38 protein-coding genes (1 of these 38 only partly in view) are annotated in these 41,390 nt (G+C 38.6%); 25 read left to right on the forward strand and 13 right to left on the reverse strand.

Going from position 1 to position 41,390, the window contains the following annotated elements; genetic code table 11:
• A protein-coding gene (locus tag EWM59_RS16870; protein WP_130022404.1) for a HAMP domain-containing sensor histidine kinase crosses the window boundary here: on the reverse strand, positions 1 to 1,116 show its 5' portion. Its footprint begins 261 nt before the window's first position; only the first 1,116 of its 1,377 coding nucleotides appear in the window; the start codon lies at positions 1,114 to 1,116; the stop codon falls past the left edge of the window.
• Between the two features lie 80 nt (positions 1,117 to 1,196).
• On the opposite strand from EWM59_RS16870, the gene EWM59_RS16875 reads away from it, so the two are divergent.
• The 6 genes from EWM59_RS16875 to EWM59_RS16895 all read left to right on the forward strand — a co-directional run bounded on the left by EWM59_RS16875 (position 1,197) and on the right by EWM59_RS16895 (position 8,129).
• Positions 1,197 to 2,030 (forward strand): MBL fold metallo-hydrolase, encoded by an 834-nt coding sequence (locus EWM59_RS16875; protein WP_130022405.1) that lies wholly within the window; start codon positions 1,197 to 1,199, stop codon positions 2,028 to 2,030.
• A gap of 173 nt (positions 2,031 to 2,203) precedes the next feature.
• Entirely contained in the window at positions 2,204 to 2,962 is a 759-nt protein-coding gene (locus EWM59_RS16880) for a patatin-like phospholipase family protein (RefSeq protein WP_130022406.1), read from the forward strand.
• 231 nt (positions 2,963 to 3,193) lie between these two features.
• The gene (gene porW, locus EWM59_RS16885; RefSeq protein ID WP_130022407.1) at positions 3,194 to 5,371 is read left to right on the forward strand and encodes a type IX secretion system periplasmic lipoprotein PorW/SprE; all 2,178 of its coding nucleotides are present in this window, start codon (positions 3,194 to 3,196) and stop codon (positions 5,369 to 5,371) included.
• A 240-nt stretch (positions 5,372 to 5,611) separates the two neighbouring features.
• Complete coding sequence (locus EWM59_RS27660) at positions 5,612 to 5,761, forward strand: hypothetical protein (RefSeq protein ID WP_165372202.1); 150 nt, start codon at positions 5,612 to 5,614, stop codon at positions 5,759 to 5,761.
• On the forward strand, positions 5,758 to 7,479 hold the full coding sequence (locus EWM59_RS16890; protein ID WP_130022408.1) for a sodium:solute symporter family protein: 1,722 nt from the start codon (positions 5,758 to 5,760) through the stop codon (positions 7,477 to 7,479). The genes EWM59_RS27660 and EWM59_RS16890 overlap by 4 nt, the downstream gene beginning before the upstream one ends.
• Positions 7,434 to 8,129: a response regulator transcription factor gene (locus EWM59_RS16895; protein WP_130022409.1), complete on the forward strand. Its 696-nt coding sequence runs from the start codon at positions 7,434 to 7,436 to the stop codon at positions 8,127 to 8,129. The genes EWM59_RS16890 and EWM59_RS16895 overlap by 46 nt, the downstream gene beginning before the upstream one ends.
• Here the strand turns inward: EWM59_RS16895 and EWM59_RS16900 are convergent, their stop codons facing one another.
• Together EWM59_RS16900 and EWM59_RS16905 are read right to left on the reverse strand one after the other, a co-directional pair.
• Complete coding sequence (locus EWM59_RS16900) at positions 8,130 to 8,816, reverse strand: response regulator transcription factor (protein WP_130022410.1); 687 nt, start codon at positions 8,814 to 8,816, stop codon at positions 8,130 to 8,132.
• Between the two features lie 125 nt (positions 8,817 to 8,941).
• Positions 8,942 to 10,570: a sensor histidine kinase gene (locus EWM59_RS16905; protein WP_130022411.1), complete on the reverse strand. Its 1,629-nt coding sequence runs from the start codon at positions 10,568 to 10,570 to the stop codon at positions 8,942 to 8,944.
• 168 nt (positions 10,571 to 10,738) lie between these two features.
• Here EWM59_RS16905 and EWM59_RS16910 point away from each other — a divergent pair, with 168 nt between their 5' ends.
• Positions 10,739 to 11,482, forward strand: a complete 744-nt coding sequence (locus EWM59_RS16910; protein ID WP_130022412.1) for a GLPGLI family protein — start codon at positions 10,739 to 10,741, stop codon at positions 11,480 to 11,482.
• A gap of 55 nt (positions 11,483 to 11,537) precedes the next feature.
• Here EWM59_RS16910 and nhaD read toward each other — a convergent pair whose 3' ends face one another.
• Entirely contained in the window at positions 11,538 to 12,812 is a 1,275-nt protein-coding gene (gene nhaD, locus EWM59_RS16915) for a sodium:proton antiporter NhaD (protein ID WP_130022413.1), read from the reverse strand.
• 364 nt (positions 12,813 to 13,176) lie between these two features.
• On the opposite strand from nhaD, the gene EWM59_RS16920 reads away from it, so the two are divergent.
• The 4 genes from EWM59_RS16920 to EWM59_RS16935 all read left to right on the forward strand — a co-directional run bounded on the left by EWM59_RS16920 (position 13,177) and on the right by EWM59_RS16935 (position 16,503).
• Entirely contained in the window at positions 13,177 to 14,556 is a 1,380-nt protein-coding gene (locus EWM59_RS16920) for an HAD-IB family phosphatase (RefSeq protein WP_130022414.1), read from the forward strand.
• A 134-nt stretch (positions 14,557 to 14,690) separates the two neighbouring features.
• Positions 14,691 to 15,035: an RNA recognition motif domain-containing protein gene (locus EWM59_RS16925; RefSeq protein WP_130022415.1), complete on the forward strand. Its 345-nt coding sequence runs from the start codon at positions 14,691 to 14,693 to the stop codon at positions 15,033 to 15,035.
• Positions 15,032 to 16,276 carry a DEAD/DEAH box helicase gene (locus EWM59_RS16930; RefSeq protein ID WP_130022416.1) on the forward strand — a complete coding sequence of 415 codons (1,245 nt, stop codon included), beginning with the start codon at positions 15,032 to 15,034 and terminating at the stop codon, positions 16,274 to 16,276. Before EWM59_RS16925 ends, EWM59_RS16930 begins: the two co-directional genes overlap by 4 nt.
• The gene (locus EWM59_RS16935; RefSeq protein ID WP_130022417.1) at positions 16,273 to 16,503 is read left to right on the forward strand and encodes a VF530 family protein; all 231 of its coding nucleotides are present in this window, start codon (positions 16,273 to 16,275) and stop codon (positions 16,501 to 16,503) included. The genes EWM59_RS16930 and EWM59_RS16935 overlap by 4 nt, the downstream gene beginning before the upstream one ends.
• 179 nt (positions 16,504 to 16,682) lie before the next feature.
• On the opposite strand, the gene EWM59_RS16940 is transcribed toward EWM59_RS16935, so the two are convergent.
• Positions 16,683 to 19,457, reverse strand: coding sequence for an outer membrane beta-barrel protein (locus EWM59_RS16940; protein ID WP_130022418.1), 2,775 nt, complete (start codon positions 19,455 to 19,457; stop codon positions 16,683 to 16,685).
• Between the two features lie 229 nt (positions 19,458 to 19,686).
• Between EWM59_RS16940 and EWM59_RS16945 the strand changes: the two genes are divergently transcribed.
• Positions 19,687 to 19,878 carry a cold-shock protein gene (locus tag EWM59_RS16945; protein WP_130022419.1) on the forward strand — a complete coding sequence of 64 codons (192 nt, stop codon included), beginning with the start codon at positions 19,687 to 19,689 and terminating at the stop codon, positions 19,876 to 19,878.
• A gap of 176 nt (positions 19,879 to 20,054) precedes the next feature.
• Here EWM59_RS16945 and EWM59_RS16950 read toward each other — a convergent pair whose 3' ends face one another.
• Complete coding sequence (locus EWM59_RS16950) at positions 20,055 to 21,815, reverse strand: ABC transporter ATP-binding protein (protein ID WP_130022420.1); 1,761 nt, start codon at positions 21,813 to 21,815, stop codon at positions 20,055 to 20,057.
• A 229-nt stretch (positions 21,816 to 22,044) separates the two neighbouring features.
• On the opposite strand from EWM59_RS16950, the gene EWM59_RS16955 reads away from it, so the two are divergent.
• The 6 genes from EWM59_RS16955 (at position 22,045) to EWM59_RS16980 (ending at position 26,949) form a co-directional block, all read left to right on the forward strand.
• The gene (locus tag EWM59_RS16955; protein WP_130022421.1) at positions 22,045 to 22,551 is read left to right on the forward strand and encodes a YdeI/OmpD-associated family protein; all 507 of its coding nucleotides are present in this window, start codon (positions 22,045 to 22,047) and stop codon (positions 22,549 to 22,551) included.
• Between the two features lie 51 nt (positions 22,552 to 22,602).
• Positions 22,603 to 23,193: a TetR/AcrR family transcriptional regulator gene (locus EWM59_RS16960; RefSeq protein ID WP_130022422.1), complete on the forward strand. Its 591-nt coding sequence runs from the start codon at positions 22,603 to 22,605 to the stop codon at positions 23,191 to 23,193.
• Positions 23,194 to 23,254: 61 nt separating this feature from the next.
• Positions 23,255 to 23,470, forward strand: coding sequence for a hypothetical protein (locus tag EWM59_RS16965; RefSeq protein WP_130022423.1), 216 nt, complete (start codon positions 23,255 to 23,257; stop codon positions 23,468 to 23,470).
• A gap of 7 nt (positions 23,471 to 23,477) precedes the next feature.
• Positions 23,478 to 24,725, forward strand: a complete 1,248-nt coding sequence (locus tag EWM59_RS16970) for an MFS transporter (RefSeq protein WP_130022424.1) — start codon at positions 23,478 to 23,480, stop codon at positions 24,723 to 24,725.
• 231 nt (positions 24,726 to 24,956) lie between these two features.
• Positions 24,957 to 25,553 carry a DUF4126 domain-containing protein gene (locus EWM59_RS16975; protein WP_130022425.1) on the forward strand — a complete coding sequence of 199 codons (597 nt, stop codon included), beginning with the start codon at positions 24,957 to 24,959 and terminating at the stop codon, positions 25,551 to 25,553.
• Positions 25,554 to 25,629: 76 nt separating this feature from the next.
• On the forward strand, positions 25,630 to 26,949 hold the full coding sequence (locus tag EWM59_RS16980) for a spinster family MFS transporter (protein WP_130022426.1): 1,320 nt from the start codon (positions 25,630 to 25,632) through the stop codon (positions 26,947 to 26,949).
• Between the two features lie 148 nt (positions 26,950 to 27,097).
• On the opposite strand, the gene EWM59_RS16985 is transcribed toward EWM59_RS16980, so the two are convergent.
• From EWM59_RS16985 to EWM59_RS16995, 3 genes are all read right to left on the reverse strand, one after another.
• Entirely contained in the window at positions 27,098 to 28,075 is a 978-nt protein-coding gene (locus tag EWM59_RS16985; RefSeq protein ID WP_130022427.1) for a glycosyltransferase family 2 protein, read from the reverse strand.
• A 115-nt stretch (positions 28,076 to 28,190) separates the two neighbouring features.
• A complete protein-coding gene (locus tag EWM59_RS16990; protein ID WP_130022428.1) occupies positions 28,191 to 28,793 on the reverse strand; it encodes a T9SS type A sorting domain-containing protein in 603 nt (200 codons plus the stop codon).
• Positions 28,794 to 28,999: 206 nt separating this feature from the next.
• Positions 29,000 to 30,646 carry an OstA-like protein gene (locus EWM59_RS16995; protein WP_130022429.1) on the reverse strand — a complete coding sequence of 549 codons (1,647 nt, stop codon included), beginning with the start codon at positions 30,644 to 30,646 and terminating at the stop codon, positions 29,000 to 29,002.
• A 49-nt stretch (positions 30,647 to 30,695) separates the two neighbouring features.
• Between EWM59_RS16995 and tilS the strand changes: the two genes are divergently transcribed.
• From tilS to EWM59_RS17030, 7 genes are all read left to right on the forward strand, one after another.
• The gene (tilS, locus tag EWM59_RS17000; RefSeq protein ID WP_207220004.1) at positions 30,696 to 32,054 is read left to right on the forward strand and encodes a tRNA lysidine(34) synthetase TilS; all 1,359 of its coding nucleotides are present in this window, start codon (positions 30,696 to 30,698) and stop codon (positions 32,052 to 32,054) included.
• Positions 32,055 to 32,346: 292 nt separating this feature from the next.
• A complete protein-coding gene (locus EWM59_RS17005) occupies positions 32,347 to 34,656 on the forward strand; it encodes an OmpA family protein (RefSeq protein ID WP_130022431.1) in 2,310 nt (769 codons plus the stop codon).
• Between the two features lie 286 nt (positions 34,657 to 34,942).
• Complete coding sequence (locus EWM59_RS17010; RefSeq protein WP_130022432.1) at positions 34,943 to 35,488, forward strand: RNA polymerase sigma factor; 546 nt, start codon at positions 34,943 to 34,945, stop codon at positions 35,486 to 35,488.
• Positions 35,478 to 36,050 (forward strand): hypothetical protein, encoded by a 573-nt coding sequence (locus EWM59_RS17015; RefSeq protein ID WP_130022433.1) that lies wholly within the window; start codon positions 35,478 to 35,480, stop codon positions 36,048 to 36,050. The genes EWM59_RS17010 and EWM59_RS17015 overlap by 11 nt, the downstream gene beginning before the upstream one ends.
• Positions 36,051 to 36,074: 24 nt before the next feature.
• Positions 36,075 to 37,220, forward strand: coding sequence for a hypothetical protein (locus tag EWM59_RS17020; RefSeq protein ID WP_130022434.1), 1,146 nt, complete (start codon positions 36,075 to 36,077; stop codon positions 37,218 to 37,220).
• A gap of 27 nt (positions 37,221 to 37,247) precedes the next feature.
• Positions 37,248 to 38,102, forward strand: coding sequence for an alpha/beta hydrolase (locus EWM59_RS17025; RefSeq protein ID WP_130022435.1), 855 nt, complete (start codon positions 37,248 to 37,250; stop codon positions 38,100 to 38,102).
• Between the two features lie 264 nt (positions 38,103 to 38,366).
• Positions 38,367 to 39,437 carry a M42 family metallopeptidase gene (locus EWM59_RS17030; protein WP_130022436.1) on the forward strand — a complete coding sequence of 357 codons (1,071 nt, stop codon included), beginning with the start codon at positions 38,367 to 38,369 and terminating at the stop codon, positions 39,435 to 39,437.
• 80 nt (positions 39,438 to 39,517) lie between these two features.
• Here the strand turns inward: EWM59_RS17030 and EWM59_RS17035 are convergent, their stop codons facing one another.
• From EWM59_RS17035 to EWM59_RS17045, 4 genes are all read right to left on the reverse strand, one after another.
• Positions 39,518 to 40,393 carry a helix-turn-helix domain-containing protein gene (locus EWM59_RS17035; RefSeq protein ID WP_130022437.1) on the reverse strand — a complete coding sequence of 292 codons (876 nt, stop codon included), beginning with the start codon at positions 40,391 to 40,393 and terminating at the stop codon, positions 39,518 to 39,520.
• Complete coding sequence (locus EWM59_RS27665) at positions 40,386 to 40,556, reverse strand: DUF1192 domain-containing protein (RefSeq protein ID WP_165372203.1); 171 nt, start codon at positions 40,554 to 40,556, stop codon at positions 40,386 to 40,388. Before EWM59_RS27665 ends, EWM59_RS17035 begins: the two co-directional genes overlap by 8 nt.
• A 62-nt stretch (positions 40,557 to 40,618) precedes the next feature.
• Positions 40,619 to 40,969 carry a hypothetical protein gene (locus tag EWM59_RS17040; protein WP_130022438.1) on the reverse strand — a complete coding sequence of 117 codons (351 nt, stop codon included), beginning with the start codon at positions 40,967 to 40,969 and terminating at the stop codon, positions 40,619 to 40,621.
• On the reverse strand, positions 40,920 to 41,390 hold a 471-nt coding region (locus EWM59_RS17045; protein WP_165372204.1), incomplete at its 5' end, for a transposase. The genes EWM59_RS17045 and EWM59_RS17040, both read right to left, overlap by 50 nt.

Here is a 41,390-nt window from a genome sequence, read left to right on the forward strand (position 1 = left end):
ATCCATAGAGTATTTACAGGCATTATCTAATAAATTGGTAAAAACCGTCAGTAAAAGTGCTTCATTACCATTTACGGTTACCCATTCGTCATCATCAGGTATCTCGTCAAAGTCAACAGTAATTTTATAATCAGCATTCAGGCTCATGATTTCTTCCTGCGCCTTAAACAATATCTCGTCAATACGGGTAGGCTTCAGAGCCATACTATTCTCACGGTTCTCTGATTTTGCCAGTTGCAACAAGCCATTGGTCAATTGTATCAGGCGTTGCGTATCAGTCAATAATGATTTAAGTACATTTTTATATTCGTCGGTTGTCCGTTCATTCTCTAAAGCAATCTGAATCTCTGATTTAAGGGCAGCTAAAGGTGTACGCAATTCGTGCGAGGCATTGGAAACAAAACTTTTCTGGAGTTCAAAAGAAGTTTCCAACCGCTCTAACATTCGATTAAAGTTATTGGCCAGTTGCGCTATCTCATCTTTATTATTACCCACATTGAGTTTTTGTTTCAGATTATAAGCGGTTATATTGGTAATCTCCTCATTGATTTCAGCAATAGGCTTGAGTGATTGTCCGGCAAAAATAATCCCTAAGATAATTGTAAGCGTGATACCTATCACAAAGCTCGTTATCAATGTATCTCTGATATTCTGTAGTTTTTCTTTTCCATAAATATCAGTGGCCTGGGCTATTACCACATAAGATTTATTGTTTTCATCAGTATATAATGCTCCTGTAGCCTGATTGTCCCAATCACTGGTTTCAACGTATTCCTGTTGCCTTACCCGTTTCAGGAAAGACGGGTTATAATAAATAGAATCAGCTTCATAGCTGGCGTACACCAATTCATCTTTATCATTAAACATTAACACCTTTTCTACATTCAGCTTTCCTAAAATAGACTTATTGGCATCACGTAGCTTTCGCTTATCTTTCTCAGTGATTTTTAATTCTTTAAGCAGTTGAGCAGTCAGAAGTCCTCTATCGTGCAGACGATTATAAAACTCCTTTTTTCTGAAATTTTCGGAAGTATAATAGACAGCTAAAGAGAAAATAATCAGAATACAAGCGATTATTATCGTAAATTGTATGGCTATCTTGGTACGTATTTGCATATTTGGGTTTGTATTCGGGTATTTATCACATACCTGACATTCTTACAACGAAGGTTTTCATCTCAAATTTAGTAAAGAATATGCAAATTCATGTTATTGACGCAGGACATTTCAGATTAGATGGGGGAGCTATGTTTGGCGTAGTGCCCAAGACCATCTGGCAAAAGCAGATACCTGCTGACGAAAACAATTTGTGTAGCTGGAAAATGCGTTGTCTGTTGGTAAATACCGGACAACAACTTATTTTAATTGACAGCGGCATGGGAGATAAACAGGATGCCAAATGGATGGGCTATTATTACAGACATGGCGACGGAGACCTGATTCAATCGATAAAAAAAGCCGGATACTCTCCCGATGAAATTACTGATGTGCTTTGTACGCATCTGCATTTCGACCATTGTGGTGGAAGTGTGAAATGGAATACGGCAAAAGATAGACTGGAATTAACATTCCCGAATGCCAAGTACTGGACACACTCGGCACATTGGGAGTCGGCCATGCACCCTAACCCACGAGAGAAAGCTACGTTTTTGAAAGAAAACATCTTGCCCATGCAAGAAACAGGTGCTTTACATTTTACAGACAAAGAAGAAAAAACCTTTGGCAATGCCATAGAGTTATTATATGCTGACGGCCATACCGAAAAGATGATTATGCCCAAAATAAAACAAGGAGAAAATACGTATTTATTCATTGCTGACACTATTCCGTCGCACGCGCATGTGCCGATTCCCTATGTGATGGGCTATGACATACGCCCCTTGCAGACCATGAGCGAAAAAGAACAACTCTTAAAGCAAGTGGCCGATAATAACTGGACAATCATCTTCGACCATGACCCTGTGCATGATGCGGCGCATATACACCTGACTGAAAAAGGATATAGGGTAGCAGATTTGTTTAATTTGTAGGTATTTTAAAAGGTATAAGCGTTCTATAGAAAAAATTTACCACAATGTACACAAAGAACACGGGGACACCCAGTCGATGTTACACAATTGATTACTTAGTGTAACATTGTAATTTCTCTACACATGGTGGCAAAATAAAAGTAGCACATTTTATTTTATAAATTCTGAACTGCATGAAAATAGGATTAGCACTTTCGGGTGGAGGTAGCCGGGGTTTTGCGCATTTAGGGGTTATCAAAGCATTAGATGAATTAGGTTTAAAACCGAGCATGATTACAGGTACAAGTGCAGGCTCAATTGTAGGGGCTATGATAGCCGCCGGATATTCTCCTGACTACGCTTTTGAAGCCATTGCTTCTGCGGGTATTTTCAGTCACTTAAAGTTTGCTTTCAATCGCTTTGGCTTATTTAAGCTCGAAAAGGCCGAAGAATTATTCTTGAAATTTATTCCACATAATTCATTTGAAGAACTTAAAATGCCTCTGACAATCTGTGCGACTGACCTTGAAGCCGGAGAACCCGTTTATTTTAATGAGGGCGAATTAGCCAAACCTATTTTAGCCTCTTGTTGCCTGCCTGGGATATTTGAGCCTATCCGTTATCAAGGCAGAACGCTTATTGATGGAGGTGTAACCGATAATCTGCCAATTGGGCCATTGGAACAATGCTGTGATTTTATTATCGGGGTAAATGTGATGCCTGTCAATAACAATGCGGCCATTAACTCTGTAAAAGATGTGTTAATGAAAAGCCTTTTTATAGCCATCCGAAACAATTCAGGCGACAAATTGAAACGTTGCGATATTGGTATTGAACCTCATGAGATTTACCGTTATAATGGCTTGAATATGTCGAAAGCCAAAGAAATGTTTCAATTAGGCTATGAAAGCGCCCTGCGTGAGTGTGAAGAGAAACTGTCGAAGATACTATAATGTATCACGTTTTTTTAAATCGTACTCATATCCAATATTGAGCAATGATTTAAAAAAATCACCTGGAGGCAGTATATATTATACCACCAAATAATAAAATAAACACCATCACATCAAATCATTTACTATTTTTGGCATTAAATTAGATAATTTTTTAAGCGGACAATCGTTTAAAATGGGGATATTGACTTTAGTCGATTCAGACGTATTACCGCAAAAATCTATTCAGAAGTGCAGAAACTATCCGTAATTATACTCTTTTTAATCATCACGGCAGGGTGTTCACAGTTTACCAATTCGCCTACCAGTAAGGCGTGGCATAATACGAACGCCTATTTTAACTCCCTGATTATTGCCCGCGAAAACATGAAAGAGGCAGACAAGCAATTGTTTGCAACCCGTGAAGAAAATTACAGTGCCTTAATGCCGATTCTGTTGCCTATGGACTCTGTGAAAGCCCAGGCGGTAGCTACCAATCTGAAAGAAGTTATTGAGAAAACCTCTCTTATTGCCGAAAGACATTCAAACTCAAGATATTTATCAGAAGCCTATATTCTTTTAGGTAAAGCCCGTCTGATGAAAGGCGACCAGATTAATGCTATTGAGGTATTCAAATATGTAAATACTACTACCAAAGACGAAACAGGCCGACACATGGCTCTCATCTGGCTGATGCGTTCTTATACCGAGCAGAAAGACTTTGAAACAGCATTGAAAGTATCAGAAGTAATCAGAACGCTTGATTTAAACAAAGCCAATACCCGAGATTTTTATCTGACCAAAGCCTATTTACACCAGAGAAGAGGAGAGTTTGCCACCTCAGCAGCCATTGCAGAAGAGGCACTGAAACTGATGTCTAAAAGTGAGCAGACCGCACGGGTACACTATGCAGTAGCACAGATGTATGATTTGATAGACCAATCAGGAAAAGCATTACCACATTATTTAGCCGTTGCCAAAAACCGACCTAACTACGACATGGAGTTTTATTCTCGTATGAATGCCCTGCTTGGTGAAGCAGTGGTGCGTAGAGGGAGTACGGCAGGTGTGCAGGAGAATTTCAGAAAAATGTTGCTTGACCGCAAAAATGCAGATTTAAAGGACAAGATTTACTATACAATGGGTAATCTGGAAGCTAAAAAAGAGAATTACCCAAAAGCGATTGAATACTATAATGCTTCGCTAAGAAATTCGACAGGTAATGCCGCACAGAATGCCTATACCTATCTGGAATTAGCCGAATTGCATTATAACAAACTGGTAAGATATGATTTAGCAAGTCTGTATTATGATAGCACACTTACAGCCTTGCCCAAGAATTCGCCTGATTATGAGCGAATCTCAAGAAGAGCTTTATCTTTAAGTGATTTTGTAAAATACCAGCGTGTATTAACGTTAGAAGACAGTTTGCAACGGCTGGCGGCTATGAATCCGGCGGCTTTAGATAAGGCTCTGGAAAAATCTATTCAGCAAAAAGAAGAGGAAGCTAAAAAAGCACAGGAATTAGCCGAACAGATAGCCCGAAAAAACAACAATGTAGCCGTAGAAAGACTATCAGATAAAGACGAAACTTTTAAAAGATGGGAACTGTATGATCCTGTGGTAATAGCTAAAAATAAAAGCGATTTTCAACAGATATGGGGTAGCAGACCGTTAGAAGACGACTGGCGCAGAAAAGACAAAGAGGCAGGTTCAATCAGTTTCAGAGTAGAGCGGGGCGTGGCAGGTAATGAAACTGCGCCAACCAATGGTGCCAGCCGCCAGGAAGTTGCCCAACAGAAAGCAGATGCAGCAGCCAAAGAATTAGAAGCCAAGAAAAAAGAGCTATATGCCAGGATTCCGACAAGCCCTGAAAAACTGGTTGCTTCTCAGCGCAAACAGGAAGAAGCCTATTATCAGTTAGGTAAAATATACAAATTCCAGTTTAACGAAACGGCTAATGCCATTGCCACTTTTAAAACCCTGTTATCAAAATTCCCGAAAACGGTGCATGAAGCTGAGGTATTGTATTTACTGGCACTGAGCTCTGATAATCAGGAAACCAGTCCTTACCGTGCGACTTTGCTCAGCAAATTTCCGGCATCCACTTACGCAAGGCAATTAATCAGAGGCAATGTAAGTATCACAAGCGATACCGAATCAAAAGCACAGGTGGTATATTCGCAGGCATTTAATTTATATAGTAACGACAGTTACCAGTCGGCACTTAAAATGGCAGAAGATGGGTTGATAACCTATACAGGTACCAGTATTGAAGACAAATTTGCCATGTTGCGCATTATATTACTGGCTAAGACGGGGCAAAGAGAGGTCTATCAGCAGGCATTGAACGAATTTATTCAGGGGTATCCCTCAAGTAATCTTATGCCAAAAGCTAAAGAATTGATGGCTGTTTTAGAGAAGAAATAAAGGTTACTGAATTATTTTCTTACTTTTAAAACGACCTGCATGGTATCTGAAAGGGTCTACTAAAATAAAAGTTTCGTCTATTGACAGTACAAATATCTTCCTATATAACTGATATTAGTAAGATGTTCCCTCGAAACCTAATGATAAATAAAATATGGTTTTGGGCATAAATGATTATTGAAGCCTGAAAAATTGCTATTAGGCAATTAAATAAAACATCTATATCACCTTTAATAAATTATGACTAAGCCTAAAAAAACTACCCCTGTTGAAGAGGATAGTGAGCAAGCTCCTATTCTTGGTACCTGGCGAAACGTATATGCCTTAGTTGCCGGAGCCTTGCTTATTACAATTATCCTTTTCTACCTTTTCACCCTCTATTTTGCATGAGCAACCTCGACTGGATTCTTCTTACGGTTACCCTTCTGATTATCATTGTATATGGTGTCTATAAAAGCCATCGGGATAAGGATATTGACGGCTATCTTTTAGGCAACCAATCATTGCCCTGGTATCATGTGGGGCTTTCTGTAATGGCTACTCAGGCAAGTGCCATTACATTTTTATCAACCACAGGACAGGGCTTCGACGATGGTATGCGCTTTGTGCAGTTCTATTTCGGCTTACCTTTAGCCATGATAGTGCTTTGCATTACATTCATTCCGATTTTTCACCGATTAAAAGTATATACGGCCTACGAATATCTCGAACACCGTTTTGATGGTAAAGTACGTATTTTCACGGCTTTCCTGTTTTTACTACAACGTAGCCTTTCTACCGGAATTTCTATCTATGCCCCTTCTATTATTCTATCCACTATTTTTGGATGGGATATTTTCTGGACAAATATCATTATGGGTGGGCTGGTACTTACCTATACCGTAATAGGTGGTACTAAAGCTATCTCCTATACTCACGTGCAGCAGATGCTGGTTATTACAGTAGCCATGTTTTTAGCAGGAGTAATTGTATTGCAGATGCTTCCTGAAAATATTGGTCTGGTTAAAGCCTTGAAAATTGCAGGTAAAGCCGGACACATGAAATTAGTATCTTTCGAGTTTAACCCAAAAGACCGATACAATCTCTGGTCGGGGCTTATCGGGGGTTTCTTTTTACAGCTTTCTTATTTTGGTACAGACCAGTCGCAGGTAGGGCGTTACCTTACCGGAGAATCTACCAACCAGAGCCGTCTGGGTCTGGTAATGAACGGTCTGTTGAAAGTGCCTATGCAATTCTGTATCCTGTTGGTAGGGGTATTGGTTTTTGTGTTTTACCAATACAATACCTCTCCGGTTTTCTTCAACAAAGTTGAGGTTGATAAGCTGCGCAGCAGCCAGTATGCGCCACAGTTACAGGCATTAGAACAGGAGCATGAAGCAATTGCCAAAAGAAAACAACAATTATTAAGCAATATTGGCGATGCCGAAGACCAGCAATTATCGGCTTATAAAGCATCGCTGAAAGAGTCAGACTCTTTAAGTAAAAATGTAAAATCTCAGGTAGTAGGTTTAATCAAGAAAAATAACCCCGCTGCTACTACCAACGACCGTGACTTTGTTTTTCTCAGGTTTGTGTTAGATTATCTTCCGCATGGTTTAATTGGGCTGTTAATAGCCGTTATTTTTGCGGCTTCTATGGGGTCTATTGCTTCGGCTTATAATTCACTGGCGGCTACTACTGTTGTAGATGTTTACCGCAAGTATGCCAAAACCCCGCCGACCGGAAAGGCAGAATTGAATGCCTCAAAAGTTTCAACAGTTTTATGGGGTATTTTTTGTATATTTGTGGCACAATATGCCAGCGAACTGGGCAATATGATTGAGGTTGTCAACGTATTAGGTTCATTATTCTATGGCATCATTTTAGGTGTATTTCTGGTGGCTTTCTATTTCAAAAACATTGGTGGTACTGCCACTTTCTGGGCAGCAGTTATCAGCCAGGGTATTATCTTAGGAATCGGGATTCCGCAGCTGATATTAAAAACAGAATGGATTGCTTATCTTTGGTTTAACCCCATTGGCTGCATATTGGTCATTGGTATAGCGTGGATGATTCAAAACTTATGGAAAAAAAGCGAATACTCATCGTCGAAGACGACCAACGTTTAGCCGAAAATATCAGCAAAGGGCTGGCGGAGAAAGATTTTGATACCTCTGTGGCATTTGATGGGCAGATAGGGCTGCGGCTGGCTTTGAGCGGTAAATATGACCTCATTATTCTTGATGTCAACTTACCGGTGATGAATGGCTATGAAGTATGCGCTAAAATCCGTGAAAAAGACAGCCAGGTGCCGATTATTATGCTGACAGCTTTAGGAGAAACCGACGATAAGATATTAGGTTTTGAAAAAGGAGCAGACGACTACATAGTGAAGCCTTTTGAATACCGTGAGTTACTGGCACGTGTAAATGTATTTCTGAAAAGAGCCTATGCCGAAAACGAGCCTAATGCGTCAAGTTTGTTGAGAATAGCCGATCTGGAAATAAACCTTGAAAGTAAAATAGCTTCCCGGCAGGGCACTAAAATAGAACTGACCCCCAAAGAGTTTTCTTTGTTAGAATATTTAATCCGCAATAAAGGAAAAGTTGTTTCAAAAACCGAAATTGCCGAGAGGATATGGGAAGGTAACAATGCCGAAAACAGCCTGAATGTAATTGAGGTCTATATTAATTTCCTGCGTAAAAAGATAGACAAAGATTTTGAACCAAAGTTGATACATACCAAAACAGGTATGGGCTATGTATTGAAAGATGATTAGCTAAACCGTAGGTGTGGTAAAATGATAGCCAACTCCTTTAATGGTCATTAACTCTAAGGTTTCATCTTCTTTCAGGTAATCGCGTAGTTTGGTAATATACACATCCAGGTTTCGAGAGTTAAAGAAAGAATCATCGCCCCAGATTTTCATTAATATTTCTTTACGGTTTACAGTAAAATTTCTGTTCTCTGTAAAAATCTTCAGTAGTTCGGTTTCTCTGTGTGAGAGTTTTCTGCAATTATCATTGAGCCTTAACTCATATTTCTGAGGCAGAAACTCATATTTACCTAATATAATGCTGCCTGTTGGTGTTACGCCTTTACTGTTCAATAACAACAATAGGTTGTTAATTCTCACAATCAGTTCTTCCATACTAAAGGGCTTTCGGATATAGTCATTCCCCCCCGACTGAAATCCTTTCAGCACATCATCAGTCTGGGTTTTAGCAGTCAGAAAAATAATGGGCAAAGCAGGTTTCAGTTGTCTGATTTCATTTCCTATGGTGTAGCCATCTTTATTAGGAAGCATTACATCAAGCACACAAATATCAGGTTTAAACTGCTCAAATGCTTTTAATACCAGATTCCCATCTGCTACCATTTTCACCTCAAAATTCCGACTTTCAAGGCTTTCTTTCACTATTTTTCCCAAAAAGGGTTCGTCTTCTACGTATAAGATTTTTGTCATTTTTTTATTCTGTATGACGATTTTTTAAATCGTCGAAATTCGGCAGAATTTCATAATTCTCTCATAAGGTATTCTTTTGATATATAAAAAACCGCAAGTTCATCGAACGACGATTTAAAAAATCGTCATACATGAATGGGTAATCTCAAAATAAACGTACTGCCCTCTCCTATTTTGCTGTTTACCTCTATAGTGCCATTATGGCGTTCTATTACATTTTTTACATAACTTAACCCAAGGCCGTAACCTTTGATATTATGCACGTTTCCGGTAGGTACTCTGAAAAACTTATCAAATATTTTAGGCAGAAATTCTTCTGAAATACCCATGCCATTGTCTTCAATGCTCAATTGCAGATTCTCTTCGTTTTCCTGCAATATCACGTTTATTTCAGGTTCTTTGCTGTATTTCAGGGCATTTTCCAGTAGGTTATACACTACATTCGTCAGGTGAATAGAATCGCCGATGATGTTAAATGTTTTACCTAATAAATCAAAATTTACGTGCGCCTGACATTTTTCAAATTGTAGTTTCATGGTAGCCAGTACACTTTCTACCAGACTGCTGAAATTGATGCTATCTGTATTCAATACTAATTCTTTCTGCTCAAAAACACTCATTTTTAACACTTTATCAACCAGTATAGACAGGCGGTTCAATTCATTTTTTGATATTTCAAGGTATTCTCTGGTCTGTGTCGGGTTTTGCAATACATTAAAATTGCTTAGTGCCTCAATAGCCACACTTACTGTTGAAATAGGTGTTTTAAGTTCGTGGGTAATATTGCTTACAAAATCATTTTTTAGGGCTGTCAACCTTCTTTGTTGTTGCAGGTTTCTGTAAATCAGCCAGAACGAAAGGCTTGTAATAGCTATCAGGAAAATTGAAAATAGTATCTGCGGAACTATCTTTCTGATAAGAAACCAGTCAGGGTCCGCAAAATTGGCCTGATATACAATCCCGTCAAATGGTACCTGAGCCCGCAGTTTAGCAGATGTATCAACCTGAGCCGCTTTATTTACGGCTACCTCAAACGGAACTGTGATTTGCTGTTTCAATAATTTTGCCTGATACTTCTGTTTAATCTCTTTAGGTTTCAGTGTATCAGTTATCAGATTTATCACAATATTCTGAGGTGCTGCACTTTTCTTTGGTTGAGCTTTGAAATAAACCTGATTAAATTCTTTTTTTTCTCTTTTGGTAACAGAGTCAAATCGCATATCAGAAACCAGCATAATCTGGCGTGGACGATTAGGGATTCCATCACCCAATGAGTCGGCAGAGGTTTTTAACTGTATTCTGATATTACTATGGTTTGAATCTACTTTTATCGACTGTATCATTCTGGAAAGCATATCTTTTCCTGTCGAGTCAATAAAGTTGAATTGATTTTTTGCGTAAATGGTCAAGGTCTTTCCTCTCAGGCTATCATGCGGCATTGGCGGAAATCTTTTGCTGATGAATATGCCTCTCATCTTCTCAACACTCATAGGGCTATCTGCTTTTTTAACAGGCCTTTTCTTTTTGGCAGTTACTACCACCTTACCTGTTTTCAGCGAAGAGTCCACCTTGCGTTTAATGAGCGAATCCTGCATGTTAGACACTGTTTTCTCAAAGTTGTTGGTAATGTCTTTCTGCAGATTCTTTTTTTGCTCTGTGTAGTTTTGCCGGAGCCAGAAAATATTAAACAGTGTCAGCACCAATAAGCTCACACCTATCAATATAAAATGTGTCCGATTTTTTATTCCTGCCATTAATTTCTTAATCAATAATCCTTTTCCCAAACACTGCTACGAAAATAAAAGACATTTTTGGTTTCATAGCCATTTTTTAACCTTAATTAACATTATTTCAATATTGATTAACCTGCTGGCTGAGGTCAGCATTCTAATTTTGCTGAAAACATTTCAAAACAGAATCAGATGAAAAAGTTATTTCTATTTATCGCTTTAGTTATCAGCCAGTTAGCTATGGCACAAATGCAGGAAGGTGTTATTGACTATGAGTTTAAAGTAAACATGCACAAAGGTTTAGGCAAAGACCAGGAAAACATGAAAGGCATGATTCCTGAGTTCAGAACCAGTAAAAACCGCCTGTATTTTACTCCTACTGAATCGTTATATACCAACATTGAGGAAGACCCTGAGGAGATAAACGGAAACATCGGTGGAGGAAATGTGCAGATGCGTTTTACACGTCCGCAGATGGATTTATACCGCAATTTTGAAGCCTCCAAGTTTGTAACACTGACCGATTTTGCAGGAAAGAAATTCCGTATTGAAGATTCGCTAAAAACCAGTCCGTGGAAATTTGTGGACGAAACCAAGAAGATAGCTGGCTATGATTGCAAAAAAGCTACTTTTTTTAACGAAGAAACCAAACAGGAAGTAGTTGCCTGGTACACTGAGGCCTTAATCAGTCCGGCAGGTCCACAGGGTTTCTGGGGCTTACCCGGTTTGATTCTTCAAGCTGACCTGAATGATGGTTCTACTTTGATTACTGCTTCTAAAATTGAATTGAAGAAACTCGGCAACGAAATAAAAGTGCCAACAGGTGGAAAAAAAGTAAGTAATAAAGAATTTAAGAAAATTCGCGACGATTACATGAAAGAAATGGGTATGCAGCCAGGGAGTGCAGGGCCAAGAATTATGATTCGTACTAATTAAAGATGATTTGTCCTCACCCTAATAGCTACTACCTTTAGGGTGAGGAATATATTTGTTAGTTATGAAACAACCACTGCTGCCCGATAAACACTACTATACCTGCTATAAAACCTACCAATGCCAACCAGCTGATGCGTTTCAGGTACCACATAAAATCTATATTTTCGATTCCCATTACGGCTACGCCTGCCGCCGAACCAATAATAATGGTACTGCCTCCTGTTCCGGTAGTAAGGGCTAAAAATTCCCAGAACCGATGGTCCTGGGGAAAAGTGTTCAAATCGTACATCCCTTGTGCCGCCGCTACCAAAGGTACATTATCTACAATAGCAGATAATAAACCTAAAGTTATGCCTATCAGGTAATCATTTTTGAGTGTCCCATCTAAGAACGTAGCAAAAGTTTTGAGCATACCATATGATTCAAGGGCGGCTACTGCCAGTAAAATACCTAAAAAAAACAGAATACTGGGCGTATCTATTTTCTGTAAAGCCGTAGCTACACTTAGCTTCTTCTTTTCCTGGTAATGTTTATCGGCATGAATCCAGGTGGTAACAATCCATATAATACTCAAAGCCAAGAGCATTCCCATAAATGGAGGCATATGTGTAACCGTTTTGAAAACAGGCACAAAAACCAGTAAGCCTACTCCGGTAAACAAAATAATATTGCTCTCTTTAGAGGTTTTATCTCTTTTAAGCGATGGATTCGGTATCTTTTCTTTTCTGAATTTTCCGACCAGGATCAGCAGTGGCACAATGCATACAGCCAGACTTGCTAAAAAAGTTTTTGTCATCACATTAAGCGCAGTAAGCTGTCCCCCAATCCAGAGCATAGTAGTAGTTACATCACCCAAAGGCGACCATGCTCCACCTGCATTAGCAGCTATTACAATCATCCCTGCAAACCAGAGTTTATCTTCTTTTTCGGTCAGAATCTTGGCACATAGTGAGGTCATGACAATAGAAGTAGTCAGGTTGTCTAAGAGTGCCGAAATAAAAAAAGTAAGGGTGGTAATAATAATTAATAAAGTCCCTTTGTTAGTCGTTTTTATTTTTTGCGTAATAATTTCAAAACCATTGTGCGAATCTATCATTTCTACAATAGTCATGGCACCTAACAAAAAAAACAGAATAGACGCTATATCGCCTAAATGGTGCATCAGATGCTCGGTGGCTTCATTGATTGCATGCGCTTCAAAAAAATAAATAAGCCAGCAAAGCACGCCTGTCATTAAGGCAGAGGCCGCTTTATTAACGCCAAGCGGATGCTCAAACGCAATAGCCAGATACCCTAATACAAAAAAAACGATCAATAATATGGCAAGCATAAGACTATTTAATTAATGTGGAATAAATTGGGCAAGTAGAAAGTCAATACTTCAGAGAAAGTGCATTGTTCAATGGCAAATTTACAGAAAACCCTAAAGATTCTTTATAGCTCTGTGCTATCTTTAGGAAAAATTAATTTTTTATGGTTCCAATTGACACCCAAGCCACTTAATAAAGCATAAAACTACTTCATAATTAACCGGTTAACTAACTGAAGATTTTTCCTTAATTTCGTTTTAAGGTATGCTTACAATAGACGTTTCCACGATATGCTGAGACTTCCACAGGAACTAAGAAGTGCCTTTCAGGCGTTATTTTCTAATCAGTAGTATAAAATTGTTCAATCTAAAACCTCCAAAAACTATGATTTCAGTTATTATACCTACCTTGAATGAAGAAGAAACAATTGCAAGCGTTGTTGATTTTGCTAAAAACCAGGCCCATGTAACAGAGGTACTCGTTATAGACGATAAGTCGCAGGACAAGACTGTGTCAATCGCTCAGAAACATGGTGCTACTGTGGTAACCAGCACTAAATTAGGCAAAGGAGCCTCTATGCGTGATGGTGTATCGTTTGCCAAAAACGACATTCTCGTTTTTTTAGATGGAGACATTAATCCCTATCCTCATCACACCATCAGATTACTCACAGAGCCTATTCTGCAGGGAGAGGTGGACTTTGCCAAATCTTCCTTTAACCGAAATGCAGGCAGAGTAACCGAATTAGTAGCGAAACCTTTACTAAGTATATTTTTCCCTGATTTGCTTTCATTCAGCCAGCCACTTAGTGGTATGATAGCCGGGCGTAAAGAACTATTAAAGCAGATTGATTTCAGGGACGATTATGGCGTAGATATTGGCATCCTGATTGATATGCACCTGATGAATGCCCGCATGAAAGAAGTAGGCATTGGTTATATTGAAAATAAAAGCAAACCATGGCAGGCATTAGGCAAAATGAGTAAAGAAGTAGCACAGACTATTATCTCAAAAGCTGCTTCTAACAATAGTTCTAACTTTAATTTTGAAGAATTAGGAACGATTACAGAGATACGCTCACAAATGGAGGTATCTTTAGAGAGCCAATTCAAAAAATTAAAGAAAATGATCATTTTCGACATGGACAATACCCTGCTCCTGGGCAGATTTATAGATGCTTGTGCTGAAAGATTTCAATTCAAAAAAGAACTGCTGGAGATACGCTCACTGGAGCATGACCCTGTGATTATTACCAAAAGAGTAGCCAGTTTGCTCAAAGGTCGGAATTATGGTGAGTTAATACAGTTGTTAGATACTATTGAGATTGTACCGGAAACAAAAATAATTATTCAGGAACTAAAAGAAAGAGGCTATATAACAGGTATTATTTCGGATAGTTATGATTTTGTAACCAACCATATCAAAAACAAATTGGGTATGGATTTCTCGCTTGGCAATGAACTGGAATTCTCGAAAGGCGTAGCTACAGGAGAGGTAAAAATCCCGTCTTATCTGTTCAACAATCCGAAGAGTGTCAACAGGCTTTCTATCTGCAAAACCAATGCAATGACCGCCATTCTGGAAAGATACAATATACATAAACAGAACTGTATTGCCATTGGCGATAGCATGAACGACCTCTGGATGATAAAAGAAGCAGGTTTAGGTATCGCTTTCTGCTCAAAAGATGATTTAGTGAATCATCACGCCGATATTATCATTTCTGAGCCATCTTTCAAGAAATTATTAGAAGTGGCTTTGTAAGCAATTGTGGCGCAAACCTCTACTTGGCTATGAGTATTTAGCTATATTATACCATAATAGTTAAGACAAACCGGAAGTTCGCACCACAAATAATTTATTCGTACTTTTGCGGCTCAATCATACCAACCAAAGCAATGGATATTTTTGTGGGGAGTATTCCTTTCAAACTGAAAGAAAAAGATTTAAGGGCTTTATTTGAAAAATATGGCGAAGTAACCTCAGTAAAAATCGTAAAAGATAAGGTAACACGCCAGAACAAAGGTTTTGGCTTTGTAGATATGTCCGATGAAGACGCCGTAAGAAATGCGATTCATGAGTTGAATGGAACTGAACTAATGGGACGTACCTTAGAGGTGGGTATTTCGGAGAAAAAAGAAACCCCTAAACCAGTCAAAAACTTTAAAATCAATCAGCAGGGAAAAGCTACCGGAAATTTCAGAGGCATTGGCAAAGGCTATGATAAACGCAAAAAGAAATGAAATTTGACGACTACCGCATTGCGCCGGAAATCAAGCAGAATTTAGAACGTTTAGGTTTTAAACGCCCTACTGATATTCAGTACAAGTCTATCACCCCTATCTTGCGTGGTGAAGATGTATTGGCTATTGCCCAAACGGGCACGGGTAAAACGGCAGCATTTGCTATTCCGGTATTGCACCTGATAAATGATACCAAAAAGAGTTCAAGGGCAGATGCCATTCGTTGTGTGGTAATGGTACCGACACGTGAACTGGCAATTCAGATTACCGAGGTTTTTCAGAAATTGGGGCAAGGCACAAAAGTAAAAACCTTTTCGCTTTTTGGTGGGGTTGAACAAGACCCCCAGATTCTGAAATTAGAACAAGGCATTGATGTACTGGTTGCTACGCCCGGCCGCATGTTTGACTTGGTAAGTCAGGGGCATCTGAAACTTAACCACGTAGAAATTCTGATATTAGACGAAGCCGACCACATGCTTGACTTAGGTTTTATCAAAGATATTCAGGATTTAATCAGGTTTCTTCCCCGCAAACGCCAGACTTTGTTTTTCTCGGCTACCATTAACGAAACCATTAAGAAATTAGCGTATTCGCTGGTACATAATGCCATCAGAATACAGATTTCGCCTAATGATAAAGTGGCGAAGAATATCCAGCATGCGGTGCTCTATGTTGAAATGGACGACAAACGTTTTTTTTTAGAACGGCTGGTTAACGAACATCCTGAAAGCAAAATTTTAGTTTTTGTACGCACCAAAGTGCGTGCCGAGCGTGTTAAAGCTGCGATGGAGCGAGTGAATATAGTAGCCGAAACACTACATGGCGATAAAGAGCAACAAGACCGACTACAGGTATTGAACCGATTCAGAAAAGGCGAAGCCCGACTGCTGATTGCTACTGATGTAAGTGCCAGAGGGATTGATATACCTAATGTAGATTATGTAGTCAATTACGATTTGCCTGATGTACCCGAAAATTACGTACACCGGGTAGGACGTACAGGCAGAGGTACACAAAAAGGCAATGCCCTCTCTTTTTGCAGTACCGAAGAAAAGCCGATTTTAGCCGAAATAGAAACATTTCTGACCAAGCCCATTCAGGTAATGGAATTAGATAAAATGGACTATGCCGCTACCATAGATTTCTCGAAAGATACTACAAGCTCAGATTTGAAAGCCTTGTTGAAAGAGGCCGAGCAATTTGAAGAAATGAAACGCAAGAAAAGCAAAGGCAAAAAATGACTCAGGAACAGCCCAATAATCCGCTTCATGGCAAAACGCTTGAAATGATTCTGAACGAACTGGTGGCCTATCATGGCTGGGAACAGATGGAATACCATGTACGTATCAATTGTTTCGCCAATAATCCGAGTATTAAATCAAGCCTTACATTTCTGCGCAAAACACCCTGGGCAAGAAAAAAAGTAGAAGACCTCTATATAAGAATGATTGACGACCTAAAAAGATAGACAGCCATAAGATAGCTGCCTAATCTGTCAACAAACTAAACTAAACAAATATTATTGAGTGAATGTGTGAATGAGCGATTTAGTGAATGCCACTATGTACACAAAGAACACGGGGACGCCAAGTCAATGTTACACAATTGTTCACTATTCATTTATTCACCAATTCACTAAATTCCTCCCTACCGCTGGATAATCCTAACCCCTCCTCTCTGCGCCGGGTTGATGCCTTTCAGAGCGTATGTAAAACTTAACAAGAAATATCGGCCTAAAGTGGTGATACGTTCGTCTTGTACGAAGTTTAATTGCGCCGTACGGCTAATGCCCGTATTGCGGTTTAATAAGTCGTTTACTGATAGCTTCAATTCTCCACGTCTGTTTTTGAGGAAGAAAGTTGAGACCGACATAGCCCATAGTGGTATCTTCTGATTAAATCCTCCTGTCAGACCTGAATACACATTATAATCGAAATCAGTAGCGAATACCAGGTTTTTGGTAATTGTCCAGTTCAAATCTGTAGAAAATATATGATTAAAATATTCCTGATTCATCTGTTTGTTTACCGAGTAGTGCGTCTGGTTATAAATCATACGTCCTTCAACCGAGGCATCAAAATTATCGACCTGATAGCTTAATCGCAGACTGGTAGATGCCTGTAAACCTTTGGTGCGGTTTTCCTGGTCGTTCACAAAGTTGATACCTCTGTTCATCATTACCCGTTCGCCTAAATCAACTCTTACTTTAATTGGTTTGATTCTGAAACCATAATTCAGGTTTCCTGTCAACAGGTAATCGTCTTTTACGTTGATAGGCTGAGAAGTCTGTACAAAGGTCGGGCTGATTTCCTGTGCATTATTAATCTTATTGGTGGTATAGATTAAGTTAGCTGCTGCAAAGAAGTTAGTAAAATTCAACTGATTGAATGAGTTATAATTCAAGCCAAATCTGTGAATATACTCCGGTTTTAGATTCGGGTTACCTACATAAATATTCAGTGGGTCACGGTTATCAGTAATAGGGGCTAACTGCGTAATAGAAGGCTCCTGAAAATTGGTTTCATAGTCGAATCTCAAATGCTGGCTTTGTTGAAAATCGTAATTGAAATGCATATTAGGTAATATATTCTGGAAAGTTCTTAAGATGTCACTATCTAATAATAGCATTTTCCCTCTCAGATTAGCGTGTTGGAAACTCACACCTGTAGAGAAATTGTATTTCTTTTGCACCAGTCTGAAATTGGCCCCCAGACGGTTATACAGAAAACTACTTTCAAACTTATTACTTAACTGACTATTGTAAACAGGTACCCCATCTTTAATATCATTCACCAAAGCATCAGAAAGATAATCATTCTTCTGCAAGGCATAATTTACTTCCAGATACTTGCGCTTGCCGAGTGGCTCGGTGTAAGAGGCATTCATTCCATAATTTATGCGGTCTGATTTCTGGGTGCTTTTCTGTCTGATATTATCTGTGCGGGTCAGATTGCCATCTGTATAATATTTGTTCAAAGCAGACAAATCACCATTGCTATCGGTATTATTTATCTGAAAATTAAGATTGGTCGAGAGTGTTCTGCCTTTTTTATGGAATTTATGACGGAATAATAAATTACTATTCACACTCAACCCCTCGCTGCTACCGCCATAGTTCCGGTTACCTTCATTTTCTACTACATCAGCACTATTCAATGACTGGCTCTCGCTCAAAGTATTAGCTGTGGTATGGTTATAGTTGATATAAGACGACCATTTCAGCGAGTTCATAGAGTCAATTTTCTGGTCAAGCGTAAAATTGAGTCGGTGGTTATCATTCAGCGTATTCTGTGAGGTTTTCTGTAAGGCAGTATAGCTATCGCCATTGGGTAGAAAATTCTGACGGTTTACATTTTTGTCAATAATCTGGTTGATATTATTGAACATATAACTACCGTTAATCTCAGTCTTTTTAGTAAGAGGGTTATTGAAGTTGAGTCCTCCGGCCCAGTTTCGTACAAATCCATTCTGGCGGTTGCCGAAATTCAATGGTACTCCCCCATCATTATCCGCACTGAATTGCAGGCGAACTTGTCCACCCCCACCCATCATTCGCATTAAACCACCCGAGAAATTCATGTAATCATCAATTGAGAAGCCTTGCTGATTCACATTATTGCCCATTGCCAACACCGAAAATTGTTTGTCTTTATTGAACCGGTTAATATTCAACCGTCCTGAATATCGTTCGTCAAGCCCTGCTCCTGCCGTAATATTACCAAAAGCGCCTTTCTTGCGGTCTTCTTTCAGTTTCAGATTGATATTTTTTTCACGTTGGCCGTCGTCAATTCCTGTAAAATCAGCCTGGTCAGAACGTTTGTCATATACCTGTACTTTATCTATGGCATCGGCTGGCAGGTTTTTAGTGGCCATTTTAGGGTCTCGTCCAAAAAATTCCTTACCATCTACCGTAATTCGTCTCACGGTTTGCCCTTGTGCTTTTACTGTGCCGTCTTTTTCTACTTCTACACCCGGCAACTTTTTCAGTAAGTCTTCTACAACCCCATTAGGTTTTACTCTGAAAGACCCTGCATTAAATTCTACGGTATCGCCTTTGATACTTACAGGCGCTTTTTCGCCTTTTACAGTTATTTCTGCCAATACTTTGCTGATGGCTTGTAGTTTGATGGTGCCTAAATCTACTCCGGCCGCTCCATCGGGCACAATGAGTTTATAATAGGGTTGATGCCCCACATAAGTAATTTTAAACAGATAGTTGGCAGAATTCAGGTTTTTTAATTCAAAAGTACCCCTATCGTTGGTACGCCCGAAATTCACTAATGATGAATCTTTCGGACTCAGCAGTAGTACCGTTGCATACTGCAAGGGCGCAGCAGCCGAATCGGTAACGATGCCTTTGATAGTTATTTTTTGTGCAAAACCGGGTATTGTCAATAAAAGAAGAATGAAAAGCTTTTTCATAAGTGGTTTTAATTTTTGTCTGAACAAAAGTAGAAACCACACTATTAAACATAGGTTAAGAGAGATTGAAATAATGTTAATTAAGGTTAATAACCAGGTTATGAGTAGAAATATAGTACAAAAAATAGGTAGAATTAGCTATTTTTAAGAATAAAAGTAGCAAGTGTTAGGTTTTATCAATTAATAATCTCACCTTTGTACTTTAAGTACAAAATACAAATTTTTTCAAATGTCTACAGGAATTGTTAAGTTTTTCAACGAAACCAAAGGTTATGGTTTTGTTAAAGTAGATGGAACAAACCAAGAGGTTTTTGTCCATGTTTCAGAATTAAAGGACCAAATCCGTCAGGATGATCAAGTAACTTTTGACATCCAAGAAGGTAAAAGAGGTCTAAACGCCGTGAACGTGAAATTGGCATAATTATATCAATATATATAATTATCAAAAAAAGCTCTCAGTAGATTGAGGGCTTTTTTGATTTATCAACTCTGTTGCGGCACAACTTTCTCTTATTTTCTATCTTCCCCAATCACTTTTCCTGGGATTCACCGTCCAATGAAGACGCCAAGCATGGCGTCTCTACCAAAAACAAAAATTTACACCAACGCCTCCTTATACTGCATCCGATACAAATTCGCATAGAAGCCATCTTTTTCCAATAGTTCTTCGTGGTTGCCTTCTTCCATAATCTGGCCTTTGTCTAAGACAATAATCTTGTGGGCTTTCTGTATGGTGCTTAACCGGTGCGCAATTACAATAGCTGTGCGGCCTTTCATCAGCAGGCTGATAGCATTCTGAATCAGTTCTTCTGTTTCGGTATCTACTGACGACGTAGCTTCGTCCAGGACAATAATTTTAGGGTCTTGTACCATAGCCCGCACAAACGAAATTAACTGGCGTTGCCCTACTGATAAGGTAGCTCCCCGTTCCTGTACATTGTATTCGTAGCCATTAGGTAGCTGCATAATAAAATCATGAACCCCTACCAGTTTGGCAGCTTCGATAATATTTTCTCTTGATATACTGGTATCACCCAGTGTAATGTTGTTTTCGATAGTATCTGAAAACAGAAATACATCTTGCAGTACTACGCCTATCTGCTCACGCAGGTGTTTTAAATCATATTGTTTAATATCTATACCATCAATCCGTATTTCACCCTTATTTATTTCATAAAATCTTGATAGCAGATTAATGATAGATGATTTTCCGGCTCCGGTTGCACCTACAAAAGCCACCGTTTCGCCCTGATTTACTTTAAACGAAATATCTTTCAACACATAGTTTTCCTGATTATAGGCAAACCATACGTCTTTAAAATCTACTTCTCCTTTCAGATGCGTGGTATATTTGCCATCATTCGCTGTGTATTCGTCGCTATCCAGCAATTTAATAATGCGGTCGGTACTCACAATACCCATCTGCAAGGTATTCATTCTATCAGCCAGCATCCTGATTGGCCGGAAAAAGATATTAATAAACATTATAAAGGCCGTAACTGTACCATAGCTCACCTCGCTGTTCAGCATCTGTTTTGCCCCAAACCATACCACCAGTCCGGTACCCAAAGCAGCAATAACCTCTGCCACCGGATAGTAAACCGAATAGTACATAATAGATTTAATGTTGGCATCGCGGTGTTCTTTATTAATGGCAACAAACTTTTTGTACTCAATTTTCTCGGAATTAAAAATCTGTACGAGGCTCATACCTGTAATATGCTCTTGCACAAAGGCATTCAGGTTAGCCACGGCATTACGCACAATATTGAACGATTTCTTAACTTTCTCTTTGAAAATATAAGTACTAATCAGCATTAATGGAATAGTACTCAAACTTATCAAAGACAGTTTCCAGTCGGTATAGAACATTACCGTAATAATCAGCACCAGTTGCAGAATATCTCCGGCAATGGCAGCAATCCCTTCGCTGAATACATCAGCCAGCGTTTCAATATCTGAGATGGTACGTGTTACTAAACGGCCAATCGGGGTATCATCAAAAAACTTCAATCGCAAATGAATAATTTTCTGATATAACTGGATACGGATATCACGAATGATATTCTGCCCTAACCATCCGGCCAGATAGGTATTCACAAACTGAATCAGCGACTGGAGAACCAAAACCCCAACCATAATCAGCATCATTCGTGCAAGCCCTGTATAATCACCTGATGAAACAGGGCCGTCAATAGTTTGTTTAATCAATAACGGAATAGCAGGTGCTAAGGCTGCCCCTACTAAAATGACAAATACAAGCACATAAAAACGAAACTTATACGGCCGTATAAACTGAAACAACCTTTTCAGCACTGCCCAATCGAAAATATTACCGGAAGGATTTTGCTCGCTCATTCAATTTGCTTTTTCAAAATTGTACATTGAAATACGGTGAATGAATTCACCGCCTAATATAACAAGTGAACATTTTTAATTATGTAATGCTGACTTAGGTCAGCATATGTAGATAAAAAATTCCTTTGTTTTCTTAGCCACCGAATTCATTCGGTGAAATTCGGCGTAAATTAGTATCGAATATTTCCCTAATTTTAAACTCATAAAGATACACAATCGTTCAGAAACAATGGTTACTTTTAACACTAACCTACAGAAATTTGAAAAACAAGGTGAAAAAACAGGCTGGACTTACATTGTCGTTCCCGCAACTATTGCAAACCAGATTAAACCTAATACCCGAACTACTTACCGTGTGCGGGGTAAATTAGATAATTATCCTATCAAACAGGTGGCTCTATTACCTATGGGCGATGGCGATTACATTATCCCGATTAATGATGCTATGCGTAAGGGTATCAGAAAAGAAGAAGGTGCCAGTGTAGAAGTGTCCTTAGAAATAGACACCGACGAATTTAAAATATCTGAAGATTTACTGGTATGTCTTGAAGACGAACCAAAGGCTCTGGAGTTCTTTAACTCTCTCCCACCAGGTCATCAGCGATACTTCTCCAACTGGATTGAGGGAGTTAAATCTATAGAAATCAAAAGCAAACGTATTTCACAAGCAGTATGGGGTCTGTCTAAAGGAATGGACTTCGGAGCCATTATCAGGCATTTCAAAGGAAAAATTTAATCATTTTTTAACAATAAATGAACGAACATTCATTTATATTTGTACCTGATTATGAGATACAGAGACGAACATAAAGAACTGCTTGTGAAAGAAAAAGCCATTGAGATGATTGTAAGAGAAGGTCTCGATGGTTTCAGCATGCAAAAGTTAGCCAAAGAAGCGGGTGTTTCGCCTGCTACGCTATATATCTATTATAAGGATAAAGAAGATTTATTGATTCAGTTAGGATACGAAGAAGCCACTCGATTAATAAAAGCGATTCTTAAAAACTTTGACCCGAGCATGCGTTTTGAAGAAGGTATGAGGATACAATGGCGTAATCGGGCAGATTATTGGCTGGAAAGTCCGGTAAAGGCATCTTTTCTTGAACAACTGAAACACTCTCCCCTACGTGGGCAGGTTTTTGAAGCATTAGATATGGAATTTTTGGAAACAATGGGTGCATTTATGCACAATGCTATAGCCAATAAAGAGATTCTACCCATGACCCGTGAAGTATTCTGGTCAGTGGCGTATGCCCCTTTATATACCCTGATTCATTTCCATACCGATGGTATTAGTCTGGCAGGTAATCCTTTCCGGTTTTCTGAGGAAATTATGTGGGAAACATTTGCTGTAGTTATGAAAGCCCTGAAAGCATAAACTGAGGCCACACACATCATTTTGACGAATTATAATTTTTGCGAAAAAGCTATTATTATCTATGGAGTTATTTATTCTGAAAACCAACGTGCTTAGTCTTGCCATGAAAGATGAGCTTGCAGCGCAACTCAATAAAATTCCACAAATCAAAAAATGGTCGGTCGATTATCAGGATTGTGATGGGGTGCTACGGGCATCGGCAGAAGGAATTTGTATGAACGAACTCATTTGTCTGGTAAAACAATGGGGGTTTATGTGTGAAGAATTAAACGATTAAAAATAGTATGGAAAAAACATCTTTTACAGGGTATCAGAAATTAGTGATTGCTCTATTGGCAGTTACCCAATTTACAGTGGTTTTAGACTTCATGGTGATGTCGCCATTAGGAGATATTCTGATGAAATCATTAGATATTACACCCAAGCAATTTGGTGTTGCCGTATCAAGCTATGCCTTCAGTGCGGGGATTTCGGGTTTACTGGCAGCAGGTTTTGCTGATAAATATGACCGTAAAAAGTTATTATTGTTTTTTTATATAGGGTTCATATTAGGAACTCTTTTCTGTGCATTAGCACCCACTTATGAACTCTTGGTAGCAGCCCGGATTATTACAGGTTTATTTGGTGGAGTTATAGGCTCTATCGGCATGGCAATTATTACCGATATTTTCCCGATACAGCAAAGAGGTCGGGTAATGGGTACTATACAAATGGGCTTTGCGGCAAGTCAGGTTCTGGGTATTCCGATAGGCTTGTATTTAGCCAATTTATGGGGCTGGCATGCGCCATTCCTGATGATAGTGGGTTTAAGTATCCTTATTGCTGTGGCTATCATGCAGGGATTAAAACCTGTTACCAAGCACCTTGAACTGAAAACTGAGAGAAATGTGTGGGAACATTTCAGACATGTATTCGCCACTAAAAACTATCAGATAGCTTTTGCCGGAACAGCTTTACTATCGGTAGGAGGATTTCTGATGATGCCTTTTGGCAGTGCTTTTGCCATCAATAATTTACAGATTACGCAAGAACAATTGCCTATGGTGTTTATGGTAACAGGTATTGCATCTATTGTTATCATGCCACTGGTAGGACGTTTGAGTGATAAATATGATAAATTCAAGGTATTTGCCTATGGTTCAATCTGGGCAATAATCATGACGGCTGTTTATACCAACCTGACTCCTATGCCACTCTGGATTATTATGGTGCTGAATATCCTGTTGTTTGCAGGTATTATGTCGAGAATGGTTCCGGCTACTTCTCTTATGACAGCTATTCCCGAAATGCAGGACAGAGGCGCATTTATGAGCATCAACTCATCGTTACAGCAAATTGCTGGTGGCATTGCCTCTATTGTAGCAGGACTTATTATTGTACAAAAAGATAAAAACAGTCCATTAGAGCATTATCCGACTTTAGGAGTTATTTCAATCGTAGTGATACTTTTGTGTATATGGCTGGTATATCGGGTAAATATAATTGTGAAGCATAAACTCGGGCCAAAGAAACCAGTTTCGGAGACGGTTTAGAAATGACTCTTTCGTTCATGGAATGACAGCGAATAAATTCGCTGCCTAAGAAAACAAAGCGGACGTCGCACGGGTATTTTGTATATAGTGCCGGACTTAAGCGGCCGCCGCGCGGTCCGGCACAGATGCATAAAATCCTTCCGCTGATATTTTAGTCACCGAATTTATTCGGTGAACCCACCCAATTTGCAAAATATTTTCATAAATTGAATGGTCTTAACTGTTCAGTTTATGCAAGAATTGCTTATCAGTCTTTGTGTCGGTATTGCTTTAAGTGCTTGTTCGGGTTTTCGTATTTTTGTACCTATGCTTATAGGTAACCTTGCTACCCGCTTCGGGGTACTCGATATTTCGCAAGGTTTCGAGTGGTTGGGTACGCCTGCGGCTACTTATATTTTAGGGGCAGCAACCATAGCCGAAATTCTGGCGTACTATATCCCTGTTGTAGATAACCTCCTGGATACCATTGCCATGCCCGCTTCTTTTGTGGCTGGTACTATCCTGACAACCTCTTTTCTGAAAATTGATTCTCCCGAATTGAAATGGACACTTGGTATTGTAGCCGGAGGTGGCATAGCCGGAACTATACAGGCAGGTACCGGATTGTTGCGGTTAGCTTCTACCAAATTTACAGGCGGATTCGGCAATTCTATTTTAGCCACCATCGAAAACTTTATTTCCATTGTCTTCTCTGCACTTACACTCTGGATTCCGGTTTTTATTGCCATTCTCTGCGTATTGTTATTTGTGTTTTTGATAAGGAAGATTGCCAAGCGCTTTCAGAATAAAAAAAGTAAAATTTCTTATGAGAATAATCCCAATCTTTGAGTAAAAAATACTAACTTACTGCTCAATCTAAGACCTTATACCTAAGCAACCCGACTGCTTGTCGGGTGATACCTCTATGAAAGAACAGTCCTCACTTCGTTATGCCTGGTATGTATTAGGCATACTTTTATTGGCCTACATTTCTTCGTTTATTGACCGACAAATTTTAGCCCTTCTTGTCAAACCTATCAAAGAATCGTTCGGAATTTCGGATACCCAGATGGGGCTATTGATGGGGTTGAGTTTTGCGCTGTTTTATACCTTTTTAGGTATCCCTATCGGTATTATGGCTGATAGAATGAGCCGCAAAAAAATTATAGGCTGGGGTATTGCTATCTGGAGTCTGATGACAGCTTTATGTGGTCTGGCAGATAGTTATTCGATGTTGTTTCTGGCTCGTGTAGGTGTAGGTATTGGGGAAGCAGCCCTCTCTCCTGCGGCTTATTCGATGATTTCAGATTATTTTCCTAAACGGAAATTAGCCACAGCTATGAGTATTTATAATTTAGGAGTATATTTAGGTTCGGGGCTCTCTATTCTGATTGGAGCGGCCATCAGTTCTATAATAGGGAAAGAAAATATTCAATTGCCGTTTTTTGGAGAAATATTCTCGTGGCAGGTTATTTTCTTTTATATTGGTTTGCCCGGACTTTTGATTGTATTATTGCTGCAAACTGTAAAAGAACCTAAGCGCAAAGAATTAGATTCTGGCAAAGAATCGGCAGCTAAAGCCTCAATATCCGAGATTATCACTTATTTCAAAGGCAATAAAAAAACCTTTTTAAGCCTGAACTTTGGGATAGCTTTCATGTCGTTAGCTTCTTATGCAGGTATGTACTGGGTGCCGACTTTTCTTGAGCGGATACATGGGTGGGAAAGCCAGAAAGCAGGTTTAACGTTTGGTGTAATTGTTTCTGTTTTTGCTACTTTAGGTGTACTCACAGGTGGCCGATACGCAGATTACTTATCGAAAAAGGGGGTAGTAAATGCCAAAATGCAGGCAGCTTTTATCGGTATGTTTATCTCAATTCTGTGTACTTTTGGCCCGTTACTCGCTAACCCTAATATCTCGCTCATTTTTATTGCTTTATTCTGCTTTTTTGCGGCATTTCCCTATGGGTCAGCTACGGCAGCTATTCAGGAAGTAACACCCAACAATATGCGGGCTATTTTTTCAGCGTTTTTCCTGTTTGTGGTGAATATCATCGGTCTGGGCTTAGGACCTTTAACGGTAGGCGTTTTAAACGATGTGGTATTTCATGACTCTCTCAAAATTCATCAGTCTATCTTTATTACACAATTTACAGGCTGTATTATTTCAGCTACCCTGTTGTTTGTAGGGTTAAAGCCGTTTAGCAGAAGTGTGGGGTATTTGAAGAGGCACCTGAGACAATAAACACACCCCTAACCCCTAAAGGGGGATTTTAAGACAAAGTCTTTTAATTATTATTTTGTCACAAACACTATGTTACACAATGGTTTTATCAGAATCGTGTAACATTGCGGCTTTTGTGTACTTTGTGGCAAAATTTTTTAATAATAATCTATGCTCCTTTAAGTTTTTCCTGCATGAAGCCAATGCCGTAGGCAAATAATTGAATGAAGCAGGCGATTATGCTTAAAAAACCAACTTTTACACTCTTATTCTTTATGGTTGAATCAATGAAAATCAGGAGTATATAAAGGATTGTAATCATAATAGACAAAATAAAAGTACCGTAGAAAAAGGAGCTTATAAAACTAAGCAGGTATTGAATAGGAATTGACAAGCAAGCCAATGTAAACAGCATCGGAAAAAAATGTACCAGTTTCAATTCAGAAGGAAACATTCTGGATAGATTGATTCGTCCACGACCAAAGAAGTGCAATTGCTTATAGAACTGTCCGAAGTCAGTACGTCTTTTATGATAGATAAAGGCTTCTTCTATCAAACCTACTTTAAAACCTTTGTCAATAATTCTGATACTGAATTCAATATCTTCGGCCATGCGGGTCATGGTATAGCCCTGGGTTACCTCCCATACTTTTCTGGATATACCGAAATTGAAACTTCGTGGATGAAACTGTCCTCCGGCATTATTTTTCTTTCCTCTGATGCCTCCGGTAGTAAATACCGATGTCATGGCGTAGTTAATGGCTTTCTGGGTATCAGTAAAACTTTCGTGTGCGGCATCAGGGCCACCGTAGGCATCTAACCAATGTGTTGAAAGATAATTATCGACAATCTCAAAATATCGTTCAGGAATAATGGCATCAGAATCTAATTGCACGAAATAATCGCCGGATGCACGCTCGAAACCATAATTGCGGGAGAATCCCTGCCCTGAATTAGGTTTATAGAAATAGCTGATGTCGAGTTGTTTTTCAAAACTCCTGCACACTTCTTCGCACTTAAGTGTAGACCCATCTTCCACAATTATCACCTCAAAGTTCTTGTAAGTCTGCCTTGTCAGGCTTTCCAGCAATTCTCTGACTTCATCAGGGCGGTTATAAACAGGTGTGATAACTGAGTATTTTTGCATGAGCAGGTATTAAGCAAATGATTTTTTCTGCAAAAAAGCCATATTCCATTCGCTTTTCCAAAAAAAACAGGGAAGCGATTGCTCACTTCCCTGATAGTATATCTTTCTCAAATGCTTAGTTATGTCTTACTAATAATTTTTTGGTAACTACTTTTTTGCCATCAATCACTAATTGATACAGATACACACCTGAGTCCCAGTTAGTTGTCTGTACTTTTAATTTACGGTCGTTTTTGTCTAACTCAAAATTACCTACCTCATTACCCAGTAAATTATAAAACGACATACTTGCATCATTTACATTCCCTGTAATGGCGTAATCAACCATTGCAAAATCGTTGGCCGGATTCGGATAAATATTTGAAACCGTTATTTTATCGTTTGAAAACAATTTATCAGGCTCACCACTATTGGCTACATTTCTATCAACACTGGCTGTAAGCGTTTCTGTATTACCTGTTTTCACAACTACTGGTTTTGTAGAACCATTCAGGAGGGCATTTCTAAAGTATTGATTAACCACAGTAGGTTTGTCTAATTTTACTTCTTTAGGCATTGGCTTACCTACATAGCTCAATTTCTGAACCTGCGCTTTTGTGGTTGGCTTTTTACCAATATCCAAACGTGACTTGCCTTTCTCGACTTGCGCCAAGGCAACGTTTGATAGTAGAGCCAATCCAATCAACACCAATATGTATTTTCGTAAATTTTTCACCATATTTTAACTAAAAAACTTTTATAAGATTCGTTATGTGATTTGTAGGGATTGTACAAATATATATAACAAGCTGTAAAAACCAAATTAATTTTTTATATAAGGACGCTAATTATGATTAAATGGTTGCAATAAGTTATAAATTTTATCGTTAGCCCTATTTTTTAATGCCTATTTAATACTTTTTATATTAAAAAAAGTGTGCCAGCCTATTGTTTTACATCAAATTTCACACCAAGAATTTCTTCTTTTGTCGGTTTTTCTTTTTCTCTCCAGCTAAAGCCATCTAATCGGTTTGCACTGTTAGTCAGTTCTTTAGGCGGAACAAGTTTAGAATCAGGTTTACCTATAAAAGCTATACGCTTCACCTGGTTTTCTTTAAACCTGATATTCATTTTACTACATTCGACATGATTTACACCAATTAGTTTATTTCTGTCGTCTAAAGCATAATAAATACTTTCGCCATTCCCTTCTACAACCACCTGGTCAAGGCGTGTTTGTTCATTAAACAAGGCTGTAATTCTCCGGCCTTTTACCTGATTATAGTTTGAGGAAGTGTCTTTGGCTATGACAAACCCCTGATTGACGAGAAACATCCGGTTTACCTTACCGTTTTTCATATATACGTGAATTGTATCGGCTTCAGATTGGTTCTGAGGGTTCCATAATATAGGTTTTGTAAAAAAATGTATTACTGAGTCTTTCAGGTCGTAGAGCAACGAATCACTTTTGCTCTGCATATCTATTCTGTAAATCTGTACATTGCCCTGTGCTATCAGTTTTTCCATTTTTTTCTCACGCTTCACCGTATCTTTTTTGGTTCTGGTAGTACTGTCGTCCATCATTTCATAGGCGTAGAGCGTATCTGCCCGCATATACAAGGTATCTTTTTCTGACCCGTTACGCATAATAGCATTGCCCATTATTTTGGTAAAGCCTGTTTGCCCGTTACGAATAGCCCGTTTGCCTGTCAGTATCACTTTATCTTTCTTTGAAATCAGCTCCACATTTCCTCTGGCAACTCCCGATTCTGTTTTCTGGTCAAAAGTCAAGGTATCCCCCGTTAGCGTATAGTTTTCATTGACTATCTTGGAGCGACCTTTAAAATTCGACTGTTGGGTTTCGGTATTATAAGTACTACCGCTATTTGCCACTATCTCACCATCTTTACTTTTAATAAGCGTTGGTGCTTTAAACAGAGCCATTTTAGTTCGGGCATTGTACTGTAAACTATCAGTGGTAATAGTGTATTTCGGATTAATTATTTCTACGTTTTCTTTATAATTAAAAATTTTGGAGCGGGTATTGTAATACCCTTTCTCACTCTTGAGCGTACTCGAATCCTGTACAATTACGCCACGTACCGGATAGTAGGCTCTATTTCGTGCCATATCATATTCTATCACTCTGGTAGTAAGTGTCACCTTTGAATCGGTTAAAGTTACTTTTTTTCCCAAAACACGGGCAAATCTTGTATTACCATCGTAATAAAGAGTGTCGCCCGTTACAGTCAGAGTATCGCCTTGCACGATGCGGATATTACCAAAAGCCTCAATAGTATTACTTAATTCAAATTGAGTAGCCGTATTACAGTACAGTACTGCACCCTTGTGCTGAAAAGACACATTCCCAAGAAATTGTCTGGATACGTTCATACTCTGGTTATTACCTACAATACTATCTGCATGTATTAGATTAACCCGGGTTTTAGGAGCAGTAGGTACAGGTGGGTTTAATGGTTTTTGAGCATTGGATATAAACGAGCATAGCAAACCCACCAACACCATCAGTGGAAACCTGTTTGTGCGAATGAAACGTACTATTCTTATATTTTTCAGGTCAATAATCAACATCTTGTGAGCAATATTCTAATTTTGTTTGCAAAAATACGTAATTGCAGGAATGCTTCATTCTTTCTTAACATATATTAACGAACAAAGTCTTTTTACACCTACTGACAAAATTGTGTTAGCAGTGAGTGGTGGCAAGGATTCTGTTGTATTATTAGACCTGTTTCGGGAGGCGAAGTTTAATTTTACGGTAGCCCATTGTAATTTTCAGTTGAGAGGCAAAGACTCTGACCAAGATGCTGAGTTTGTGAAGCAGCTATGTGCAAGCCACGGAATACCATTCCGTGCTACCGCCTTCCCAACCCAAACCTTCGCCCGAAACCACAAACTCTCGATTGAAATGGCTGCCCGACAGCTTCGCTATGAATGGTTTGAAGCATTGAGAAAAGAATTAGACTACCAATACATTGCCACCGCCCATCACCTGAATGATAGCATTGAAACCATTCTGCTCAATCTTACCAAAGGTACAGGTATTTCGGGATTGAGGGGGATTCTGGCAAAGAAAGGCTATATCATCAGACCACTGCTATTTGCCTCAAGGGCAGACATTGAAAACTATGTAGCAGAGAAGCAATTAGCGTGGCGGGAAGATAGCAGTAATGCGTCAAATGATTACCAACGTAATTTATTGCGAAATGAAGTAGTACCGCTACTGAAAAAAATCAATCCTAATTTAGAGCATACTTTTGCACGCAATATTGAGCGAATACAAGCCATTGAAAGTAATTTTCAAAAGAACTTAAGTGAATTTAAAAAAGCCATCAGCCAAGAGGCAAATGACGCTTTATTTCTGAAAATAGAAGTCATTCAAAACTGGCAATCTGGCGCATATTTTTTAGAGGAAACACTAAAAGAATTTGGCTTTAACTATTTCCAATCGAAAGAAATTTATCGTTCTCTGTGTAAAAGTTCCGGTAAGGCCTTTCATTCGGGTACACATACGCTCACTAAAGACCGGGAATATCTGATTATTACCCCTAAAGAAGAAACGACTTTTGAGGAGTTGTTGATTGACAAAGGCACCGAAACCCTTGATTATTACGGCTTACAATTACAGATAAGCAATACATCTATAGAAGATTGGCAAAACTACCTGAATACCGCAAGAAATTCTGACATTCTATGGGTAGATGCTGATACACTCAACTACCCTTTGCGCATACGCCCCTGGCAAGAAGGCGACTGGTTTATTCCTTTAGGTATGAAAGGCAAAAAGAAAATCAGCGATTTTTTAGTAGATAAGAAGGTGCCGCTTCACCTGAAAAAGAAAACACTTCTATTATGCTCCGACGATGACATTGTGTGGGTTATCGGGCAACGGACTGATGAGCGGTTTAAGGTTACGCAGGGGACGAAACAAATCCTTAGAATACATGCTATGCGAACAGCGAATGAATTCGCCGGCTAAAAAAACAAAGGAAAGTTCATCTTAACTATGCGGACTTAAGCGACCGACGCCCGGTCCGCATTACATTATTAAATAATTCCTTTGTTTTCTTAGACACCGACTTCAGTCGGTGAAACGTTGGCCTCTAATCATCTCCAGGAAATTTAATAATCCCTTCACATTAAAATTTATTTATTCTACCCCTACCAAAAACAATCGCCCTCTTTATAACCCTTTTGGCACGGCTTTTGACAACCTTAAAAATGTAACCCAAAAGTTATATTATTTAACCCGTTTAATAAAAGTCAAGTCCATGATAAAAACAAGAATTGGGCTGTTGGCATTTGCTTTCCTAATAGTCCAACATACTTTTGCTCAAAGTAATAAACTAAAAATTGCGAACCGCAACTTCGATAACATCAGTTATGTGGAGGCTATCCGCAATTATGAAGATTATCTGAGAGCAGCTAAAAAAGGAACACCCGAAGTGAAAGAAGCGCTAACCAAACTGGCCTACAGTTATCGTAAAGTACAAGATTCACGCAATGCAGAGCTTACCTATGCCGAGCTATTAGAAGCTTATGGCAGCCAGGTAGAAAGCGAAATCTACCTGTACTATGCGCAGGCATTAGCCAATAATGGCAAGTACAAAGAATCACAGAAAATGTATAGCAAATATGGGCAGGAACAAACTGCCGATATGCGTGGACGAAAGTTTACCGTAGCTTATATGGATAACAGCTGTTTCTTTGAAGATTCGTCAACCTATAAAATAGATTACCTTTACGCACTCAACTCCCGTCAGTCAGATTTCAGCCCGATGTTTTACAAAAACGCTTTGGTTTTTGTCTCAGCACGTGAAGAAGGTGGCATTATCAAACGGGTATTTATGCAAAACCAGACTCCTTTTCTCGACCTGTTTGTTTTTCCTGATACCACACAGTTAAGAAAAGACAATACAACCATGAAACAAGCTGGGGCGGGTGCCATTTCTACTTCATTAGGCACACTTGAAAAAGCAGAAGACGACGAAAAAGAAGAAAAACCTTTAACTAAAGTAGAGCAGTTCAGCAAGACACTCAATTCAAAATATCATGAAGGGCCTGCTACTTTCTTTAAAGATTATAAGAAAATCATTTTTACCAGTAATAACCGCAGCAAAGGAGCCAATCGGGTAGGTTCAGATGGTATCACCAAACTGAAACTATATATGGCCTCTGAAACCAATAATAGATGGGGCAATATTATTGATTTACCTTTTAATAGCGCAGAATATTCATGCGGACATCCGGCGCTATCGCCTGACGATACCAAACTCTATTTTGTATCTGATATGCCCGGTGGATTTGGCGGAACAGATATTTATGTAACCGAATACCACGACGGAGAATGGAGTTCGCCCGTAAACTTGGGCAGAGAAATTAATACAGAGGGCAACGAGATGTTTCCGTTTATTGACGAAAACGGCGATATGTATTTTGCTTCTGACGGACACGAAGGCTTAGGTGGCTTAGATATTTTTTATGTAGAATTGAGAGAGGGCATTCCGATGAGTGAGGTAAAAAACTTAGGAGCACCTATTAATTCGTCAAGAGATGATTTCGGATTGATTACTGATGCCGGACGTGGCAGAGGATATTTCAGCTCGAACCGCAAACGTGGGTATAACGACGACAATCTCTATTCATTTGTGCATGGATGCCGCCAGTTGAATGTGTTAGTATATGACAATGATACCAAAAAACCTATTGAAAGTGTAGATGTGCGCTTGCTGAAAGATGGCCTGAATAAAGAATTAATTGTTACCGGGCCAGATGGGAAAGTCTCTATTTGTCTGGAAGCAGGAACAGATTTTGAGTTTAAGGCCATGAAAGAAGGCTATGAACCCAATAGTATTACTTACGGTACATTTGCGACCTCATTAAAAAACAGAACATCAATCACGATGTACCTACAAAAGTCTAAAACACCGCCACCTATTATAAAAGGAACAATTGTAGCCGAAGTAAACCAGATACCGATTGAAGGGGCGACTGTTACTTTAGAAAACGAAAAAGATGGCTCTATTGAATCAGTAGTAACTGGCATAGATGGGAAATACGAGTTTCAGCCTAAAAAAGAGGGAGACTATAGCGTAACAGCTATTAAAGATAAATATGCAGTAAACACCGAAAACCTGGGTAAGGTAAAACCAACCAAAAAAGGACCTAAGACCTTTGAGCAGAATTTAGGGTTGGTAGGCGAAGGTGATATTTTCAGGTTAGAGAATATTTATTACAACTATGGTCAGTTCTTTATCAGGCCAGATGCCGCTAAAGAATTAGAAGCCAAACTGGTGCCGTTACTAAAGAAATATCCTGAAATGCGTATCGAAATCCGTTCACATACAGATAGTCGTTCGAGCGATGCATTTAACAAAAAACTATCTGAAAACAGGGCGAGAGCAGTAGTTGATTATTTATTAACACGTGGCATAGAAATTGCAAGAATTGAAGCAAAGGGATATGGAGAGAGCGAATTGCTGAACGATTGTGCAAATGGTGTCGGTTGCAATGAAGCACAGCATCAGGCCAATCGCAGAACAGAGTTTAAAATCTTATCGGTGGCAGTCAGCAGCCGGTAATCAAACCGAAATCAAAGAGTAGTTTTTTTTCATAGTTTAGGGTTAGGGTTTATTATTCAGAAAGCATTGCTTGTTTTAGGCAATGCTTTTTTGTTGTTATCATCTATCACGATTTTCAAATCGTCGAGATGACAACTATGGAGACCTCCGTATCTGTAGATTTATAGAATTCTGCCGAATTTTGACGATTTGAAAAATCGTGATACAATAAAAAAAGTCCACTCTCAGAAAACTTCCCATCTACTTTTTGCATATATACTATTGAAAGCCAAAATCATTGTTACGAATGCAGGAACTACAGCTGATACAAGAGCTACAGAAACATAACCCGTTTGTGCAAAAACGTGTCTATGACCGTTTTGTGAAACGAATGTTCAGGCTATGTATCCGCTATGTATCTAATGAAGCCGATGCACAGGAATTATTAATGAATGGTTTTCTGAAATTTTTTAACTCAGTCAGCAAAGTTGAATATCGTGGAGAGAATACAATTGAACCTTATCTGAAAAAACTGATGGTAAATGAATGTCTGATGTTTATCAGGCAACGAAAAATGAACTGGGTACTCATGGAAGAAATAGCCGACGAAGAAATTACCAGTGATTTTTCAGGGTATGAGCATTTTGATGAAGAGGCCATTTATCAGTTGGTTTTAAAGTTACCCGATGGCTACCGTACGGTTTTTAACCTCTTTATCATTGAAGGATATAGCCATAAAGAGATAGCCGCTCAATTGCGTATCAGCGAAAATACCTCAAAAACCCAATTGTTTAAAGCCCGAATGCTATTACAGGCAGAACTGACGAAATTAGGATACAGCTATGGAACATAAATTTGATGACTTTTTTCGAAAAAAAATTGATGGTGCAGAAGATTCTCTGCCCGAAAATTCCGCTTTTGATGAGCATTTATTCTGGGGAGAATTGCAAAAAAAACTGGACAAACCCCAACGCAAATCATGGTGGCAATGGGTAGCCGTAGCCGCTTGTTTAGGTGGATTGATAGTAGGGATAGTTTCAGTTTCTACAACAAAACAAGAAATACCTGTAACAACTGACACAAAAATAATTGAGCCCCCCAAAGAAGTCCCAAATCCTGTAGCAGTTGTAGTTCCTGAAAAAACAAAAGTAAAAATAGATAAGACCAGAAAAAAAGAAGCGATTCAGCTCAAAAAAGAGTTGAAGATTGAAGTAGAACAGTTAGCTGTAAAAATGAATCTGACGCCTGTTACTGCTCCCATTATTAAACAGGATTCCATTCATTTCAAACCTGTTATGGCCGAGGTAAAACCACAATTCAGGACTATTCATGTCAATGAAATTTCCAATATAGACAAAGCACCCATACCACAACCCAAATTCAAAGTCAGATTTGCTGTAAGAAATCAGCATTAACAGCATTTAAAACCAAGTATATATATGTTAAGAACCATCATTGTTTTATCAATGCTCCTGACGGGCATTGCCGAGGGAGCTATATGCCAGACCAACGCTGAATATGATACTATGAATGTACTCGAAGGGATTCGGCCTCCTATCCTACTCAGTACTTTCGGCAAACGGGCTGATGTTTTTACCATTGAAGAAATAAGCAAAAACAGTAATAAAGTTACTATTGATTTTGGCAATAAAAACAGGCTATTAATCGATTTTCAGGGCAAAGATTACGATTTAAAAATCAATGCAGACTCATTGTTACGGAGTTTCTGGGCAGATTACCTATTGGTAAAAGACAGTTTCAGAAAAGACGCTTCCAAGAAAATCACCTATTACGGTAAAAACCGATATGTCAACGGCAACCCTTTGATTGATATACAGTATTATCCGCAAAAAGAGGTATTACAGATAGCTAAAGACCGAGAGGTGCAATTAGTACAGTTACTGCAAGATACGCTTATACTGGTTAAGTATCAGGATAAAGCCGTGTCAGAATTGGTAAAGTCTCACAATCATGTATTTAAAACCTATCCGCATCAGCAATTTACGTTTGTGCTTAATAGTCTGGACAACATCAGAGATATTTTAGAACTCAATCTCAACCAGACTATTATTGAAGCGGTAGAAAGAGTAAAAAATGAGCGAAAAAGTACGTATCCTTGGAAAATGGTAAAAGTAGAAAATGATATAGTGAATCAGAAAATCAAGTCTCAGACAATAGGAGCCGCTTTATTAGATTTCTTAGAGCTTCATGGCGATATTGGTGTAGGCACTTATCGGGACAAGATTATCCCCTCAGCTATGTTGGGTATCAGTTTAGTCTCAGGCAGATACTTGAAGAAAGGCTTTTTAGTAGGTGCACAAGCTTATTTTCCACATGAACGAAAAGCTGATAACACTTATCAGTTCAGCACTAAATACATGCCTTTTGTAGGAATGACCTTTTTCAAGAAGAAAGAAAAGGGCAACGATATAGACTTAAAAGCAGGGATATTTGCAGGCTATGCCGAAAAATCTGTAAAACTGTTTGGCTGGTATCAGGCTACTCCATTCCTGAGAATCCAACCCGAAATTAACCTGTTCAGTAAGCAACCACCTGTGGGTTTAAGGATAGCAATAGGGCTTTAATCAATCTAATCATTACTCACTAACCCGATGAAAAAACTATTTTCCCTATTCCTGTTTGCTTTGTTTGCTTATGCTTGCACACATTCAGATACAAAAAGCAATGAGCCGATTCAGACGCTTGATAAAAAATTCAACCTCTATTCAGAGGCGGTAAAAGATTCATTCTATATCTCTGTTCAACTACCAAAAGCCTATTTTGAAAAACCTGACGCAAAATACCCTACGGTTTACATGGTAGATGCCAATTTCTTTTTCCCAATGCTGGCAGAAACAGTAAAACAATACGAAATAGCAGGTTTATTGCCTCCTATGATTTTAGTCGGTATAGGCTATAAATCTTTTGCAACCATGGATTCTTTGCGTGAGCGTGATTATTTATATCCTGCCTCTATACCTTCTGATGAGATGAAAGCTGTGGGTGGTGGTAAAACCTTCAATAATTTTATAGTTAATCAACTTATTCCGCATATTGATACTAATTTCAGAACCGATACTACCAATCGCTCACTATTAGGGCATTCTTTTGGGGGATACTTTAGTCTTTATGCTTTATTAAATCAGATTGAAAATAATCAGACAACTTTCAGGAATATTGGTTCAGCCAGCCCAACGCTGTGGTATAATAATTACTATCTGAATCAACTGACGGCAAAGCTGCAAAACAGAAAAACTACAAACCCCTTAAGTATTTATCTGACTGCCGGAGGCTTAGAAGACCCGACCTGGAATATTAATCCTGTCAAAAAATTAAGTACTGATATAACCAATGCTAAACTACCAAATCTGAATCTGCATCAGGCCATTTATACTGACTTAGACCACATGGATGTAGCCATGATAACTTTCAGCAGAGCCTTGCAGGGGTTTTATAAGAAAGATTAATCTTGAACTGTGATTTAACTGATTGAATGATTTCGCTGATTCTCATTAATTGATAAACCTTGTATTCAGAAATAGAATGGTTGAATAATTCAAATTATAAATCCTTCCATTACATAGAATTTCACTTTTAAAATCATATTAATCATTCAATCAGTTAAATCACAGTTCAAGACTAAATAATCACTAAATCAATCATTTTTCAAGTCAATAATTCACTAATTTCTCTACCTTTGCACAAATTTTTCACCAAAGGGTAAGAGAATTATGGCAGAACCAAATATTGAATTTCTTTACAAGTATTTAAACAATGCTTCTCCTACTGGTTTTGAAGCATCAGGACAACAAATATGGCTTGATTACATAAAGCCATACATTGATACACAACTGGTTGACGTATATGGCACAGCAGTGGGGGTTATTAATCCGGGACAACCTTACAAGGTAGTCATTGAAGGACACTCTGACGAAATATCGTGGTTTGTGAACTACATTACAGAAGATGGCTACATTTATGTGCGTCGCAATGGTGGTTCCGACCATCAGATTGCCCCTTCTAAAAGAGTGAATATTCATACTCGCAAAGGTATTGTAAAAGGTGTATTTGGCTGGCCTGCCATTCACGTGCGGGAATCTGCCACCGAAGAAAGACCGACGTTGAAAAATATCTTTATAGATGTGGGTGCTGCAAAAAAAGCTGAGGTAGAAGAAATGGGCATTCATGTAGGTTGCGTAATTACTTTTGAAGATTCGCTGATGGAATTGAACAACAAATTCTATGTAGGGCGTGCTTTAGATAACCGTATTGGTGGATATATCATTGCCGAAGTGGCTCGCAAACTAAAAGAAAACAATATCCAGTTGCCTTATACATTGTACGTAGTAAACTCTGTACAGGAAGAAATAGGGCTTCGTGGCGCTGAAATGATTTCAAGAAGACTGAAACCTGATTTGGCTATCTGTTGCGATGTGATTCATGACACGCAGTCGCCGATGTATAACAAAAAATTAGATGGTGATTTGGCTTGTGGCAGAGGCCCTGTATTAACATACGGCCCGGCGGTACAAAACAACCTGCTCAACTTTATGATTGATACAGCCGTCGAAAACTCAATTTCATTCCAGAGAGCAGCAGCAAGCCGTTCAACAGGTACTGATACCGACTCGTTTGCGTATTCGGCAGAGGGGGTAGCTTCGGCATTAATCTCTTTACCGCAAAAATATATGCACACTACAGTAGAGATGTGCCACAAAGAAGATGTTCAGGCATGTATTGATTTATATTATGCCATCTTACTCAGATTAGAAGCCGGACAAGATTTTAGTTATATAAAGTAAGGTTTTACTGTTTTTTATGTAGAGAGGTACTGTTCGCTGCGCAATTGCAATCGTGCGGCGAACTGTACCTCTCTACTAATTCACCCTCTCGCAAAACCTACGGTTTCACGATACATCTGTGGCGATACGTCAGCATTATTTTTAAAAAATCTGCTGAAATAATACTCATCATCATAACCCAGGTCGTGTGCAATCTCTTTCACTGATTTATTAGTCAGATACAAATCTCGCTTGGCCTCAATCACTATTCTTTCCGAAATTAAATCTGTTATGGTTTTATTAAAATGTGTTTTTGTGATTTTAGCTAATGCTTTGGGAGATATATTCAGCATATCGGCATAGTCACTGGCCGAATGTTTGGTTTTGAAATGGACTTCAATAAAGTCTTTCAGCGTTTGTAAGATAAAAGGCTCTTTCTTATCAGCAAAATCTTGCTGGGCTTGCGGTTGTTGTGCTATTTTTAACCGTGAAGCTGTTATCAGAAAAATTTTCAGATAGGCTATTAACTGCTCATATTGTGCCAAAGCAGGTGTTTGCAATTCTGACTTCATCTGTGTCAGTACCATTTCAAAAGTCTGCTTTGCTGTTTCATTTACTTTTACAAAAGGTGGGTTATAGATATTATTAAACAATATCCCATTACACGCTACCTCCTGATGGTGTTTATGAATACAAAAGAAATCAGGGTGAAAATTTAACACAACCCCTGCTATTTCCTGCGTTTCCTGTATCATAAATGGTTGATAAGGCGTGAAAAAGAAAATACTATCCTCTGAAAAATCGTACTCAGAAAAATCCACTTTAGCCTTACCGTTTCCTTGCTTAATCCAGATAACAGAGAAATAATTATGCCTTTGAATATGGTCAAAATAACCGTTCCCTGAAAATGAAAAAAGTTTGAATGCAAGGTTGCCATTTATAGGGTCAACAAGCGTAAATGTATCCTGATTAAGCATTTTGTGTATTTATCTTTGCCTTTAATTGTTCAATTTCAGCTTCTAATTGGCTGATATACTCACGTTGTGGTTTTAATATATGCTCAATTTCGTCAACTGTATATCTTGGTGTAATATGTTGCGGACAATTCCAGTCAAAAGACTCTACATGAAAAACAATCATTCGTTCAGGTCTGAATTTATACTCTTTCAGGTCAAGTTCTTTGTATAACTCGTCATATACTACTATACAATTTGGATTATTGAATATTTTTTTTTCTTAATAAAGGACAAATATTTGTTCAAATCAAACCAGCTAATTATACAATTACTAATAGCTTGCAATCCATTTCTAAAAATAGAGACGGCAGGATATTTATCTCCATTTTTGTATTTTATTGTTCTAATTTTTTGCACTTTTTGTTGAATAATTCCTTCCCTTATTGCTAAAATATAGGCGACAACTACTAAGCTAATCATCAAACGGATTTTTTTCAAATCAGTTAATGACATATCCTCTAAGTTAAATCCATTAGTCTTCATATGCTTAAATCGGACCGCCGAAGCGGCAATATTCAATTTTCCAACGTTTTGCATACTGTTTTCCGATTCTTTTTTTATTTAAAACATTGGTAATCAAATAGATAATAGGCTCACCTTTATTATCAGAACGCCACATCTCAATTCTGTATTTTTGTCCACAAACAGTAAAAATAGCCTGAGAATAGCCTTTTCTTGTTGCTTTCATCTCTAATTCCTCATAACTGTAGCCACTATCTTCGATTGGTTTACGATACATCCCCTTACGTAAGCGGATAACAAAATTTAACTCAAAGGCAAGCAAATGGCTAAACCATTCTTTTCCTATAAACTCTCTATCGGCTATCAATAGTTTGCCATGCAAATCTATGAGTACAAATGCCTTACGAATGAAATTGATACGATCCTTTTCTGATAATACACCTTTATGTTCATAAACTTTAAAGTACACAGGTAGGGCTACACCTTTTACTTGTGC

Origin of the sequence: Emticicia agri, assembly GCF_004168285.1 — a bacterium.
GTDB lineage: Bacteria > Bacteroidota > Bacteroidia > Cytophagales > Spirosomataceae > Emticicia > Emticicia agri.

Bases quoted from the DNA above. Each gene is read 5' to 3' on its own strand.
- EWM59_RS16890 (WP_130022408.1), top strand. From the start codon at position 5,758: ATGAGCAACCTCGACTGGATTCTTCTTACGGTTACCCTTCTGATTATC.
- EWM59_RS17025 (WP_130022435.1), top strand. From the start codon at position 37,248: ATGAAAAAACTATTTTCCCTATTCCTGTTTGCTTTGTTTGCTTATGCT.
- EWM59_RS16975 (WP_130022425.1), top strand. From the start codon at position 24,957: ATGCAAGAATTGCTTATCAGTCTTTGTGTCGGTATTGCTTTAAGTGCT.
- EWM59_RS17030 (WP_130022436.1), top strand. From the start codon at position 38,367: ATGGCAGAACCAAATATTGAATTTCTTTACAAGTATTTAAACAATGCT.
- EWM59_RS16920 (WP_130022414.1), top strand. From the start codon at position 13,177: ATGATTTCAGTTATTATACCTACCTTGAATGAAGAAGAAACAATTGCA.
- EWM59_RS16930 (WP_130022416.1), top strand. From the start codon at position 15,032: ATGAAATTTGACGACTACCGCATTGCGCCGGAAATCAAGCAGAATTTA.
- EWM59_RS16945 (WP_130022419.1), top strand. From the start codon at position 19,687: ATGTCTACAGGAATTGTTAAGTTTTTCAACGAAACCAAAGGTTATGGT.
- EWM59_RS16960 (WP_130022422.1), top strand. From the start codon at position 22,603: ATGAGATACAGAGACGAACATAAAGAACTGCTTGTGAAAGAAAAAGCC.
- EWM59_RS17010 (WP_130022432.1), top strand. From the start codon at position 34,943: ATGCAGGAACTACAGCTGATACAAGAGCTACAGAAACATAACCCGTTT.
- EWM59_RS27665 (WP_165372203.1), bottom strand. From the start codon at position 40,556: ATGATTGTTTTTCATGTAGAGTCTTTTGACTGGAATTGTCCGCAACAT.
- EWM59_RS16970 (WP_130022424.1), top strand. From the start codon at position 23,478: ATGGAAAAAACATCTTTTACAGGGTATCAGAAATTAGTGATTGCTCTA.
- EWM59_RS16985 (WP_130022427.1), bottom strand. From the start codon at position 28,075: ATGCAAAAATACTCAGTTATCACACCTGTTTATAACCGCCCTGATGAA.
- EWM59_RS16910 (WP_130022412.1), top strand. From the start codon at position 10,739: ATGAAAAAGTTATTTCTATTTATCGCTTTAGTTATCAGCCAGTTAGCT.
- tilS (WP_207220004.1), top strand. From the start codon at position 30,696: ATGCTTCATTCTTTCTTAACATATATTAACGAACAAAGTCTTTTTACA.
- EWM59_RS17015 (WP_130022433.1), top strand. From the start codon at position 35,478: ATGGAACATAAATTTGATGACTTTTTTCGAAAAAAAATTGATGGTGCA.
- EWM59_RS16965 (WP_130022423.1), top strand. From the start codon at position 23,255: ATGGAGTTATTTATTCTGAAAACCAACGTGCTTAGTCTTGCCATGAAA.
- EWM59_RS16990 (WP_130022428.1), bottom strand. From the start codon at position 28,793: ATGGTGAAAAATTTACGAAAATACATATTGGTGTTGATTGGATTGGCT.
- EWM59_RS16880 (WP_130022406.1), top strand. From the start codon at position 2,204: ATGAAAATAGGATTAGCACTTTCGGGTGGAGGTAGCCGGGGTTTTGCG.
- EWM59_RS17040 (WP_130022438.1), bottom strand. From the start codon at position 40,969: ATGCAAAACGTTGGAAAATTGAATATTGCCGCTTCGGCGGTCCGATTT.
- EWM59_RS16995 (WP_130022429.1), bottom strand. From the start codon at position 30,646: ATGTTGATTATTGACCTGAAAAATATAAGAATAGTACGTTTCATTCGC.
- EWM59_RS17020 (WP_130022434.1), top strand. From the start codon at position 36,075: ATGTTAAGAACCATCATTGTTTTATCAATGCTCCTGACGGGCATTGCC.
- EWM59_RS16895 (WP_130022409.1), top strand. From the start codon at position 7,434: ATGGAAAAAAAGCGAATACTCATCGTCGAAGACGACCAACGTTTAGCC.
- EWM59_RS27660 (WP_165372202.1), top strand. From the start codon at position 5,612: ATGACTAAGCCTAAAAAAACTACCCCTGTTGAAGAGGATAGTGAGCAA.
- EWM59_RS16905 (WP_130022411.1), bottom strand. From the start codon at position 10,570: ATGGCAGGAATAAAAAATCGGACACATTTTATATTGATAGGTGTGAGC.
- EWM59_RS16940 (WP_130022418.1), bottom strand. From the start codon at position 19,457: ATGAAAAAGCTTTTCATTCTTCTTTTATTGACAATACCCGGTTTTGCA.
- EWM59_RS16900 (WP_130022410.1), bottom strand. From the start codon at position 8,816: ATGACAAAAATCTTATACGTAGAAGACGAACCCTTTTTGGGAAAAATA.
- EWM59_RS17005 (WP_130022431.1), top strand. From the start codon at position 32,347: ATGATAAAAACAAGAATTGGGCTGTTGGCATTTGCTTTCCTAATAGTC.
- EWM59_RS16980 (WP_130022426.1), top strand. From the start codon at position 25,630: ATGAAAGAACAGTCCTCACTTCGTTATGCCTGGTATGTATTAGGCATA.
- EWM59_RS16955 (WP_130022421.1), top strand. From the start codon at position 22,045: ATGGTTACTTTTAACACTAACCTACAGAAATTTGAAAAACAAGGTGAA.
- EWM59_RS16950 (WP_130022420.1), bottom strand. From the start codon at position 21,815: ATGAGCGAGCAAAATCCTTCCGGTAATATTTTCGATTGGGCAGTGCTG.
- nhaD (WP_130022413.1), bottom strand. From the start codon at position 12,812: ATGCTTGCCATATTATTGATCGTTTTTTTTGTATTAGGGTATCTGGCT.
- EWM59_RS16875 (WP_130022405.1), top strand. From the start codon at position 1,197: ATGCAAATTCATGTTATTGACGCAGGACATTTCAGATTAGATGGGGGA.
- EWM59_RS16925 (WP_130022415.1), top strand. From the start codon at position 14,691: ATGGATATTTTTGTGGGGAGTATTCCTTTCAAACTGAAAGAAAAAGAT.
- EWM59_RS16935 (WP_130022417.1), top strand. From the start codon at position 16,273: ATGACTCAGGAACAGCCCAATAATCCGCTTCATGGCAAAACGCTTGAA.
- EWM59_RS17035 (WP_130022437.1), bottom strand. From the start codon at position 40,393: ATGCTTAATCAGGATACATTTACGCTTGTTGACCCTATAAATGGCAAC.